Annotated in this window: 49 protein-coding genes and 1 riboswitch (1 of these 50 cut by a window edge); of the genes, 29 read left to right on the top strand and 20 right to left on the bottom strand. The window is 74.7% G+C overall.

Features of this window, described 5'->3' with window-relative positions:
- Positions 1-252: 252 nt before the first annotated feature.
- Both ACFVVL_RS21765 and ACFVVL_RS21770 read right to left on the bottom strand, forming a co-directional pair.
- Positions 253-1,407: a glycosyltransferase gene (locus tag ACFVVL_RS21765; protein ID WP_380287675.1), complete on the bottom strand. Its 1,155-nt coding sequence runs from the start codon at positions 1,405-1,407 to the stop codon at positions 253-255.
- A gap of 188 nt (positions 1,408-1,595) precedes the next feature.
- Positions 1,596-2,036, bottom strand: a complete 441-nt coding sequence (locus ACFVVL_RS21770; protein ID WP_380287674.1) for an SRPBCC family protein — start codon at positions 2,034-2,036, stop codon at positions 1,596-1,598.
- 172 nt (positions 2,037-2,208) lie between these two features.
- Here ACFVVL_RS21770 and ACFVVL_RS21775 point away from each other — a divergent pair, with 172 nt between their 5' ends.
- Positions 2,209-3,102, top strand: a complete 894-nt coding sequence (locus ACFVVL_RS21775; protein ID WP_387677618.1) for a HipA family kinase — start codon at positions 2,209-2,211, stop codon at positions 3,100-3,102.
- 137 nt (positions 3,103-3,239) lie between these two features.
- Here the strand turns inward: ACFVVL_RS21775 and ACFVVL_RS21780 are convergent, their stop codons facing one another.
- Entirely contained in the window at positions 3,240-4,730 is a 1,491-nt protein-coding gene (locus ACFVVL_RS21780) for a S8 family serine peptidase (RefSeq protein ID WP_380287673.1), read from the bottom strand.
- 446 nt (positions 4,731-5,176) lie between these two features.
- Complete coding sequence (locus tag ACFVVL_RS21785) at positions 5,177-6,637, bottom strand: glutamine synthetase (protein ID WP_380287672.1); 1,461 nt, start codon at positions 6,635-6,637, stop codon at positions 5,177-5,179.
- Between the two features lie 498 nt (positions 6,638-7,135).
- Here ACFVVL_RS21785 and ACFVVL_RS21790 point away from each other — a divergent pair, with 498 nt between their 5' ends.
- The 9 genes from ACFVVL_RS21790 to ACFVVL_RS21830 all read left to right on the top strand — a co-directional run bounded on the left by ACFVVL_RS21790 (position 7,136) and on the right by ACFVVL_RS21830 (position 18,670).
- Positions 7,136-8,911, top strand: coding sequence for a 3-hydroxyacyl-CoA dehydrogenase family protein (locus ACFVVL_RS21790; protein WP_387677620.1), 1,776 nt, complete (start codon positions 7,136-7,138; stop codon positions 8,909-8,911).
- Between the two features lie 179 nt (positions 8,912-9,090).
- On the top strand, positions 9,091-9,996 hold the full coding sequence (locus ACFVVL_RS21795; RefSeq protein ID WP_380287670.1) for a TetR family transcriptional regulator: 906 nt from the start codon (positions 9,091-9,093) through the stop codon (positions 9,994-9,996).
- A gap of 359 nt (positions 9,997-10,355) precedes the next feature.
- A complete protein-coding gene (gene ccrA / locus ACFVVL_RS21800; protein ID WP_380287669.1) occupies positions 10,356-11,726 on the top strand; it encodes a crotonyl-CoA carboxylase/reductase in 1,371 nt (456 codons plus the stop codon).
- Positions 11,727-11,736: 10 nt separating this feature from the next.
- Positions 11,737-13,764, top strand: coding sequence for a protein meaA (locus ACFVVL_RS21805; RefSeq protein ID WP_387677624.1), 2,028 nt, complete (start codon positions 11,737-11,739; stop codon positions 13,762-13,764).
- Between the two features lie 22 nt (positions 13,765-13,786).
- Positions 13,787-14,746: an HpcH/HpaI aldolase/citrate lyase family protein gene (locus tag ACFVVL_RS21810; RefSeq protein WP_380287667.1), complete on the top strand. Its 960-nt coding sequence runs from the start codon at positions 13,787-13,789 to the stop codon at positions 14,744-14,746.
- A gap of 28 nt (positions 14,747-14,774) precedes the next feature.
- Positions 14,775-15,278, top strand: coding sequence for a MaoC family dehydratase (locus ACFVVL_RS21815; protein WP_380287666.1), 504 nt, complete (start codon positions 14,775-14,777; stop codon positions 15,276-15,278).
- A gap of 163 nt (positions 15,279-15,441) precedes the next feature.
- Entirely contained in the window at positions 15,442-16,653 is a 1,212-nt protein-coding gene (locus ACFVVL_RS21820; protein WP_380287665.1) for an acyl-CoA dehydrogenase family protein, read from the top strand.
- A 459-nt stretch (positions 16,654-17,112) separates the two neighbouring features.
- Positions 17,113-17,805 carry a phosphatidylserine decarboxylase gene (locus tag ACFVVL_RS21825; protein WP_380287664.1) on the top strand — a complete coding sequence of 231 codons (693 nt, stop codon included), beginning with the start codon at positions 17,113-17,115 and terminating at the stop codon, positions 17,803-17,805.
- Entirely contained in the window at positions 17,792-18,670 is an 879-nt protein-coding gene (locus ACFVVL_RS21830; protein ID WP_380287663.1) for a CDP-alcohol phosphatidyltransferase family protein, read from the top strand. Before ACFVVL_RS21825 ends, ACFVVL_RS21830 begins: the two co-directional genes overlap by 14 nt.
- A gap of 93 nt (positions 18,671-18,763) precedes the next feature.
- Here the strand turns inward: ACFVVL_RS21830 and ACFVVL_RS21835 are convergent, their stop codons facing one another.
- Positions 18,764-20,296 carry a hypothetical protein gene (locus ACFVVL_RS21835; RefSeq protein WP_380287662.1) on the bottom strand — a complete coding sequence of 511 codons (1,533 nt, stop codon included), beginning with the start codon at positions 20,294-20,296 and terminating at the stop codon, positions 18,764-18,766.
- A 161-nt stretch (positions 20,297-20,457) separates the two neighbouring features.
- Positions 20,458-21,573, bottom strand: coding sequence for an alpha/beta hydrolase family protein (locus ACFVVL_RS21840; RefSeq protein ID WP_380287661.1), 1,116 nt, complete (start codon positions 21,571-21,573; stop codon positions 20,458-20,460).
- Positions 21,574-21,785: 212 nt separating this feature from the next.
- Positions 21,786-21,965: riboswitch (cobalamin riboswitch) on the top strand.
- Between the two features lie 33 nt (positions 21,966-21,998).
- Between ACFVVL_RS21840 and ACFVVL_RS21845 the strand changes: the two genes are divergently transcribed.
- From ACFVVL_RS21845 to ACFVVL_RS21870, 6 genes are all read left to right on the top strand, one after another.
- Positions 21,999-22,985, top strand: a complete 987-nt coding sequence (locus tag ACFVVL_RS21845; protein ID WP_387677631.1) for a cobalamin biosynthesis protein — start codon at positions 21,999-22,001, stop codon at positions 22,983-22,985.
- Entirely contained in the window at positions 22,982-24,499 is a 1,518-nt protein-coding gene (locus ACFVVL_RS21850; protein WP_387677634.1) for a cobyric acid synthase, read from the top strand. The genes ACFVVL_RS21845 and ACFVVL_RS21850 overlap by 4 nt, the downstream gene beginning before the upstream one ends.
- A complete protein-coding gene (locus ACFVVL_RS21855; protein ID WP_387677637.1) occupies positions 24,492-26,618 on the top strand; it encodes a putative cobaltochelatase in 2,127 nt (708 codons plus the stop codon). The genes ACFVVL_RS21850 and ACFVVL_RS21855 overlap by 8 nt, the downstream gene beginning before the upstream one ends.
- A 6-nt stretch (positions 26,619-26,624) precedes the next feature.
- On the top strand, positions 26,625-27,230 hold the full coding sequence (gene cobO, locus ACFVVL_RS21860; RefSeq protein ID WP_380287657.1) for a cob(I)yrinic acid a,c-diamide adenosyltransferase: 606 nt from the start codon (positions 26,625-26,627) through the stop codon (positions 27,228-27,230).
- A gap of 21 nt (positions 27,231-27,251) precedes the next feature.
- A complete protein-coding gene (locus ACFVVL_RS21865; RefSeq protein ID WP_387677639.1) occupies positions 27,252-28,640 on the top strand; it encodes a cobyrinate a,c-diamide synthase in 1,389 nt (462 codons plus the stop codon).
- A 237-nt stretch (positions 28,641-28,877) separates the two neighbouring features.
- Complete coding sequence (locus ACFVVL_RS21870) at positions 28,878-30,353, top strand: M6 family metalloprotease domain-containing protein (protein WP_380287655.1); 1,476 nt, start codon at positions 28,878-28,880, stop codon at positions 30,351-30,353.
- Between the two features lie 220 nt (positions 30,354-30,573).
- Here ACFVVL_RS21870 and ACFVVL_RS21875 read toward each other — a convergent pair whose 3' ends face one another.
- Positions 30,574-31,548 (bottom strand): oxidoreductase, encoded by a 975-nt coding sequence (locus tag ACFVVL_RS21875; protein WP_387677641.1) that lies wholly within the window; start codon positions 31,546-31,548, stop codon positions 30,574-30,576.
- Between the two features lie 80 nt (positions 31,549-31,628).
- On the opposite strand from ACFVVL_RS21875, the gene ACFVVL_RS21880 reads away from it, so the two are divergent.
- On the top strand, positions 31,629-32,237 hold the full coding sequence (locus ACFVVL_RS21880) for a TetR family transcriptional regulator (RefSeq protein WP_380287653.1): 609 nt from the start codon (positions 31,629-31,631) through the stop codon (positions 32,235-32,237).
- A gap of 121 nt (positions 32,238-32,358) precedes the next feature.
- On the opposite strand, the gene ACFVVL_RS21885 is transcribed toward ACFVVL_RS21880, so the two are convergent.
- Positions 32,359-32,958, bottom strand: coding sequence for a TetR/AcrR family transcriptional regulator (locus ACFVVL_RS21885; protein WP_380287652.1), 600 nt, complete (start codon positions 32,956-32,958; stop codon positions 32,359-32,361).
- A 113-nt stretch (positions 32,959-33,071) separates the two neighbouring features.
- Here ACFVVL_RS21885 and ACFVVL_RS21890 point away from each other — a divergent pair, with 113 nt between their 5' ends.
- Positions 33,072-34,274: an FAD-dependent monooxygenase gene (locus ACFVVL_RS21890; RefSeq protein WP_380287651.1), complete on the top strand. Its 1,203-nt coding sequence runs from the start codon at positions 33,072-33,074 to the stop codon at positions 34,272-34,274.
- Between the two features lie 138 nt (positions 34,275-34,412).
- On the opposite strand, the gene ACFVVL_RS21895 is transcribed toward ACFVVL_RS21890, so the two are convergent.
- The 6 genes from ACFVVL_RS21895 to ACFVVL_RS21920 all read right to left on the bottom strand — a co-directional run bounded on the left by ACFVVL_RS21895 (position 34,413) and on the right by ACFVVL_RS21920 (position 40,152).
- Complete coding sequence (locus ACFVVL_RS21895; RefSeq protein ID WP_387677645.1) at positions 34,413-35,474, bottom strand: hypothetical protein; 1,062 nt, start codon at positions 35,472-35,474, stop codon at positions 34,413-34,415.
- 211 nt (positions 35,475-35,685) lie between these two features.
- The gene (locus ACFVVL_RS21900; RefSeq protein WP_387677648.1) at positions 35,686-36,924 is read right to left on the bottom strand and encodes a sensor histidine kinase; all 1,239 of its coding nucleotides are present in this window, start codon (positions 36,922-36,924) and stop codon (positions 35,686-35,688) included.
- Positions 36,921-37,724 (bottom strand): response regulator, encoded by an 804-nt coding sequence (locus ACFVVL_RS21905; protein WP_387677651.1) that lies wholly within the window; start codon positions 37,722-37,724, stop codon positions 36,921-36,923. Before ACFVVL_RS21905 ends, ACFVVL_RS21900 begins: the two co-directional genes overlap by 4 nt.
- Positions 37,721-38,692 (bottom strand): hypothetical protein, encoded by a 972-nt coding sequence (locus ACFVVL_RS21910; protein WP_387677654.1) that lies wholly within the window; start codon positions 38,690-38,692, stop codon positions 37,721-37,723. Before ACFVVL_RS21910 ends, ACFVVL_RS21905 begins: the two co-directional genes overlap by 4 nt.
- 151 nt (positions 38,693-38,843) lie before the next feature.
- Positions 38,844-39,536 (bottom strand): class F sortase, encoded by a 693-nt coding sequence (locus ACFVVL_RS21915; RefSeq protein WP_380287644.1) that lies wholly within the window; start codon positions 39,534-39,536, stop codon positions 38,844-38,846.
- Between the two features lie 91 nt (positions 39,537-39,627).
- A complete protein-coding gene (locus tag ACFVVL_RS21920) occupies positions 39,628-40,152 on the bottom strand; it encodes a hypothetical protein (RefSeq protein WP_387677657.1) in 525 nt (174 codons plus the stop codon).
- A gap of 300 nt (positions 40,153-40,452) precedes the next feature.
- Between ACFVVL_RS21920 and ACFVVL_RS21925 the strand changes: the two genes are divergently transcribed.
- Positions 40,453-41,265: an arylamine N-acetyltransferase gene (locus tag ACFVVL_RS21925; RefSeq protein ID WP_387677660.1), complete on the top strand. Its 813-nt coding sequence runs from the start codon at positions 40,453-40,455 to the stop codon at positions 41,263-41,265.
- A 6-nt stretch (positions 41,266-41,271) separates the two neighbouring features.
- On the opposite strand, the gene ACFVVL_RS21930 is transcribed toward ACFVVL_RS21925, so the two are convergent.
- A complete protein-coding gene (locus ACFVVL_RS21930) occupies positions 41,272-41,934 on the bottom strand; it encodes a TetR/AcrR family transcriptional regulator (protein WP_380287641.1) in 663 nt (220 codons plus the stop codon).
- Positions 41,935-42,061: 127 nt separating this feature from the next.
- On the opposite strand from ACFVVL_RS21930, the gene ACFVVL_RS21935 reads away from it, so the two are divergent.
- Positions 42,062-42,898, top strand: a complete 837-nt coding sequence (locus ACFVVL_RS21935; protein ID WP_380287640.1) for an SDR family oxidoreductase — start codon at positions 42,062-42,064, stop codon at positions 42,896-42,898.
- Positions 42,899-42,978: 80 nt separating this feature from the next.
- On the opposite strand, the gene ACFVVL_RS21940 is transcribed toward ACFVVL_RS21935, so the two are convergent.
- Complete coding sequence (locus tag ACFVVL_RS21940) at positions 42,979-43,374, bottom strand: hypothetical protein (protein ID WP_387677664.1); 396 nt, start codon at positions 43,372-43,374, stop codon at positions 42,979-42,981.
- 110 nt (positions 43,375-43,484) lie between these two features.
- Here ACFVVL_RS21940 and sigJ point away from each other — a divergent pair, with 110 nt between their 5' ends.
- The 3 genes from sigJ (at position 43,485) to ACFVVL_RS21955 (ending at position 47,690) form a co-directional block, all read left to right on the top strand.
- Complete coding sequence (sigJ, locus tag ACFVVL_RS21945; protein WP_387677667.1) at positions 43,485-44,408, top strand: RNA polymerase sigma factor SigJ; 924 nt, start codon at positions 43,485-43,487, stop codon at positions 44,406-44,408.
- A 79-nt stretch (positions 44,409-44,487) separates the two neighbouring features.
- Positions 44,488-45,648 (top strand): serine hydrolase domain-containing protein, encoded by a 1,161-nt coding sequence (locus ACFVVL_RS21950; protein WP_387677670.1) that lies wholly within the window; start codon positions 44,488-44,490, stop codon positions 45,646-45,648.
- 644 nt (positions 45,649-46,292) lie between these two features.
- The gene (locus ACFVVL_RS21955) at positions 46,293-47,690 is read left to right on the top strand and encodes a delta-60 repeat domain-containing protein (protein ID WP_387677672.1); all 1,398 of its coding nucleotides are present in this window, start codon (positions 46,293-46,295) and stop codon (positions 47,688-47,690) included.
- Between the two features lie 76 nt (positions 47,691-47,766).
- On the opposite strand, the gene ACFVVL_RS21960 is transcribed toward ACFVVL_RS21955, so the two are convergent.
- Positions 47,767-48,447 (bottom strand): NUDIX domain-containing protein, encoded by a 681-nt coding sequence (locus tag ACFVVL_RS21960; RefSeq protein WP_387677675.1) that lies wholly within the window; start codon positions 48,445-48,447, stop codon positions 47,767-47,769.
- Positions 48,444-48,695 (bottom strand): hypothetical protein, encoded by a 252-nt coding sequence (locus tag ACFVVL_RS21965; RefSeq protein ID WP_387670594.1) that lies wholly within the window; start codon positions 48,693-48,695, stop codon positions 48,444-48,446. The genes ACFVVL_RS21960 and ACFVVL_RS21965 overlap by 4 nt, the downstream gene beginning before the upstream one ends.
- Positions 48,696-48,831: 136 nt before the next feature.
- Here ACFVVL_RS21965 and ACFVVL_RS21970 point away from each other — a divergent pair, with 136 nt between their 5' ends.
- From ACFVVL_RS21970 to ACFVVL_RS21990, 5 genes are all read left to right on the top strand, one after another.
- Complete coding sequence (locus ACFVVL_RS21970; RefSeq protein WP_387677678.1) at positions 48,832-49,662, top strand: helix-turn-helix domain-containing protein; 831 nt, start codon at positions 48,832-48,834, stop codon at positions 49,660-49,662.
- Complete coding sequence (locus ACFVVL_RS21975) at positions 49,659-49,877, top strand: DUF397 domain-containing protein (protein WP_380298636.1); 219 nt, start codon at positions 49,659-49,661, stop codon at positions 49,875-49,877. The genes ACFVVL_RS21970 and ACFVVL_RS21975 overlap by 4 nt, the downstream gene beginning before the upstream one ends.
- 124 nt (positions 49,878-50,001) lie before the next feature.
- On the top strand, positions 50,002-50,412 hold the full coding sequence (locus ACFVVL_RS21980; protein ID WP_387677681.1) for a DUF6153 family protein: 411 nt from the start codon (positions 50,002-50,004) through the stop codon (positions 50,410-50,412).
- A 507-nt stretch (positions 50,413-50,919) separates the two neighbouring features.
- Positions 50,920-51,996 (top strand): PLP-dependent cysteine synthase family protein, encoded by a 1,077-nt coding sequence (locus tag ACFVVL_RS21985; RefSeq protein ID WP_387677684.1) that lies wholly within the window; start codon positions 50,920-50,922, stop codon positions 51,994-51,996.
- A 5-nt stretch (positions 51,997-52,001) separates the two neighbouring features.
- Positions 52,002-53,273 carry an MFS transporter gene (locus ACFVVL_RS21990; RefSeq protein WP_387677857.1) on the top strand — a complete coding sequence of 424 codons (1,272 nt, stop codon included), beginning with the start codon at positions 52,002-52,004 and terminating at the stop codon, positions 53,271-53,273.
- Positions 53,274-53,528: 255 nt separating this feature from the next.
- Here the strand turns inward: ACFVVL_RS21990 and ACFVVL_RS21995 are convergent, their stop codons facing one another.
- Positions 53,529-54,461 carry an aldo/keto reductase gene (locus tag ACFVVL_RS21995; RefSeq protein ID WP_387677686.1) on the bottom strand — a complete coding sequence of 311 codons (933 nt, stop codon included), beginning with the start codon at positions 54,459-54,461 and terminating at the stop codon, positions 53,529-53,531.
- 77 nt (positions 54,462-54,538) lie between these two features.
- On the opposite strand from ACFVVL_RS21995, the gene ACFVVL_RS22000 reads away from it, so the two are divergent.
- The gene (locus ACFVVL_RS22000; protein WP_387677689.1) at positions 54,539-54,928 is read left to right on the top strand and encodes a MerR family transcriptional regulator; all 390 of its coding nucleotides are present in this window, start codon (positions 54,539-54,541) and stop codon (positions 54,926-54,928) included.
- A gap of 340 nt (positions 54,929-55,268) precedes the next feature.
- On the opposite strand, the gene ACFVVL_RS22005 is transcribed toward ACFVVL_RS22000, so the two are convergent.
- Positions 55,269-56,147 carry the 3' portion of an IS701 family transposase gene (locus ACFVVL_RS22005; protein ID WP_387677692.1) on the bottom strand. It continues 363 nt past the right edge of the window, so the window shows 879 of its 1,242 coding nt (coding positions 364-1,242); its start codon lies off the right edge, out of view; it ends in the stop codon at positions 55,269-55,271.

Raw genomic sequence — 56,147 nt, forward strand, 5'->3', positions numbered from 1 at the left:
TGAGCGCGGTCCTGACAGCACCTGCTACCGCTGGCGACTTTCGGTTTTCTCGCGAATTCCCGGCGTAAAATCGAAACGAAGCAGGCAAAATCAGACGTTACCGAAAACCGGCTTGAATGCTGGAAGTTGACTTGCCGTTTCATTCCAGCCGCCCATTAATAGGTATGTCTGATTTGGCCCTCACCCACAACCGGTGGAGGGTGCGAATACGGCAGCGCCGAGGCGGCGGGGCATTCACGGCATGTGAAACGATCAGATCCGCTGCGGGACACGGGCGCGGCGCCGCCCGGGCACCCGGCCGGCCCCCAGCAGGTCGCGGTAGAGCGCGTCGACCTGTTCGACCACCGATCGAACGTCATGACGGGCCGCGGCGTGCTCGCGCAGCCGGGTGCCGCGTCGCTCGCACTCGATCGGATCGGACAACGCTTCCGCCATCCGGGTGATGAGCGCGGACACGTCCTCCGGCGGCACCAGCGCGGACGCGCGTTCGGACGGCGGCAGGCACTCCCGGGCCCCGGGCACGTCGGTCAGCAGCACCGGCCGCCCGCAGGCCATCGCCTCCAGCGGGGCCAGCGCCATGCCCTCCCAGCGCGAGGGCAGCACCACCAGGTCGGCCGCGGCCAGCCAGGGCCGCGGGTCCGCGACGTCCCCGACCAGCCGGACCCGGGAGCCCTCGGCGCTCTCCCGGACCATGGCGGCCAGCCGGGCCGCGTCCGGGCCGCCGCCGACCAGCGCCAGCCTGGCACCCGGCACCCGGCGCCGCACCTCGGGCCAGGCGGTGAGCAGCACGTCCTGGCCCTTCTGGCGGCAGAGCCGGCCCACGCAGACCGCGAGCGGCCCGGCCGGCTCCAGGCCCAGCGCGATCCGGGCGGCCCGGCGGTCGGCGGGCGCGTGGTGCCGCACGTCCACGCCGTTGGGCACCACCGCCCAGTCGGCGTGCAGGCCGGCCGCGACGCCGTCGGTCCGCTCCTGGACGGAGACGCAGAGCAGCCGGTGCGCCCAGCGGGTCGCGTACCGCTCCCAGCGCAGGGTGGCCGCGGCGAGCGGGCCGTCCACGGCGGCGAAGGACCAGGCGTGCGGCTGGAAGACGGTCGGCACCGCGCCGCGCACGGCCAGCCGGCCGGCCAGCCCGGCCTTGGCGCTGTGCAGGTGGAGCACGTCGGGCGCGGCGGCCCGGACGATCCGGCGCAGCCGCCAGGCCTCGGCCGCGGTGGTGGCGCCGGGCGGGCGCCGGGCCGGCCAGTCCTGGACCAACGCGCCCACGGCGGCGGCCTCCTCGGCGAGCCGGCCGCCGCGCGGGCAGGCGACCAGCACCCGGTGGCCGGCCTCGCGCTGGCCGCGGACCAGGTCGACCACGACGCGGGCCACTCCGCCGTCGACGGGCTGCGAGATGTGAAGGATCGTCATATGCACGGCGGCGAGCCTAGGGTGGCCGCGGCGCGCACGGAGGCCTCGTCACCCGCAGGTGGCGGGGCGTCCACCCGTACGGCGCGTCGCTCGTACGGGTGGACGAACTCGTCGAATTCCTGGACGAGTTGAGGGGGAGGTCCGGGAGGACGGAACTCCGGCGGGCTCCGCCGGAGCCCGGGCGGGGCTCAGCGCACCTCGGCGGCCAGGTTGGCGAGCACCTGGTCGTGGATCCGGTTGAGGCCCTTGGGCGCGAAGGTCCGCTCGAAGAAGCCGCCGATACCGGTCGCCCCCTGCCAGGTCGCCGTGACGGTGACCTTGGTCCGGCCCTCGCCGGCCGCCGCGACGGTCCAGGTGATCACCATGCTGGAGTTGGCGTCCTTCTCCACCAGCTGGTCCGGGCGCGGGGACGAGACGGTGAACAGGCAGTCGCGGATCCGCTTCTCGGTGGCCTGGAGCTTCCAGTGCACCTGGGTGCCCGCGCCGGTGCCGCCGACCCGGACCTCGTACTCGCTGTACTGCTCGGGCAGCAGCTTGGGGCGGGTCACCTGGTAGTCGGCCAGGACCTCGTACACCCGCTCGGGGGCCGCGTCGTAGACCCGCTCGGTGGTGGCCTGCACCTGTCCCATGGTCGTGCTCTCCTTGTACGGTCGTCCGGCGTGCGGTCGCCCGGCGTGCGGGTCGTCCGGCGCCGGGGTGTCGTCCGGGGTGTCGTCCGGGTGGTCCCGGCAAGCCAATCACAGCGGGCCGTCGGCGGCGGGCGGCGCCCTCCCGCACGGAGCGGGCGTTAGGGTGGCGGATGTGCTCGAACAGGTGACAGCAGTGCGCTACGTCGACCCGCTGCGGGCCGGCGGTTCCGTCCCCGGCGTGGTGGAGACCGACGACCTGGGCACCTACGTGGTGAAGTTCACCGGGGCCGCCCAGGGCCGCAAGGCGCTGGTGGCGGAGGTGATCGTCGGCGAGCTGGCGCGCCGGCTCGGCCTGCCGGTGCCCGAGCTGCGGCTGGTGGACTTCGACCCGGCCGTCGCCGACGGCGAGCCGGACCCGGAGATCCAGGACATCCTGCGGGCCAGCCGCGGGATCAACCTCGGCATGGACCTGCTGCCCGGCGCCCGCGACTTCCGGCCCGGCATGATCGAGGTCGACCCGGTCGAGGCCGGCCGGGTGGTCTGGCTGGACGCGCTCACCGGGAACGTCGACCGGACGGTGCACAACCCCAACCTCATGGTCTGGCACCGCAGGCTGTGGCTGATCGACAACGGCGCCGCGCTGGTCTTCCACCACCGCTGGTCCGCCGCCGAGGCCTCCGTCGGCAAGCGGTACGACCTCAGCGCCCACGCCCTCGGCGGGTACCACCCGGACGTCCGGCTCGCCGACGAGGAGCTCGGGCCGCAGGTCACCGTCGGGCTGCTGGAGGAGGTGGTGGCGCTGGTGCCGGACGCCTGGCTGGCGGACGAGCCGGGCTTCGGCTCGGTCGGGGAGCTGCGCCGGGCCTACGTGAACCAGCTGGCGGCGCGGGCGGTGCTCTCCGCCGAGTGGCTGCCGGAGGGGTTCTCCACCCCCGAGCAGCTGCGCGAGGCGGAGCGGCGGCGGGCGGCGCGGAGCAGGGCGGGGCGGCCGGCCTGGCTGCAGGAGGTGCCGGACCTGCACGGCAAGCCGTCGGTGGAGACGGTCTGGGAGCACCACTTCGAGTGAGCCGGCGGCGCCGGGCCGACGGGGCGGCACGCGTCACGGCCGGCGGAGCGGCCGGCGGAGCGGCACGCGGAACGGGGGCGGGACTCGAAAGTCCCGCCCCCGTCGTGCGTTCAGGGTGTCAGCCGGTCAGCCGTGGCTCACCGCCACCACTGGGCCGCCTTCTCGGCGTTGATGATGCCCGCGCCGTAGAAGCCGTTGTCGTCCGCGCCGCCCTCGCAGGTGGCGGTCCACTCGCCGGCACCGCCCGGGTTGTACGGGGCGGTCGGGCAGGCGTGCGACTCGGCCTGGTTGGTCAGCAGCTCGGTCAGCTCGTCCGCATTGGCCCACGGGTGGGTGCTGGCGAGCAGGGCGAGCACGCCGGCGGCGTGCGGCGAGGCCATCGAGGTGCCCTGCATGTAGCCGTACTTGCCGCCCGGGATGGTCGACAGCACGCGGCCGTTCTGGTCCGGGGTGTTCGGGATCTGGTAGCGGCGGTCGCCACCGGGGGCGGCCACCGTGACCTTGTTCTTGCCGTAGCTGGAGTAGTACGACTTCTCGCCGTTGACACCCACCGAGGAGACCGCCACGACGCCGTCCAGCTCGGTCGGCAGGTTCAGGCAGTCCTGGGTGATCGGGCGCTCGGCCGGGGTGGTGTCGTCCGGGCTGGCGACGTCCTTGGTCTTGTGGGCCAGGTCGATGTTCTCGTTGCCCGCGGCGGCGACGTTGAGGACGCCCTTGCGCTGCGAGAACTCGACGGCGCGGCGGACGGCGGTGGTGATCGCCGCCTGGTCGGCGTCGTTCTGGCAGTTGAACATCCACGGGTCGACGAAGTAGCTGTTGTTCGTGACCTTGAACTTGTGCTCACCGGCCCAGACGAAGCCGCAGATGGCGTACTCCGGGTAGATGAAGCCGCCGTCGTCGACGACCTTCACCGCGGCGAGCTTGACGTTCGGGGCGATGCCCTCGATGCCCTTGCCGTTCTTGGCGGCGGCGATGGTGCCGGCCACGTGGGTGCCGTGGTCGCCGTCGACGCCCGGCTGCCAGGCCTCCCAGGCGGTGTTCGGCTTGCCGCCGTCGATGCAGGAGACCGACTGCGAGGCGTCGATGTTGGCGGCGAGGTCCTCGTGGGTGCCGTCGATGCCGGAGTCCAGCACGCCGACGGTGACCTTGTTGCTGCCCAGGGACAGCTTGTGGGCCTTGTCCACGCCGATCTGGCGCATGTCCCACTGGTTGGCCCACAGGGGCTCCTCGCCCGCGGCGGCGGTGCCGGCCGGAGCGGCGGCGACCTCGGCGACGCGGTCCTCGGAGGCGGTGATGCCCTTGGTGCGGCTGGCGCCGACCGACTCGACGCCCTTGGCCTGCCGCAGCTTGGCGGCGAACTGGGTGTCGTTCGAGCGGGCGATCACCACGCCGATCTGCTCGTACGAGTACACGACGGTGCCGCCGAGGGTCGTGATCGCCTTCTCGACCTTCTGCACCTGACCGTGGTTGGCCTTGGTGTTGACGACGTAGCTGAGCAGCGGACCGGTCGTCGACTCCGACCCGGAGGCGGCGACGGCGGTGCCGGACGGCAGCGCGAGGGCGCCGGCGGTGGCGAGGACGAGGCCCACCGCCGCATACCGGGTCCGGCTGATCCGAGGAACACTCATAGGGGTTGGCCCTCCCGAGTCGTCATGCAGCAGCTGCGGTTGGCAGGTGCACTTGGAATGATCGGGACGTTAGTGAACAAGTGTTGCAATCCGCAAGAGGTAGTCATCTAATCGCCACAAGTCGGCCACTGGCGGAAGGTATGACTCCGCTTCTGCTGGGCAGGAGGGGTCGCCCGGCGGCCGTGAGGGCACAGCTCGCCGGAAGGCACACCCTAGTCAGCCGGGCCGAGGGCGGAACAGGCGTCCGGGGCGGCCGGAAACGGCCAGTGGCGGATCGCCGCCAAGCGGGGGCGGCGGACGGTCAGAGCGCGTACAGTCGCCCGGCATCGGCCGCGGGCGGCCGGACGGACCCGGCGAGCGACCCCGCCGGGGCAGCGCCGGCGAGCCCGGCCCCCGGCACGCCGTGGCCGTGGCGACCGGCCGGCGCGGGGGCGCCGGGAGGTCTCCTAGTACCGCCAGCGGGTGGCGGCGGCCAGCTCCTCGGGGGTGGCGGTGGCGTACTGCTCGCTCTCGGCCTCGCGGACGGCGAGCACGGCGCCGTGGAGCGGCTCGCCGAGTGCCTCGCGCAGCAGGGCGGAGGCGCGGTAGGCGGCGAGCGCCTCGCCCGGGCCGGTGGGCAGCCGGGGGACGGTGCCGGGGGCGGCCTGCGCCGGGTCGCCGGTGAACTCCGGCGGCAGCGCGAGGCGTTGGTCCAGCCCGGCGAGACCGGCGGCGAGCACCCCGCCGACCGCCAGGTAGGGGTTGGCGGTGGCGTCGAAGCACTTGATCTCGGCGTTGGCGGCGGAGGCGCGCTCGCCGGTGGAGCCGGTGACCAGGCGCAGCGCGGCCTCCCGGTTCTCCAGGCCCCAGCACTGGTAGGCGCCGGCCCAGTGCGAGGGGACCAGCCGCAGGTAGCCGGCCGGGCTGGAGCAGCCGAGCACCAGCAGTTCGGGCAGCGCGCCGAGCACCCCGGCGAGGAAGCCCTCGGCCTCGGCGGTGAGGCCGTGCGGGCCGGGGCCGCCGTGGGCGAGGTTGTGGCCGTCCCGCCAGAGGCTGAGGTGGAGGTGGCCGCCGTTGCCGACCCCGCCGGCCTCGACCGCCGGGGCGAAGGAGACCCGCAGGCCGTGCCGGGCGGAGACGGCGCGCACGGTGTGCCGGACCAGCACGGAGGTGTCGGCGGCCTCGACCGGACCCTCGGGGGCGACCGAGACCTCGAACTGCCCGGCCGCGTACTCGGGGTGGATCTGGAGCACGGTCAGGCCCTGCTCGCCGAGGGCGTGCAGCACGTCGCGCAGGTAGTCGGAGAGCTCGGTGACCCGCTGCATGCCGTAGGCCGGGCCGGCCGTCGGGTAGCGGGGCTCCTCCCCGGGCGGGCCGGCCAGCGCGGCCACCCACTCGATCTCGATGCCGGCCTTCAGGGTCAGCCCGCGTTCGGCGGCGGCCGCGACCGCGCGGCGGGCGAAGAGCCGCTGGCAGCCCGGGTGCGGGGCGCCGCCCTGGGTGTAGCGGTCCCCCGGCGCCCAGGCCCAGCCGGGCTGGGCGGCGAGCGGGACGATCCGCTCGACGTCGGGGTAGAGCCGCAGGTCCCCGGTGGGGCCGCCGATGAGCGGGCTGGTGACGACGGTGTCGTCGGCGAGGAAGACGTCGAAGCAGGGGGCCGTGCCGATGCCCCACTGGGCGGCGTGCACCAGGCCGCCGAGCGGCACCGCCTTGACCCGGGCGATGCCGGCGTTGTCCACCCAGGTCACGGCGACCGCCTCGACCCCGGCGGTGCGCAGCCGGTCGACCGCCGCCTGGGCCCGCTCGCCGCGCTCGGCCCGGTCGGCCCGGGGCGGCGGCACGGCGCCGTCCTCGGCGTGCCCGCCCGCCCCGGGGACGGACCCGGGGGTGGGCTCGGGACGGTCCGTGGCAACGGCTCCAGTGGTCATGCCCCCATGCTGCCCAGCGCCGCGGGGGCGCGTAACTCCCCTATCGGGTGGTCCGAACGGACGTCCGTCCACCGCCCTCACCCGCACGGGTGATCGCCCGCCGCGAGCCGTGGAAATCCGGCCCACCGCCCCCCTTCCTACCGGCGAGTAGCTTCGCTACAGTGTCGGCACGCACCACCGTCGGGCTTCGGGAGCCGCACCGACGGGGGCGCCGTCCGCCGTGCGGGACTCGCGCGGAGCGGGCGGCGCGTGGCGGTGCGTTCGTTCACCGGCGGGTGCCGCGGACCGCGGCCGCAGCCGGGACTTCTCTCCTCTGTGTTCAGAGCCGTCTCCCGTGTCGAGCGCCTGAGTACCACGGCACACCCGCAGCACCGCCGGAGCGGACCGGCGGCGGCGCGGTGGCCGCAATCGTCATCCCCCGCCCCGCGCGCGGACCCTCCTCCGGGGGCGCGCCCTCCGGAGCGCGCGCGGGCCCTCCATGACAAGGAGTCAGGACAGATGAAGCGTCCCTTCCCCACGGTCGCCGTGGTCGGGCTCGGCACGATGGGCGCCGGCGTCGCGGTCGCCGTCGCCAGGAGCGGCCGCCGGGTGATCGGCATCGAGGCCGACGAGGCCTCGGCCGCCCGGGCCCTGGCCCGGATCGAGGAGGCGACCGCGCACGCGGTGGCCCGCGAACGGCTCACCGCCGGGGAGCGGGCCGACCTGCTGGCCCGGATCTCCGTCGGCCACGCGCTGGCCGCCGCCGCCGGGGCGGACCTGGTGATCGAGGAGGTGCCCGAGCGGCTGGAGCCGAAGCGGGAGGTCTTCGCCGAGCTGGACCGGATCTGCCCGGCCACCACCGTGCTGGCCACCGGCACCACCGCGCTGTCGGTGACCCGGATCGCCGCCGCCACCGCCCGCCCGGACCGGGTCCTCGGCCTGCACTTCTTCAACCCCGTGCACACCATGAAGCTGGTCGAGGTGGTGCGCACCGTGCTCACCGACCCGCAGGTGGCCGAGGACGCCGCGGCCTTCGCCCGGGACCTCGGCAAGGAGCCGGTGGCGGCCGGCGACCGGGCCGGCTTCGTGGTCAACGGCCTGCTCTTCGCGTACCTCAACCAGGCCGCCGCGATGTACGAGTCCAGGTACGCCACCCGGGAGGACATCGATGCCGCGATGCGGCTGGGCTGCGGCCTGCCGATGGGCCCCCTCGCGCTGCTCGACCTGATCGGCGTGGACACCGCCCGCACCGTCCTGGAGGCGATGTACGAGCAGTCGAGGGACCGGCTGCACGCGCCGGCGCCGATCCTCGGCCAGCTGGTCGCGGCCGGGCTGCTGGGCCGCAAGAGCGGCCGCGGCTTCTACACCTACGAGGCGCCCGGCTCCTCGAAGGCCGTCGACGCCGCCACCGGCCCGGCGGAGCCGGAGGTCCCCGGCCGCGAGGTGCGCGGCATCGGCGTCTGCGGCTCGGGCACCATGGCCACCGGCATCGTCGAGGTCTTCGCCAAGGCCGGCTTCCCGGTGCTGCTGGCCGCCCGCAGCCAGGAGAAGGCGGAGCGGGCCAAGGCGCAGCTGGCGAAGTCGCTGGAGCGCTCGGTGACCAGGGGCCGGCTGACCGGGGAGCAGCGGGACGCCGCGCTGGCGCTGGTCACGCCGGTCGGCCGGTACGACGCGCTGGCCGACGTGGACCTGGTGGTCGAGGCGGTCGCCGAGGACCTCGCGGTCAAGCGCGAGCTCTTCGCCGCCCTGGACGCGGTGGTCAAGCCGGGCGCGGTGCTGGCCACCACCACCTCCTCGCTGCCGGTGATCAGCTGCGCCTCGGCGACCTCGCGGCCGCAGGACGTCGTCGGCATGCACTTCTTCAACCCGGCGCCGGCGATGCGGCTGGTCGAGGTGGTCTCCACGGTGCTCACCGCGCCGGACGTCACCGCGACCGTGCTGGAGCTGTGCGCGAAGGTCCGCAAGCACCCGGTGGAGTGCGGGGACCGTGCCGGGTTCATCGTCAACGCGCTGCTCTTCCCCTACCTGAACGACGCGGTGCGGATGCTCCAGGAGCACTACGCGACGGTGGACGACATCGACACCGCGATGAAGCTCGGCTGCGGGTACCCGATGGGCCCCTTCGAGCTGCTGGACGTGGTGGGCCTGGACGTCTCGCTGACCATCGAGCAGGTGCTGCACCAGGAGTTCCGGGAGCCGGGCCTGGCGGCGGCGCCGCTGCTGGAGCACCTGGTGGCGGCCGGCTGCCTGGGCCGCAAGACCGGCCGCGGCTTCCGCGACCACGCCCGCCGATGACCGCCCCGCCGCCCCACGGGGGACAGCCCGGCCGGCCGCCGTCCCACCCGGAGCGGGCCGGCTGGGGACCGGGCGCGGTCTCGGCGCACTGGCCCCGGCCCGCGGTGAGCGGCCCGGTCGCCCCGGTGCGCCGGGGAAGGCCGCCGGGCGCGCCGCCGGGGGCGTGTAGCGTTCCGGGCATGGATCGGGTTCAGTCAGTCTCCCCGCAGCAATCCGCCCCGGCGCGCGACGGCCGGCCGGCCGTGACCGGCCAGGACGGGGGGCCGGGCGGCCGGCGGGCCGCGGCGCAGCGCCAGCAGATGCGCCAGGACCTGGCCACGGCCGCCATGGAGCTGTTCGCCTCGCAGGGCTACGAGGAGACCACGGTCGACCAGATCGCGGCGGCCGCCGGGGTGGCCCGGCGGACCTTCTTCCGGTACTTCCGGTCCAAGGAGGAGGCGATCTTCCCGGACCACGACGACACCCTGGTCCGGGTGGCCGACCTGCTGGCCAGCGCCGAGCCGGAGGAGCACCCGCTGGACGTGGTCTGCCGGGGCATCAAGGAGGTGCTCCGGATGTACGCCTCCACGCCCGGGGTCTCGGTGGCCCGCTACCAGCTGATCCGTCAGGTGCCGGCGCTGCGCGAGCGGGAGATCGCCGTGGTGGCCCGCTACGAGCGGCTGTTCACCCGCTACCTGCTGGGCCGCTTCGACACCGCCGGGGAGATCCCCTCGGGCTGGCAGCGTGCCGGCGAGGACGACTCGATGCTGGCCGAGGTGTCGGCGGCGGCCGTGGTCGCGGCCCACAACCACGTGCTGCGGCGCTGGCTGCGGGCCGGCGGGCGGGGCGACGTCGAGGAGCAGCTGGACCACTCCTTCGAGGTGATCCGGCGGACCTTCTGGGCGTCCGGCGCGCCGGGCCCGCGGCGGCGCGGTGCCCTGGTGGCACCGGGTGCCAGTGGGACGGAGGCGGAGCCCGCGACGGCGAGCGCACTGAGTGCCAGCCCCGGAGGTGAGGTGCTCATCACAGTCGCCCGGACGGACGCCCCGCTGGACGTCGTGGTGGATGCCGTGCGGGCCGCCCTGGAGGGCGCCAAGCAGGCCTGAGGGCAAGCCTTTTAGCAGGTCAAGGCAGTTTTCTGGGCCCGTGCCGGGAGACCGGCACGGGCCCTCGCCATGCCCGCCGGCGGCCCCGCCGAGGGGGTCGCGACCGGCCGGAATTGCTGGCACGCCGTGTCTTTACGAGTGGCACAGGGTGCCACTACCTTGTTACCCACCAGTCGCGGCGCCGCGGCTCCCACCTCGGCGCGCCGTCGTACCGGCGCTCCCCCAACCCCGGGAGCGAACCACTGCAGCGCCAGGCCCACCAGCCACCCACCCACCACCACGTTCAGCGAAGCCGGTGTCCGCTCCCGGCTCCCCCAGACGCCCTGTGCCCTCACACAGGTACGCCTTCGGAGGCAGCCATGAAGGAAATCCTCGACGCGATCCTCAGCCCCGACAGCACCGCGGCGGACTTCGCCAACGTCAAGCTGCCGGAGTCCTACCGGGCGGTGACGCTCCACAAGGACGAGGAGCAGATGTTCGCGGGCCTCGCCAGCCGCGACAAGGACCCCCGCGAGTCCCTCCACCTCGACGAGGTCCCGCTGCCCGAACTGGGCCCGGGCGAGGCCCTGGTCGCCGTGATGGCGAGCGCCGTGAACTACAACACCGTGTGGAGCTCGATCTTCGAGCCGGTCTCCACCTTCGGCTTCCTGGAGCGCTACGGCCGGCTCTCCCCGCTCACCAGGCGCCACGACCTGCCGTACCACGTCGTCGGCTCCGACCTCGCCGGCGTGGTGCTGCGCACCGGCGCCGGGGTCAACGCCTGGAAGCCGGGCGACGAGGTGGTCGCGCACTGCCTCTCCGTCGAGCTGGAGTCCTCCGACGGCCACGACGACACGATGATGGACCCGGAGCAGCGGATCTGGGGCTTCGAGACCAACTTCGGCGGACTCGCCCAGCTGGCCCTGGTGAAGACCAACCAGCTGATGCCCAAGCCCGCCCACCTGACCTGGGAGGAGGCCGCCTCCCCCGGCCTGGTCAACTCCACCGCCTACCGCCAGCTGGTCTCGCGCAACGGCGCCGGCATGAAGCAGGGCGACAACGTGCTGATCTGGGGCGCCAGCGGCGGCCTCGGCTCCTACGCCACCCAGTACGCGCTGGCCGGCGGCGCCACCCCGATCTGCGTCGTCTCCAGCCCGCAGAAGGCCGACATCTGCCGGGCGATGGGCGCCGAGGCGATCATCGACCGCTCCGCCGAGGGCTACCGGTTCTGGAAGGACGAGCAGACCCAGGACCCGCGCGAGTGGAAGCGGCTCGGCGGCCGGATCCGCGAGCTGACCGGCGGCGAGGACGTCGACATCGTCTTCGAGCACCCGGGCCGGGAGACCTTCGGCGCGAGCGTCTACGTCACCCGCAAGGGCGGCACCATCGTCACCTGCGCCTCCACCTCCGGCTTCATGCACCAGTACGACAACCGCTACCTGTGGATGTCGCTGAAGCGGATCGTCGGCTCGCACTTCGCCAACTACCGCGAGGCCTGGGAGGCCAACCGGCTGATCGCCAAGGGGAAGATCCACCCGACCGTCTCCAAGGTGTACCCGCTGGAGCAGACCGGGCAGGCGGCCCTCGACGTGCACCACAACAAGCACCAGGGCAAGGTCGGCGTGCTCTGCCTGGCCCCCGAGGAGGGCCTGGGCGTGCGCGACGCCGAGCTGCGCGCCCGGCACCTGCCGGCCATCAACCTGTTCCGCGAGTTCGACGAGCGGACCGTTCGGCCCGGCCGAGACATCTGAGGACACCCTGATGAGTGATCAGAAGCGTGACCGTCCCTGGCTGATGCGCACCTACGCCGGGCACTCCACCGCCGAGGACTCCAACGCGCTGTACCGGCGGAACCTGGCCAAGGGCCAGACCGGTCTCTCGGTGGCGTTCGACCTGCCGACCCAGACCGGCTACGACTCCGACCACGTCCTCGCCCGCGGCGAGGTCGGCCGGGTCGGCGTGCCGGTCGGCCACGTCGGCGACATGCGGACCCTGTTCGACGGCATCCCGCTCGAACGGACCAACACCTCGATGACCATCAACGCCACCGCGATGTGGCTGCTGGCGCTCTACCAGGTGGTCGCCGAGGAGCAGGGCGCCGACATCGCCAAGCTCACCGGCACCACCCAGAACGACATCGTCAAGGAGTACCTCTCGCGCGGGACGCACGTCTTCCCGCCCGGCCCCTCGGTGCGCCTGATCACCGACATGATCGCCTACACGGTCGGGAACATCCCGAAGTGGAACCCGATCAACATCTGCAGCTACCACCTCCAGGAGGCCGGGGCCACCCCGGTCCAGGAGATCGCCTTCGCGATGTGCACGGCGATCGAGGTGCTGGACGCCGTCCGCGACTCCGGCCAGGTGCCGGCCGAGCGGATGGGCGAGGTCGTCGCCCGGATCTCCTTCTTCGTCAACGCCGGGGTGCGCTTCGTCGAGGAGATGTGCAAGATGCGGGCCTTCGGCCGGCTCTGGGAGAGGATCACCCGTGAGCGGTACGGGATCGAGGACCCCAGGCAGCGGCGGTTCCGCTACGGCGTGCAGGTCAACTCGCTCGGCCTGACCGAGGCGCAGCCGGAGAACAACGTCCAGCGGATCGTGCTGGAGATGCTCGCCGTCACCCTCTCCAAGGACGCCCGCGCCCGCGCCGTGCAGCTGCCCGCGTGGAACGAGGCGCTCGGCCTGCCGCGCCCGTGGGACCAGCAGTGGTCGCTGCGGATCCAGCAGGTGCTGGCCTTCGAGTCCGACCTGCTGGAGTACGACGACATCTTCAACGGCTCCGAGGTGGTCGAGGCCAAGACCGCCGAGCTGCTGGCCGGCGCCGAGGCGGAGATCGCCAAGGTGCTGGGGATGGGCGGGGTCATCCCGGCCGTGGAGTCCGGCTACCTGAAGGCCGCCCTGGTCGCCTCGCACGCCGCCCGGCGGGCCCGGATCGAGTCCGGCGAGGACCGCATCATCGGGGTGAACTGCTTCGACACCACCGAGGAGAGCCCGCTGACGGCCGACCTCGACACCGCGATCATGGTCGTCGACCCGGCCTCCGAGCAGTCCGTGCTGGCCGCCCTGGAGGCCTGGCGCGGCCGGCGCGACGAGACCGCCGCGCTGGCCGCCCTGGAGCGGCTCAAGAAGGTCGCCGCGACCGACGAGAACCTCGTGCCGGCCACCCTGGCCTGCGCCCGCGCCGGGGTCACCACCGGCGAGTGGGCCTTCGCCCTGCGCGAGGTGTTCGGCGAGTACCGCGCCCCCACCGGCGTCGGCGGCGCCCCGGTCGCGGTCGCCGCCGAGCCCGGCGGCGAGCTGGCCGCGGTCCGCGAGGCCGTCGCCGCGACCGCCGCCGAGCTGGGCACCGGCAAGCTGCGGCTGCTGGTCGGCAAGCCCGGCCTCGACGGGCACTCCAACGGCGCCGAGCAGATCGCCGTCCGGGCCCGCGACGCCGGGTTCGAGGTGGTCTACCAGGGCATCCGGCTCACCCCCGAGCAGATCGTCTCGGCCGCCGTCGCCGAGGACGTCCACTGCGTGGGCCTGTCGATCCTCTCCGGCGCCCACTCCGAGCTGGTCCCGGACGTGCTGCACCGGCTGCGCCGGGCCGGGGTGGAGGATGTCCCGGTGATCGTGGGTGGCATCATCCCGGCAGCGGACGGCGAGGCCCTCAAGGCCGCCGGCGTCGCCGCCGTGTTCACCCCGAAGGACTTCGGCATCACGACCATCATCGGCCGGATCGTGGACGAGATCCGGCTGGCCAACAGGCTCCAGCCCTGGACGCCCGCCCCGGCCGCCACGACCAGCTGACCCCCGGAAGGACCACCCTCTGATGACGACGAACCGCCTGCGCCCGCGCCGCTCCTGCCTGGCCGTGCCCGGCAGCAACCCGCGCTTCCTGGAGAAGGCCCAGGGCCTGCCCGCCGACCAGGTCTTCCTGGACCTGGAGGACGCCTGCGCCCCGCTGGTCAAGGAGAGCGCCCGGCACAGCATCGTCGACGCGCTGAACAACGGCGACTGGGGCGGCAAGACCCGCGTCGTCCGGGTCAACGACTGGACCACCCACTGGACCTACCGCGACGTGATCACCGTCGTGGAGGGCGCCGGCCCGAACCTCGACTGCATCATGCTGCCCAAGGTCCAGGACGCCGAGCAGGTGAAGGCGCTCGACCTGCTGCTCACCCAGATCGAGAAGACCATGGGCTTCGAGGTCGGCCGGATCGGCATCGAGGCGCAGATCGAGAACGCCAAGGGCCTGATCAACGTCGACGCCATCGCCCAGGCCTCGCCCCGGCTGGAGACCATCATCTTCGGCCCGGCCGACTTCATGGCCTCGATCAACATGAAGTCGCTGGTGGTCGGCGAGCAGCCGCCCGGCTACCCGGCCGACGCCTACCACTACATCCTGATGCGCATCCTGATGGCCGCCCGCGCCCACGACCTCCAGGCGATCGACGGCCCCTACCTCCAGATCCGCAACCAGGAGGGCTACCGCGAGGTGGCCGGGCGCGCCGCCGCGCTGGGCTTCGACGGCAAGTGGGTGCTCCACCCGGACCAGGTCGCCGCCGCCAACGAGATCTTCTCGCCCTCCCAGGAGGACTACGACCACGCCGAGCTGATCCTCGACGCCTACGACTGGTGCACCTCCGAGGCCGGCGGCTTCAAGGGCTCGGCGATGCTCGGCGACGAGATGATCGACGAGGCCAGCCGCAAGATGGCGCTGGTCATCTCCGGCAAGGGCCGCGCCGCGGGCCTGCGGCGCACCTCCGCGTTCGAGCCCCCGCAGGCCTGAGAACGCCGACCCCAAGGAGCACTGACCCATGCAGTTCGGACGCACCTACGAGGAGTTCGAGGTCGGCGCGGTGTACAAGCACTGGCCCGGCAAGACGGTCACCGAGTACGACGACCACCTCTTCTGCCTCCTCACCATGAACCACCACCCGCTCCACCTGGACAGCAACTACGCGGAGCGGACCACCGACTTCGGCCGCAACGTGGTGGTGGGCAACTACGTCTACTCGCTGCTGCTCGGCATGTCCGTCCCGGACGTCTCCGGCAAGGCGATCGCCAACCTGGAGATCGAGTCGCTGCGGCACGTCGCGCCGACCTTCCACGGCGACACGATCTACGGCGAGACCACCGTGCTCGACAAGTGGCCGTCCAGGTCCAAGGACGACCGCGGCATCGTGTACGTCGAGACCAAGGGCTACAAGCAGGACGGCACGGTCGTCTGCCTCTTCCGCCGCAAGGTGATGGTGCCGACCGCGACGTACACCGAGGCGCGCGGCGGCGAGCAGCCCGGCCGTCCCACCCCCCTCGGCTGAGCCCGGATCCCCCCCCCCGAGCCCCGGACGGGCCGGCCGCCGTCATCGGCCGCGCCCCCACCCGGTTCACGGGGGCTCCGCGGAAGCCACGCCCGCGGAGCCCCCGTCCACTCCCCACCCCCCCACACTCCTCTTTTCCCTCAGGCATGACAGGAGCCGCACGATGGGACGCCTCGCACAGACCGACGGCCTCACCGAGATCCAGCGGGACATCCTCGCCACCGTGCGCGAGTTCGTCGACAAGGAGATCATCCCGGTCGCGACCGAGCTGGAGCACAAGGACGAGTACCCGGCCGCGATCGTCGAGGGCATGAAGCAGCTCGGCCTCTTCGGCCTGACCATCCCCGAGGAGTACGGCGGCCTCGGCGAGTCGCTGCTCACCTACGCCCTGGTGGTGGAGGAGATCGCCCGCGGCTGGATGTCCGTCTCCGGCATCGTCAACACCCACTTCATCGTGGCGCACATGATCAACGCCCACGGCACCCCGGAGCAGAAGGAGTACTTCCTCCCGAGGATGGCGGCCGGCGAGATCCGCGGCGCCTTCTCGATGTCCGAGCCCGGCCTCGGCTCCGACGTCGCCGCGATCACCACCAAGGGCGTCCGGGACGGCGAGGACGGGGAGTTCTACGTCCTCAACGGCCAGAAGATGTGGCTGACCAACGGCGGCACCTCCACCCTGGTCGCGGTGCTGTGCAAGACCGACGAGGGCGGCTCCACCCCCTACAAGAACATGACCACCTTCCTGATCGAGAAGACGCCGGGCTTCGGGCCGAACCCGGCCGTCCCCGGCCTCACCGTGCCCGGCAAGATCGAGAAGATGGGCTACAAGGGCGTCGACACCACCGAGCTGGTCCTCCAGGACGTCCGCGTCCCGGCCGACCGGATCCTCGGCGGGGTCCCCGGCCGCGGCTTCTACCAGATGATGGACGGCGTCGAGGTCGGCCGGGTCAACGTGGCCGCGCGCGGCTGCGGCGTCGCCCGCCGGGCCTTCGAGCTGGGCATCGCCTACGCCCAGCAGCGCACCACCTTCGGCAAGAGGATCGCCGAACACCAGGCGATCCAGTTCAAGCTGGCCGAGATGGCCACCAAGGTCGAGGCCGCCCACCAGATGATGGTCATGGCCGCCCGCAAGAAGGACGGCGGCGAGCGCAACGACCTGGAGGCGGGCATGGCCAAGTACCTGGCCTCCGAGTACTGCAAGGAGGTCGTCGAGGACGCCTTCCGCATCCACGGCGGCTACGGCTTCTCCAAGGAGTACGAGATCGAGCGGCTCTACCGGGAGGCCCCGATGCTGCTGATCGGTGAAGGTACTGCGGAGATCCAGAAGATGATCGTCGGGCGCCGGCTGCTGGAGGAGTACCGCATCGCGGAGTGATCCGCGGGCCCGGAGAGCCGCCGGACGACGGGCGTGCGGGCCCGTCCCGGCACCCGCCGTGCCCCCGCCCGGTTGGCCTGGTCCGCCCCGGGTCCGGCACGGCCCACCGGAGCGGCCACAGGGCGTACAGCTGCTGTCACACGCCCTGTGGCCGCTTCGGCATGCCCTCGCCGCGTCCCCCGCACGTGCCCCCCGGGCAGCCCCGCACCGGCCCGCCGGGCACGGTTGAGACATGAGTCACCAGCTTCGCCCGGTCCCTTGGGAACCGGAGCGGGGCCAGCTACGGTCGTAGGGAAGGGGCGCTGCTGCGCCTCCGCCAGGTCACATGACGAGCAGGCGGGTTGCCCACCCACCGGCTGGTCCCGATAGCATCCACCGGGACAGCAGACGTCCCTCTCTTACCCGATCCCGCGGTGGCCCCCGTCCAGCGGCCATGATCCCCCGCGACAAAGGTCTTCGATGCCCATCAGCCCGTCCCCTCACACCTCCGTCACGGACCGCGATGCCCTCGCAGCCACGACGGCCGGTCGTCGGCCCCGCGTGACCATCGCGCGCGGAGCCACCCCCTGGTTCGTCCCCACCCTCGCCACGGCCGCCGTGACCACCGCCCTCACCCGGCGCAGCGGCACGTGGGCCCTGGCGGCGGTACCCGCCTGTGCGCTCGGCGCCGGCATGCTGTGGTTCTTCCGCGACCCCGAGCGTGAGATCGGCACGGGCAGAGTGATCTCCCCCGCCGACGGCGTGGTCCAGAGCATCGACGCGTGGCCGGACGGCCGGACCCGCGTGGCGATCTTCATGAGCCCGCTCAACGTCCACGTGAACCGGGCCCCGCTGCCCGGCACGGTGACCTCCGTCGAGCACGTGCCCGGTGGCTTCGTGCCCGCGTTCAACAAGGACAGCGACCAGAACGAGCGGGTCGTCTGGCACTTCGACACCGAGCTCGGCGACATCGAGATGGTGCAGATCGCGGGTGCCGTGGCGCGCCGCATCGTGCCGTACGTGGACGCCGGTACCAAGGTCGAACAGGGCGAGCGGATCGGTCTGATCCGGTTCGGGTCCCGGGTCGACACCTACCTGCCGGCCGGCGTCGAGGTCGGCGTCGAGGTCGGCCAGAAGACCACCGCCGGGGTGACACGCCTTGACCGTGACTGATCCTGAGACGATCGTCGGCCTGGACGACGAGGAGACGGCCCTGCGCCGCCGCCGCTGGGCCCGCGACCGCGAGCTGCGCGCGCCGCGCTCGCCGCAGCACCTGTCCACCGCGGACTTCCTCACCCTCGGGAACGCCGTCTGCGGCTTCCTGGCGATCTACTCGATCACCACCGGGGTGCTCGTCCCGCACATCACCAACCCGGACGCCGCGCCGGACAAGCACAGCGCCGCCACCGCGGTCACGCTGCTGCTGATCGGCTCGATGTGCGACCTGTTCGACGGGCTGGTGGCGCGCAAGCTGCGCTCCTCCGCGCTCGGCGCCGAGCTCGACAACCTCGCCGACCTGATCAGCTTCGGCATCGCCCCGGCCTACTTCGTGGCGGTCTGGGGCATGGTCTCGCCGGGCTCCAACAGCCGGCTCTCCGCGCTGATCGCGCTGACCGTGCTGCTGGCGGTGGTGCTGCGGCTCGCCCGCTTCTCCGCCGTGAAGATGCGGCCCGGGGTGTTCCAGGGCATGCCCTGCCCGATGGGCGCGATGACGGTGATCGCCATCGTGCTGCTCGACCCGCCGTTCCTTCCCGGCCTGGTCGCCATCTTCGGCGCGGCGTACCTGATGGTCAGCCGGATCGAGTACCCGAAGCCGCAGGGGCTGCTGGCCACCGCGACGCTCTGCTGGATCGTCGTCTCGATCGGCTGCCTGGCGGCCTGGGCGACCGGTCTGCCGGGCGGCGACAACCTGCTGCACATCGGCGCGTTCGCGCAGATCGCGCTCGCCGCGATGGCGCCGCTGCTGGTCATCCGCCGCAAGGTGGGGCAGAAGGTCGGCGACGTCCGGGCGCGCCGCGCGGAGTCGCGGATCGGCTGACGGCCGCAGGACACGGCGGAAGGGCCCGGCTCCCCGAGGGGAGCCGGGCCCTTCCGCATGCCGGGTGCGCCGCGTACCGGGTGCGCCGCGCGGCTACGCGCCGCCGCGGTGGACGCTGAAGGCCGAGCGGCGGGCCGCCCGGGCCACGCCCGGGTCGGGGTGGACGCCGGAGACGGCGGTCAGCACCGAGGCCGCCCGCGGGTGCCCGGACTGCCGGGCCCGGGCGAACAGCCGCACCGGGTCGCCGGCCGAGGCGCCCTCGACGTGGCCGACGAGCAGTTCCGTCTCACCGTGGTCGAGCACCGCCGCGGCGGTGTCCACCCAGAGCCAGGCGGCGTCCTCCGCGCCCAGCACGTCGGCCGGGGAGACCCCCTCGTCCGAGCGCTCGGCCAGCCAGAGCAGCGCGTAGGGGCGCAGCACCGGCTCGTCGACGGCGGCCCGGACGGCCTGCTCGGCGGTCACGCCGGCCACCCGCAGCGCCTCGAAGGCCAGGCCGCGCACCAGTGCGTCCTCGCCCTGCGCGGTCTCCAGCAGCTCGGCCACCGCCCGGTCGGCCGGGCGGGCGGCCAGCCAGGCCCGGTACTCGGCGCGGGCCGGGCCGGGCGAGTAGTCGGCGCAGGCGCTCAGCAGCTCCAGCGCGCTCTGCTCGATGTGGCCGGCGGCGGTCTGCGCGACGGTGCAGATCTCCTCCAGCTTGGCCCGCACCGCCCAGTTCCCGAGCGGGGAGAGCTCGGCCGCGTTGTCCCGGCGGGTCAGCGCGCCGACGGCGGCCAGGCCGTCCAGCATCCAGTCCAGGACGGCGGCGACGTCGGCGGGCGAGGCCGGGGTGTCGATCTGCGGCTCGCGGCAGGTGCCGCGGACGGCGGAGACGGCGGAGGCCGCGTGCGGGACCGGCGAGAGGCCGAAGGCACCCTCGCCGCCGCCGACCCGGCGCTCGTCCAGGCCGCGCCGGAGCAGCTCCAGCAGCTCGATGTCGGCCACCGGGCCGTCCACCAGGTGGAGGAAGGAGAGCAGCTGCGGGGCCTGGTCGACGGCCTGCCCGGCGAGCACCGCGAAGACGCCGCGCAGGGCGGCGGGCGGCACCGGGGCGAGCAGCGTCCAGGCGTCGAACAGGGCCGACCAGCCGCGGACCACCGCCTCGTCGTCGTGTTCCCAGGCGTGCAGGCGCCAGCCGGGGCCGGCACCGCCGTCCCGGGCCTCGACCAGGCCGACCAGCAGGGCCTGGCCCCACGCTTTGGCGGCGGCGCCCACCGTCATGGCGAGGGCGCGGCCGGCGGCGCGGGCGTCGTCGGGGAGCAGCTCGCCGCGCTTGTCGACCTCGTCGAGTTCGCCGGCCCAGCGGGCGATCCGGACGGCGTCGACCAGCATGCGGCGGGCCAGCGGGGCGAGTTCGGCGGGGGCGGGGAAGCCCTCCGGCACGGGGACCCGGCCACGGCCGGGTGCGGGGGCGGGGCCTCGTCGGCGGGGTACGCCCGGGGCCCCCGGCCTGGCGCCGGCGGGGCGGTGGGCCGTTCCGGGGAGACGGGTCACCGTCGCACCGGTACCGATCGTCGGCGGGAGCGGGGCATCACGGTCGCGCGGATTCCGAGACGTCACGTCGAGCAGTCTTCCCCTTGTACCGGCCATCTGTCACATCCGGTTGTCCGCGCGGGGCGGGCGGGGGGCGCGGGGGCTCGACAAGATCGGGCAACAGAGGCCAAACCGACTGGCCTGATCTTTGTGGCGGGTCCATGCCACGAAGAACGGGTGCGCCGCGGAATTCCGCGCGAGGGGGGGATCGGAACGGCTCAGCAGAACGGAGTGAGCCAGCGGCGCAGGGTCTCGGCGTAGCGGTCGGGGGCGGTGTTCCAGAGCGCGGCGTGATCACCCCCGGGAAAGGCCTGGAGGTTGACCACGTCCGGTCGGCGGCGGGCGAGGCGCTCGGCCGCCGCGAACGGGGCCACCGGGTCGTCCGGGCCGTGCAGCACCAGGGTCGGCACCCGCAGGTCGGTCCCCTCGGCGATGCGGGCGAAGTCGGCCAGATCCACGCCGGTGCGGCCCTGCGCCGCGAGCGCGCCCAGTTCGGCGGCCGCGCCCCGGAAGCCGGAGCGGGCGGCGTCCCGGCGGGCGGTGGCCGGCCAGTCCAGCACCGGCGAGTCCAGGACCAGGCTGCTGATCGAGGGGGCGAGGTCCGAGCGGGCGGCGGTCTGCAGGGCCATCGTGGCGCCGAGCGACCAGCCGTGGAGCACCACCCGGCCCGCGCCGGCGTCCAGGGCGGTGCGCACCGCCGCCTCGACGTCCCGCCACTCGGTCTCGCCGAAGTGGCCGAGGCCGTCCGGGGAGGCCGGGGCGCCGGCGTCACCGCGGTAGGTGACGACCAGGGCGGGCAGGCCGAGGCGCTGCAGCTCGGGGAGGACGGGCAGGGCCTGGGTCCGGTCGGCGTCCGGGCCGTGCACCAGGACCACCCAGGTGCCGCGCTTGCCGTCCAGCCGCCACGCGGGCATCGCGCCGAGTTCGCCCTCGACGGCGGTCTCGGCGAACGGCAGCCCGAGCGCCCGGCCCGGGTCGCCGAGGTGGACCCGGGGGGTGAAGCGGACCTCGGTGCCGGGGGCGAGGGTGCCCCGGTCCGCGCGCACCAGCCGGCGGGTGACCCCCTTCTCGTCACTGTGCAGGACCTCCTCGACGACCGCGTGACCGTCCTCGCCCCACTCGACGGCCCAGCGGCCGGGGCGCTCGCTCACCGGCGTGCGGGTGAAGGTGACCCGCCCCGCGCCGAGGGCCTGGACGAGCACCGGGCCGGTCCGGACGCGGGCGGCCCCGGCCGGGCGGACCATCCGCTCGGACGCCCGGCGGCCGATCACCAGGACGGCGGCCCCGGTGCCGACGGCGGCGGCCGCCACGGTGGCCGCGATTCCCCAACGCATACTCGCTCCCCGGTGCTCGGTGTCTGGCTCGGTCTCCGGTCTCGCTGTCCCGACCCACCCTCAGTCCACTCGCGCGGGCGGGGGGAGGCCAGCAGGACACGGCCGTACGGGTAGTTCCGGGAGGAAAATCACATGGCTGCGGCGGGGCGGCCCGGCGTGTGACCAACACCCCCGACGACCTCGGTTGACTCCCGGTTCGGGCCCGTGATGGGATCCTTCAGCCAATACGGAGGCATGCAGAGGAAGCCGGTGCGAGTCCGGCGCGGTCCCGCCACTGTCACCGGGGAGCACGACCGGAACACGCCACGGCGGGCCGTCAGAAGCCGCTGGAAGGCCCGGGAGGTGCGTTCGACCCGGAAGCCAGGAGACTCTCGCCGCCGGTTCGTCGATCCAGGGCGCGGACCCTGAGTGAGGACACGCACGCGATGCTGCGCCCTGCCGTGCGCCCGTTGACCCGGGCCGCCGCCTTCGGCGCCGGCGCGGTGGCCGGGTACCTGGCCGACGCCCGGTTCGCCGACCCGCGCCGCGGCCACCCGGTGGCCGGCTTCGGCACCGCCGCCGCCCGGCTGGAACGCCTGCTCTGGCGCGACCACCGCGGCGTCGGCACCGCCTTCACCGCCCTGGCCGTGGGCACCGTCGCGGCCGGCGCCCTCGCCGCCGACCGGCTGCTGGCCCGCCGCCCGCCCGCCCGGGCCGCCCTCGCCGCCGCCGCGACCTGGACGGTGCTCGGCGGCACCTCGCTGACCCGGGAGGCCCGCACCATCGGCCGTTCGCTGGCGGCCGGCCACCTGACGGCGGCCCGGGAGCGGCTGCCGCACCTGTGCGGACGCGACCCGAGCGCGCTGGACGAGCAGCAGCTGGCCCGCGCGGTCGTCGAGTCGGTGGCCGAGAACACCGCCGACGCCGTGGTCAACGCCCTGGTCTGGGGCGGCCTCGCGGGCACCCCGGGCCTGCTGGCGTTCCGCGCGGTGAACACCCTGGACGCGATGGTCGGTCACCGCTCGCCCCGCTACGCCCGGTTCGGCTGGGCCTCGGCGCGGCTGGACGACGTGGCGGGCTGGCCCGGCGCGCGGCTGACCGCGCTGCTGACGGTGGCCGCCGCCCCCGAACCGCGCACCGCCTGGCGGGTCTGGCGGCGCGACGGCTCGGCGCACCCCAGCCCGAACGCCGGTCAGGCCGAGTCGGCGTTCGCCGGCGCGGTGGGCGTGCGCCTCGGCGGGACGCTGCACTACGGCGAGCGGGTGGAGCACCGCCCCGTGCTGGGCGGGGAGCTGCGGCCGGTCGGGGTGGACGACATCGAACGGGCCTGTGTGCTCTCCCGGCGGGTGAGCGCGCTGGCCCTGGGTACGACGGTCGCCGGGCACCTGCTGCTCCGGGCGGCCCTGGGCGGGATGCGGAGGAGTGGGGCATGAGCAAGGCGCTGCTGGTCGCCGGGACGACCTCGGACGCCGGCAAGAGCGTGGTCACCGCGGGCATCTGCCGCTGGCTGGCCCGGCAGGGTGTCGCGGTCGCGCCGTTCAAGGCGCAGAACATGTCGCTGAACTCCTTCGTCACCGCCGACGGCGCCGAGATCGGCCGCGCGCAGGCGATGCAGGCGCAGGCGGCCCGGGTGGAGCCGGAGGCGGCGATGAACCCGGTGCTGCTCAAGCCCGGGGCCGACGGCCGCAGCCAGGTGGTGCTGCTGGGCCGGCCGGTCGCCGAGGTCGGCGCGCTGGACTACCGCGAGCGCAAGCCGGTGCTGCTGGAACGCGCCCTGGAGTGCCTGGCGGACCTGCGCCGGCGCTTCGACGTGGTGGTCTGCGAGGGCGCGGGATCGCCCGCCGAGATCAACCTGCGCGACCGCGACATCGCCAACATGGGCCTGGCCACCGCCGCCGGCCTGCCGGTCGTGGTGGTCGGCGACATCGACCGCGGCGGGGTGTTCGCGGCGATGTACGGGACGCTGGCGCTGCTGTCGGCCGAGGACCAGCGGCATGTGGCGGGCTGGTTCGTCAACAAGTTCCGCGGCGACGCGCGGCTGCTCGCGCCGGGCCTGGAGATGCTGCGCGAGCTGACCGGCCGTCCGGTGCTCGGCACCCTGCCGATGCTGGCGGACCTGTGGCTGGACGCCGAGGACTCGCTCGACCTGTCCACCGTCGTCGACCGGACGGCCGCGCGCGGCCCGCTCGGCGCGGACGTGCTGCGGGTGGCCGTGCTGCGCTTCCCCCGGCTGTCCAACTTCACCGACCTGGACGCGCTCGCCCAGGAGCCCGGCGTGCTGGTCCGCTGGGCCACCCGCCCGGAGGAACTGGCCGACGCCGACCTCGTCGTGCTGCCCGGTACCCGGGCCACCGTCGCGGACCTCGCCTGGCTGCGCGAACGCGGCCTGGAGCCGGTGCTGAGGGCCCGGGCGGCGGCCGGGCAGCCGCTGCTCGGCGTCTGCGGCGGCTACCAGATGCTGGCGCACTCGATCGTGGACGAGGTCGAGTCGGGGGCGGGCGCGGTGGACGGCCTCGGGCTGCTGCCGACCCGGGTGCGGTTCGGCGCGGAGAAGGTGCTCGCCCGGCCGGTCGGCGAGGCGTACGGGGAGCGGGTCGAGGGCTACGAGATCCACCACGGCATCGTCACGGTCGAGGGCGGCGAGCCCTTCCTCGACGGGTGCCGGGCGGGCCAGGTGTGGGGAACCACCTGGCACGGGGCGCTGGAGAACGACGGCTTCCGCCGCGCGCTGCTGCGCGAGGTCGCGGCGGCCGCCGGCCGGGCGTTCGTGCCGGCGCCGGACACCTCCTTCGCGGCCGCGCGGGAGGCCCGGCTGGACCGGCTGGGCGAGCTGATCGAGGAGCACGCGGACACCGACGCGTTGTGGAAGCTGATCGAGGGCGGGGTGCCGGCGGCCGGATCGCTGCCGTTCCTTGCGCCCGGGGCCCCTGGGAGCATGCATGAGTGACGTCCGATACCCGTTCACCGCGATCGTCGGCATGGCCGACCTGCGGCTCGGCCTGCTGCTGAACGCCGTCTCCCCCGCCGTCGGCGGGGTGCTGGTGCGCGGCGAGAAGGGCACCGCCAAGTCGACCATGGTGCGCGCGCTGGCCGGGCTGCTGCCGTCCATCACGACCGTCGACGACTGCCGCTTCGCCTGCGACCCGGCGGCGCCGGACCCGCAGTGCCCGGACGGCGCGCACACCGGCACCCCGGCCTCCTCCGAGCGTCCGGCCCGGCTGGTCGAGCTGCCGGTCGGCGTCTCCGAGGACCGCATCGTCGGCTCGCTGGACCTGGAGCGGGCGCTCGCCGAGGGCGTCAAGGCCTACGAGCCGGGCCTGCTCGCCCGGGCGCACCGCGGCGTGCTCTACATCGACGAGGTGAACCTGCTCCAGGACCACGTGGTGGACCTGCTGCTGGACGCCGCCGCGATGGGCCGCTCCTACGTGGAGCGCGAGGGCGTCTCGGTGCGGCACGCGGCGCGCTTCCTGCTGGTCGGCACGATGAACCCGGAGGAGGGCGAGCTGCGGCCGCAGCTGCTCGACCGGTTCGGCCTGACGGTGGAGATCGCCGCGACCCGGGAGCCGGCCGAGCGCGCCGAGGTGGTGCGCCGCCGGCTGGCCCACGACGCCGACCCGGCCGCGTTCGCCGCCCGCTTCACCGAGGACGAGCGCGCGCTGGCGGACCGGATCACCGCCGCGCGCGAGCTGCTGCCCGAGGTGGAGCTGACCGACGCGGCGCTGCGCCGGATCACCGCCGTCTGCGCGGCGTTCGAGGTGGACGGGCTGCGCGCGGACATCGTGATGGCGCGCACCGCCGTCGCGCTGGCCGCCTGGGCGGGGCGCACCGAGGTCCTGACGGAGGACGTCCGCACGGCCGCCCGGCTGGCGCTGCCGCACCGCCGGCGGCGCAACCCGTTCGACGCGCCCGGGCTGGACGAGGAGCAGCTCGACCGGGTGCTGGAGGAGCAGGCCGAGCAGGAGCAGGAGCAGGAGCCCCGACCCGCGCCGGAGGACGCCGAGGGCCCCGGGGACGACCCGGGCCCGGAGGGCGGTCCGGAGGGCGGTCCGGACGGCGACGGCCCGCAGGACGGCGGCCCCGACGGCGGCGGTGGCGGCGGCGCGCCGGAGCCCTCCGGCCCCGACGGCCCGCCGCTGGAGTCGGCCGGCCCGGCCGACGGGCAGGACGGCGCCGCCCCGCAGCCCGTCCCGGCGCAGCACCCCTCCCCCGCCCGGGAGTCGGCGCCGGTCGCGGCCGGCGACCCGTACCGCACCCGGCTGTTCGCGGTGGACGGCACCGGGCGCGGCGCCGAGGGCCGCCGCTCCCCCGCCGAGACCGACGGCGGCCACACCGTCCGGGCCCGCCGCCCGCGCGGCCGGCTCGCCCGGCTGCACCTGAGCGCCACGCTGCGCGCCGCCGCCCCGCACCAGGTGGCGCGCGGGCGGTCCTCGCGCGCGCTGGTGCTGCACAAGGACGACTTCCGCGAGCAGGTGCGCCAGGGCCGGGAGTCCAACCTGGTGCTGTTCGTGGTGGACGCCTCCGGTTCGATGGCGGCCCGGCAGCGGATGACCGCCGTCAAGGGCGCGGTGCTGTCGCTGCTGATGGACGCCTACCAGCGCCGCGACAAGATCGGCATGATCACCTTCCGGGGCGCCTCGGCCGAGCTGGCGCTGCCGCCCACCTCCTCGGTGGAGGTCGGCGCGGCCCGGCTGGAGTCGCTGCCCACCGGCGGGCGCACCCCGCTGGCGGCCGGCCTGCTGCGGGCCCACGAGGTGCTGCGGGTCGAGCGGCTGCGCGACCCGGACCGCCGCCCGCTGCTGGTCGTGGTGACCGACGGCCGGGCCACCGGCGGCGGCCGGGACGCCGTCGCGCAGGCGCACCGGGCGGCCGGGCTGCTGGCCGCGCAGGGCGTGGCGAGCGTGGTGCTGGACTGCGAGTCCGGCCCGGTCCGGCTCGGCCTGGCGCGCACCCTGGCCACCCGGCTGCGGGCCACCGCCGTGACCCTGGACGAGCTGCGCGCCGACGGCGTCGCCTCGCTCGTCCGCGAGAACCGTCCGACCACCAACGCAGCGCGAAAGGCGGCCTGAGCCGACATGCCCAAGGGTGTCCCCGAGAGCGTCCCCGACGACGGCCTGACGACCCGTCAGCGCCGTACCCTGCCGATCACCGCCGTGCACACCGGCCCCGGGAAGGGCAAGTCCACCGCCGCCTTCGGCATGGCGCTGCGCGCCTGGAACCAGGGCTGGCCGGTCGGGGTGTTCCAGTTCGTGAAGTCCGCCAAGTGGAAGGTGGGCGAGGAGAACGCGCTGCGGGTGCTCGGCGCCTCCGGCGAGGGCGGCACCGTCGCCTGGCACAAGATGGGGTCCGGCTGGTCCTGGATCCAGCGCACCGGCGCGATGGAGATGGACAGCGAGGCGGCGGCCAAGGAGGGCTGGGAGCAGGTCAAGCGCGACCTCGCCGCCGAGACCTACCGCTTCTACGTGCTGGACGAGTTCACCTACCCGATGCACTGGGGCTGGGTCGACCCGGAGGAGGTGGTGGCCGTGCTGAAGGACCGCCCGGGCAGCCAGCATGTCGTCATCACCGGCCGGTACGCACCGGAGGCGCTGACCGGGTTCGCCGACCTGGTGACCGAGATGACCAAGGTCAAGCACCCGATGGACGCCGGCCGCAAGGGCCAGCGCGGCATCGAGTGGTAGCCGGAGAGCACTGAGAACCGCATGGACATCCCCCGTCTCGTCGTCGCGGCGCCCTCCTCGGGCGCCGGGAAGACCACCATCGCCACCGGTCTGATCGCCGCGCTGACCGCGCGCGGGCTGGCCGTCTCGCCGCACAAGGTCGGCCCGGACTACATCGACCCGGGCTACCACGGGCTGGCCGCCGGGCGCCCGGGCCGCAACCTGGACGCGTTCATGTGCGGGCCGGAGCGGATCGCCCCGCTGCTGCTGCACGGCGCCGCCGGGGCGGACGTCGCGGTGGTCGAGGGCGTGATGGGGCTGTTCGACGGCGCCTCCGGGCGCGGCGAGCTGGCGTCCACCGCGCACGTGGCGAAGCTGCTGCGGGCGCCGGTGGTGCTGGTCGTGGACGCCTCCTCGCAGTCCCGGTCGGTGGCGGCGCTGGTGCACGGCTTCGCCTCCTGGGACCCGCAGGTGCGGCTGGCCGGGGTGATCCTCAACCGGGTCGCCTCGGACCGGCACGAGCAGCTGCTGCGGGAGGCGCTGGAGGAGGGCTCGGGCGTGCCGGTGCTGGGCGCGGTCCGGCGCTCGGCGGCGGTCGCCACGCCGTCCCGGCACCTGGGGCTGGTCCCGGCCGTGGAGCGTTCGGCGGAGGCGCTGCGGGCGGTGGCGGACATGGGCGCGCTGGTCGCCGGCTCGGTGGACCTCGACGCGGTGCTGGCGCTGGCCCGCACGGCGCCGCCGCTGACCGGCGTCGGGCCGTGGGACCCGGCGGCCGAGGTGGGCGGGCGGCTTCCCGGGCCCGGCGCGCCGCGGATCGCGGTGGCCGGGGGCGCGGCGTTCTCCTTCTCGTACGCCGAGAACGCCGAGCTGCTGGCCGCCGCCGGCGCCGAGGTGGTGCCCTTCGACCCGCTGCACGCCGACGGCCTGCCGGAGGGCACGGCGGGCCTGGTGATCGGCGGCGGGTTCCCCGAGCTGTACGTCCGGGAACTCAGCGCGAACGATCAACTGCGGTCCGCGATCGCCGCGTTCGCGGCCGCGGGCGGGCCGGTCTCGGCCGAGTGCGCCGGACTGCTCTACCTCGGGCGCGAGTTGGACGGCCTGCCGATGTGCGGGGTGCTGGACACCTCGGCCCGGATGACCGAGCGGCTGACCCTCGGGTACCGCGAGGCGGTGGCGCTGCACGACTCGCCGCTGGCCCCGGCCGGGGCGAGGCTGCGCGGGCACGAGTTCCACCGGACGGTCTGCGAGCCGGGCGCCGGCGAACGGCCCGCCTGGGGCTGGCGGTTGCCGACCGGTCCGCGCACCGAGGGATTCGCGGGCGCGGCGGGCGCCGAGAATGTTCACGCTTCGTATCTGCACCTGCACTGGGCGGGATACCCGCAGCTCGCCGCGTCCTTCACGGCGGCCGCCGCGGCGTTCCGGGCCGGCTGAGCCGCACCCGGCGAAAACCGACAGGCCCTCGGGTCTGGTCAGGCGGCTGTGCGGAGCGTCAAAATAAGGACAGACAACCGCATATCGCCCCATTCGCAACCGGAACCGGCCAGACCCGACCATCCTTCGGCGAGCCGACCGATTGCCGGCGACCGCCCACTCGGCGGGGCGCCGCACGCGCCCCCGTGGCGCCGTACACGCCCCGGCGGGGCGGACAGGCTCGAAGGAGCCGTCACGATGCGTTACACATTAACCCCGCTGCGTCCCAGCCCCTCCACCGACCTCCCCACCGCCCACCACCCCCGCGCCTGCCCGGTGCCGCTGTCGCCGGACGCGCTCCAGGCCCTCCACGACGAGTACCTGAACCTGATCGAGACCCGCCGGCTGCCGAAGTTCATCACCTTCGGCCAGTACTACTACGTCTGGCGCTCCCGGGTGCGCGGCGAGAACGTCATCGGTCTCGACGACGGCGCCACCCGCCCCGGTCCCAGCACCGACGCCCAGCTGATCACCCGTCCGAGCAAGAAGCTCAAGGGCGTGGTCCGCACCATGGTGCTGCTGGTGGACTTCCCCGACCAGCCGCACGACCCCGCCAACACCCCCGCGCACTTCGAGGAGCTGCTCTTCAGCTCCGGCACCTTCGCCACCGGCTCGATGCACGACTTCTACCAGCTGGTCAGCGGCTTCGATCCGAACGACGCGACCGCCGGCGGCATCGACGTCCAGGGCGAGGTGCACGGCTGGTACCGGCTGCCGCACCCGATCTCCTTCTACGCCGACAACCAGTCCGGCCAGGGCACGGCCCCGAGGAACGAACAGGGCATGGCCGCCGACGCCCTCGCCCTCGCGACCCAGCAGGGCGTCAAGTTCACCAAGGACCTCGACGCCCTCGGCACGGGCGACGTCACCGCCCTGTTCATCGTCCACGCGGGCACCGGCGCCGAGGCCGTCGAGGACCCGGCCAAGGTCAAGGACGCCCTGTGGAGCGCCAAGTGGGTCAACGAGAAGCCCACCACGGTCGCGCCCGGACTGGCCGTGCAGACCTTCCTGACCGTCCCCGAGGACTGCAAGGTCGGCGTCTGCTGCCACGAGTGGGGCCACCTGGCCTGCGGCTACGCCGACTACTACGACACCGGCGACATCGAGTTCAGCAAGTCCAACGGACTCGGCAACTACTGCCTGATGGCGGCCGGTTCCTGGGGCAACGGGGGCGACACCCCGGTCTTCCCGAACGGCATGCTGCGGATGTTCCAGGGCTGGACCACGCCGCAGAGCATCGAGACCACCACCAAGGACATCACCCTGCGCCCGGTCGCCGAGGGCGGCGAGATCCTGTTCGTCCGCAGCCCGCGGATGACCCCGACCCAGTACATCATCGTCGAGTACCGGCGCCAGAGCGGCCAGGACAAGTTCCTGCCGGACCAGGGCATCGCCGCCTACGTGGTGGACGAGAGCATCGACAACGTCAACGACGAGAAACACCTCGCCATCGAGCTGATGCAGGCCGACGGCCGGCGCGACCTGGCGAAGATCTTCGGCCAGGGCAACCGCGGTGACGACACCGACCTCTACCCGTCGCTCGGCAACACCAGCATCGGTGAGCACACCCACCCGGCGCTGAACGAGCCCACCGGCACCTGGAGCGGGGTCACCCTCGACGTCGCCGGCACGCCCGGGGCGAGCCAGATGGAGGTGAGCGTGACCATCGAGTGAGGTGTCCCGCCCCGGGGAGCGCCCGCACTGACGGGCCGTCGGGAATCCCCCGGACGGACACGCCGATCGTCGCCCTGCCCGCCACGCCGCACGGCTCCAGCGGTGGCTCCGGTGGAGCCCGTGCCCGGCGCGGGTCGGTGAGGCCGGACCGGGCAGCGGCGGCGTTCCGGCATGTCCGGACACGGGCGGCCGCCACCGCGCCCCGGCCCCCGACGGACCGTCAGGCCGCGTCGGGGGCCTCGGCGAGGCCGAACCGCACGCCGGTCAGCTCCTCCGAGAGCGCCCAGAGCCGGCGGCCCGCCGCCGCGTCCTGCGCTGTCGGCGCGAGCCGGACCGGGGTCGGCGCGCCGCGCAGTTCGCCGCGGCCGTCCGGGCCGATGAACTCCCCTCCGCGCGCGGCCGGTTCGGTCGCCGCGTAGAGCTGCGGCAGGGCGCCGTCCGCCGGGCGCTGGGCGAGCGGCCTGAGCAGCCGCCCGAAGAGCAGCCGGGCGAGGCCGGTCGGCCCGCTGGTCTGCAGCGCGGTGGCGGTGTAACCGGGGTGGGCGAGCAGACTGCGCACCGGGCTCGCGGCCGCCGCCAGCCGGCGGTGCAGCTCCCGGCCGAAGAGTGCGTTGGCGAGCTTGGACTGGTCGTAGAAGGCCATCGGCGCGTAGTGGCGCGCGCCGTCGAGGTCGTCGAAGCGGATCCGGCCCTTGCGGTGGTTGAGCGAGCTGACGGTCACCACGCGCGGGTCGCGCCCGGCGGCGAGGGCGTCGAGCAGCAGGCCGGTGAGGGCGAAGTGGCCGAGGTGGTTGACGGCGAACTGCAGTTCGTGGCCCTGCGGGCTGAGCGTGCGGGGCGGGGCGAACACGCCCGCGTTGTTGACCAGGACGTCCAGCCGGGGGTGGTCGGCGCGCAGCCGGCCGGCGAAGGTCCGGACGGCGTCGAGGTCGGCCAGGTCGAGGCGGCGGACCTCCAGGCGCTCGCGCGCACCGGGGTCCGCCAGCTCCGCGGCGATGCGGGCGGCGGCCTCGCGCCCCCGCCGCTCGTCGCGGACCACCAGGACCACCCGCCCGCCGCGTCCGGCCAGCGCCCGGGCGGTGGCCAGGCCCAGCCCGCTGTTCGCGCCGGTGACCACGAACACCCGCCCCCGCTGGTCCGGGATCCGCCCGGCGTTCCAGCCCGCACCGCCGCCTGTTGTCTCCGAAGGCTTCATGTGGCAGATGCTGCCGCTCGTGTCACTCGGTGTCAAGGCGCTCCTCGGTGTCAACTCCGGCATGGCGTTACCATCGTCGGGTGACCTCCCGACCCGCCGTCAGCCTGGCCCAGCGCAAGCGCCAACTCGTCGTGGACGAGCTGACCGAGGCCGCCTTCCGGCTGCTCACCGCCCAGGGGTTCGACGCCGTCACCGTGGACGAGATCGCGGCCGACGCCGGGGTGTCCAAGCGGACGTTCTTCCGCTACTTCGCGTCCAAGGAGGACGTGATCGTCCGGTTCCTGGCGGACCTCGGCACCGGCATCGCCGCCGAACTGGCCGCCCGCCCCGCCGCCGAGCCGCCCTCGGCCGCCCTGCGGCACGCCGTCTCGGTGCCGCTGGCCGCCTGCGGCGAGCACGGCGACCGGGCGCTGCACGCCGTGCGGCTGATCCTGCACACCCCCGCGCTGCACGCCCGTTTCCTGGAGCGGCAGGCCGAGTGGCGCGCGGAGCTGTCGGCCGAGCTGGCCCGCCGGCTGGACCGCGACCCGGCCGTCGACCTCTACCCCCGGCTCGCCGCCGGGATGGCGCTCACCGCCTTCGGGGCGGTGCTGGAGCGGTGGAGCGACAGCGACGGCGCCGCCGACCCGGCCGCGCTCACCGCCGAGGCCTTCGCCGTCCTCGCCCCGGCCCTGGACGCTCCCGCGTAGTCCCCCCGACCCCGGGCGACGCGCCCCCGACCTGCGGCCGGGAGGTGCCCCCGCCTCCGCCGCGCGGTGCACGCACCCGGACGCCGCCCGGCCGCCCCGGCCGGAAGACGGGTCCGGAACCTCAGCCGTCGAGCAGCGCGGCGAGGTAGCAGGAGACCTCGGCGCCGAGTTCGGCCGGGTCGGGGACGCGGCCGGCACCGCTGCCGGCGGTGACGTTGAAGAGCACGCCGTCGGCCCAGCGGACCAGTCGGCGGGCGTCCGCCTCGGGCGCGTACGAGCCGCACTCGGCCAGCAGGGCGGTCGCGAGGGCGAGGAAGCCCGCGCCCAGGCGGTCGTAGACGGCGCGCAGTTCGGGGCGCCGGGTGGCTTCGAGGGCCAGCTCGAAGCGGGCCACGGTGAGCGTGCGGCCGGTGGTGAGCGCCTGGTGGACGGCGTCGGCGGCGAGCTGGGCGAGCAGTTCGCGGGCGTGGCCCGTCGTGGGCGTGCGCACCGTCGCCGCGAAGCCCGGGGACTCCAGTTCCGCGATCCGGGTGATCGCCAGCTCCAGCAGCGCCGCCCGGGTGCGGGCCAGGTTGGAGGTGGAGCCGGTCGGCAGGCCGGCCGCCTCGTCGACGGCGCGGTGGGTGAGCCCGCGCAGGCCGCGCTCGGCGATCAGCGCGACGGCGGTGTCGGCGATCAGGGTCTGGCGCTGGGGGCCGGCGGGCGCGGCGCTGCTGGTCATGGGTCCGATCATCGCCGCTCCCCGGGGCCGCCGCCCAATTCTCACTACAGCTGTAGTACGGTCGGACCCGCGATCGGAACTACAGGTGTAGTTCCGCGTCCGAGAGGAGCCCCATGGACCACCGCGACCTGCCGGAGCCGTCGTCCCCGCGCGCCGTCGTCATCGGCGGCGGGATCGGCGGCCTCGCCGCCGCGCTCGCCCTCCACCGCCGGGGCGTCCCGGTCACCGTCCACGAACGCGCCGCCTCGCTCGAACCCGTCGGTGCCGGACTCGCCCTCGCCCCCAACGCCCTGCGCGCCCTGGACCTGCTCGGCGTCGGCGAGCGCCTGCGCGCCCTCGCCGCCCCGCACCCCGCCGTCGGCGTCCGCCACCCCTCCGGCCGCTGGCTCGCCCGCACCGGCACCGACGCCGTCGAGGCCTTCTTCGGCGAGAAGCTGATCGCCGTCGCCCGCGCCGCCGTCGTCGACGCCCTGGTCGAGGCGCTGCCCGCCGGCACCGTCCGCACCGGCTCGCCGGCCGAACTGGCCGAACCCGGCGACGCCCGCACCCCCGCCGTCGTCCGCACCGCCGAGGGCGAGCAGCGGGCCGCGCTGGTCGTCGGCGCCGACGGCATCCGCTCCGCCACCCGGGGCCTGCTCTTCCCCGGCCACCCCGGCCCGCGCTACTCCGGCTTCACCACCTGGCGCTCCGTGATCGACCGCCCGCCGCGCCCGCCGTTCGCCGCCGGGGAGGTCTGGGGCCGCGGCCGGCTCGCCGGGGTCGTCCCGCTCGCCGACGGCCGGGTGTACGTCTACGGCGCCGCCCTCGCCCCGGAGGGCTCCCGGGCCGCCGACGGCGACGAGCGCGCCGAACTCCTGCGCCACTACGGCGACTGGTGCGCGCCCGTCCCCGAACTGTTCGCCTCCCTCGACCCGGCCGGGGTGCTGCGCCACGACGTCCGGGAGCTCGCCGACCCGCTCCCCGCGTACCACCGCGGCCGGGTCGCCCTGCTCGGCGACGCCGCCCACGCCATGTGCCCCTTCCAGGGCCAGGGCGCCTGCCAGGCGATCGAGGACGCGGTCGTGCTGGCCGCCGGCGTCCGCCCCGGCGGGGACCCGGCCGCCGGCCTGCCCGCCTACACCGCCGCCCGCCTCCCGCGCGCCACCGCGATCGTCGACGGCTCCCGCGCCGTCGGCGCCCTGGTCGCCCGCCGCTCACCGCTGACCGTCCTCGCCCGCGACCTCGCGCTCACCGCCGCGGGCCTCCTCCCCGACCGCTTCCTCCTCGGCCGGGCCGCCGCCACCTACGGCTGGCACCCGCCGCAGCCCGCCGCTTGACCGGCCGACCCGCCCGACCGCGACGGGACGGGGGCGGGACGGGACGGGACGGGACGGGACGGGACGGGACGGGACGGGGGCGGCTCCGGCGCGTGCCGGAACCGCCCCCTGAGGACCGCCGTCAGCCCCGGTCGCCGCTCACTTGCCGGCCGGGGCGCCCTTGCTGCCGGGCGCCGGCTTCACGGGCGGCCGGCCCTTCGTGCCCTTGGTGCCCGGCGCGACGATCTGCACGGTGGTGTTCCGGTCGCAGGTCGTCGTCCCGCTGAACGGCCGGGTCGGGCTCTCGTTGACGTAGACACATCGGCTGATCTCCGTCGGCCCGAGCGGAGTGGCCGCGTCGTACGACACCCGGACCCGGACGGTGGTCGTCGACCTGGCGCGGACACCGGAGTCGCGACCTTGCAGGTAGACACCCTCAAGGTCGCCGGGGATGCCGTCGGAGACCTTCTTCAGGGTGGTCCAGGTGCCGTTCGGCCGACGGACCTGGACGGTGGCGTGCGAGCTGACGCCCAGGGCGTTGGCGAGGTTGACGTAGGTCGACGGCGTGGGGTTCCTGAGGACGGCGTCGAACTCGATGGGCGCACCCCCCGCGACCGCGGTGGCCGGGACGCGGCCCAGCGAGGGCGAGAGGCTCTGGACCTTGATCCTCTTGGTCACCTGGGCCAGCCCCACCCACGAACCGGGGGCCACCACGGCGGACCGGAGGTCCAGCGGCTGGACCCAGCCATTGCTCGCACCGTTGTGCGGCTCGCCCATCGGAGCGCCGATCCGCAACTGGACCGTCACGCTGCCGTGCGCCGGAATCTTCGTGTCCACGGGCAGATAGGCCGAGTAGCTCACGGTGTCGCCGTGGACGCCGCTGTCCAGCGCGATGGCCTTCCACTGACCGGTCTTCCGGTCGCGGTACTCCATGGCGATGGCGTGCGGCGGGGTGCCCGGGCCGCTGGTGGCCTCCAGGGCGAGGCCGAACCGTTCCGCCCTGGAACCGGTGTTGGTGATGACCTCGGTGAACTCGACCGGCTGCCCGGCGCCTCCGATCACGGCGGGGGCGTTGACCCTGAGCTTCGCCGAGCGCACCGCGTCGCTCGCGGAGGCGCCGGGCGCCGCCATCAGGACGGTCCCGCCGGCCAGCGCGACCGTGAGCACGGTGGCGGCGACGCGGCGCGCGTGGGACCGGCGACCGGAACAGGCAGTACGCATGAGAACTTCCCCCCATTTCTGCGCGCGGGCAGAAGCCGGCGGCAGACGGTGATCCGACGTGGAAACGGATTGCGGATGCGCCGGGCCGTGAACCCCTCCTCGACCCGTACGCCAGAGGCGCGTTGGCGCCTCGGGTCAGTCAGACACCGCACCGGGCGGAACGGTTGCACAGGGTCGGAAGATTCTTTCGGGCCCGACCGACATGCCGCCCCTAGGGTGATTCGTCACCGAACTCACCGTCGGCCGGAGGGAGGGTGAGGGTGGCGAGGGCGCCGCCGTCGGGGTGGTTGGCGAAGGTGAGGGCGGCGCCGATGACGCGGGTGTGGCCCTGGGCGATGGTGAGGCCGAGGCCGTGGCCCCTGCCGCGTTCGCGGACGCTGGTGCGGAAGCGCTGGGGACCGTCGCGCAGGAGCTCCCCGGGGAAGCCGGGGCCGTGGTCGCGGACGGTGATCCGGTGGCCGTCGACGCGCAGCCGGATGGTGCCGCCGCCGTGGCGGTCGGCGTTGAGGAGCAGGTTGCCGAGGATGCGGTCGAGCCGGCGCAGATCGGTGCGGACGGACGCGTCGGCCGCCACCTCGACCGTCACCTCCAGGCCGGTCAGCGCGACGGTGCGCCGCACCGCGCGTTCCAGCGGCACCGCCGAGAGGTCGGGCAGTTCGGCGTCGGCGTCCAGCCGGGAGACCTCCAGGAGGTCCTCGACCAGCGCGCGCAGCGCCTGCACCCGGTTCTGCACCAGCTGGGTGGGCCGCCCCGGGGGCAGCAGTTCGGCGGCCGTGACCAGCCCGGTCAGCGGGGTGCGCAGCTCATGGGCGACGTCGGCGGTGAACCGCTGCTCGTCCTCCAGGCGCCGGTGCAGCTCCCGGGACATCAGGTCCACCGCCGCCGCGAGGTCGGCCACCTCGTCCCGGCCGTCGACGAGTTCGCCGATCCGGGTGTCGGTGCGCCCGGAGGCGATGCCCCGGGCCGCCGTCGCCGCCGTGCGCAGCCGCCGGCTGATCCGGTCCGCGACCAGCACCCCGACCAGCACGGTGGTGAAGACGGAGGCGACGACGGTGATCAGGATGATCCGGTCCAGGTCGGCGATCGCCCGCCGGTCCTGGGCGAAGTCGATCCGCACCGAGAGCACCCCGTCGCGGACGGCGCCCGCCGCCCACACCGACTCGCCCTCGGGCCCCTCGGCGAGCAGCGACCCGCGCCGTCCCCCGGCGGCGAGGGTGCGCAGCCGCACGGGCAGCCCCGGGTCGTCCAGCGCGGCATGGCGGCCGCCTGCGGCCACGTCCTCGCCGCGCCCGTAGGCGCCGAGCGCCGCGTCCAGCGCGGTGAGCGCCGAGGCGCGCGCCTGGCCGACGTGCTGGCGGACCATCGCCTGGTGGACGAGCAGCCCGACCGCCACCGCGACCAGGACGGAGATGGCGGCGACGGCGGTGGCGATCTGCCGGCGCAGCGTCATTCGGGGCGCCGCAGCTTGTAGCCGAAGCCGCGGACGGTCTCGATCCGCCCGCCGCCGATCTTGGCGCGCAGCCGTTGCACATGGACGTCGACGACCCGGGTGTCGGCGCCCCACTCGTAGTCCCAGACCCGTTCCAGCAGCACGGCGCGCTCCAGCACGATCCCGGGCGCGGCGGTGAACTCCAGCAGGAGGCGCAGCTCGGTGGGGGTGAGCGGGACGAGCCGGCCGTGCACGCGGACCTCCATGGAGTCGGTGTCCACCTCCAGGCCGTCGAAGCTGCGGACGGGCGTGCGGGGTTCGGGTGCCGCGGGCCCGGGCGCGACGGCCCCGGGTGGGACGGCCCCGGCGGGCTCCGGCGCGGCGGCTCCGGTGCGAGCGGGCGGGGGAACGGGCAGGGGTTCGGGCGCGGCCGGGACGACGCGGATGCGGCGCAGCACGGTGCGGATCCGGGCGACCAGCACGGCGCTCTCGAACGGCTTGACGACGTAGTCGTCCGCGCCCGCCTCCAGGCCGGACACCACGTCGACCGGGTCGGTGCGCGCCGACATCATCAGGATCGGCAGCTGGCTCTCCTCGCGGATCCGCCGGCACAGACCGACCCCGTCGAGCAGCGGCAGCATCACGTCGAGCAGCACCAGGTCGGGCCGCACGGCGTGGAACATCTCCAACCCCTCCAGCCCGTCGGCGGCCGTGGACACCGGGAAGCCGTAGCGTTCCAGGGCCATCCGGGTGGCCTCCCGGATCACCTCGTCGTCCTCGACGATGAGGATGCGGGGGTGGCTGGGTGCCGTGGGGTTCATGGCGTGGTCTCCGAGCGGGCGGGCGGCTGCGCGGTGGGCTGCTGGGCGGCGGGTTGCTGCGTGGTGGGTTGCTGGGCTGCGGGCTGCTGAGCGGTGGGCGCGGCCGTGGGGACGGCCGGGCGGGGCTGGCCGGGCTGCGGCACCTTGGGTGCGGGCACGGGCGTGGCCGTCGGGGCACCCGCGCCCGATCCCGCGCCCGCGCCCGGCTCGGAGCCGTCGGGCCGGCGGACCGCGGGCACGCTCGGCCAGGGGGCGGGTACGGTGCCCGTGCCGGGGCGCAGGATGGTCGACCGGTCCCCGGGGGTGGTGGTCGGCGTCGGCTCGGGCTCCTGGACCGGCCCGACGCCCTCGACCTTCTGCTCGGCCAGGACGAGCCGCGCGCCGTCCCAGCTGTAGCGGCGGATGGTCCGGGACCAGCTGGTGGTGGACTCGTACAGCAGCAGGTCGGTGCCGAGCGTCTCGGCGCCGAACCGTTTCAGCAGCTGTACCCGCAGCACGGGCAGCATCCGGTCGGCGGACGCGGTGTAGACGTGCAGCACGTCGGTGTCGACGAGGCCGACGACGACCAGCAGCTCGGGGCGGCCGTCACCGGTCAGGTCGCGGTACTCGGCGGGGCGGATCCCGCAGCCGGTGCAGGGGTCGAGGGCCCGCCGCTCGTCCTGGCTCACGCCGGGGTCCTTGGCCAGCAGCGTGCGGACGTCCACCGTCGAGACGTCCTGCCCGGGGACGGTCAGGTCGGGGACCGGCTGCGGCGCCGGCTCCGGGGTGCGGGGCCCTGCGGGCTCCGGCGACGGCGCGGTGTCCTGGCCCGGCCAGAGCGGGATCCGGGCCGGCGGGCGCGCGACGGCCTCGGCCGCGCCGTGGTCGCGCAGCTCGCCGGGGGCGCCGCAGCCGACCGCGAGGGCGAGCGGCGCGGCGGCGAGCAGGGCCAGGAGGGGTCCGGGCGTGCGACGCGGGGCGGTGCTCATCCTCCGGTGGCCCTCCTGGTCCGCGGTGGTGGTGCCGGTTCGTGCTGGTTCATGCCGGTTCGTGCCGGTTCGTGTCCGGTCGGCAGGTCGTCCGGACGGCACCCGCCGGTTCCCCGGCGGGTGCCGTCCGGGCAGCGTAGCCGCAGCCCGGTCAGCCGGCGGAGGTGGCCGGTTCGGCCAGGTCCGCGAGGACGATGATGTTGTCCGTCCAGTGGCCGTCGGTCCCGATCCGGCCGCCGCAGGTGATCAGGCGCAGCTCGGGCGCCGCCGTGTTCCCGTACACCAGCTCGGTGGGGAAGGCGTCCTTGGCGGCCTGGACCAGCTCGCGGACCCGGAAGTCCACCGTGCTGCCGTCCTCCCGCCGCACCTGGATCCGGTCCCCCGCCCGCAGCTTCGGCAGTCCCCGGAAGACCGCCGGGCCGTGCGCGGTGTCGTAGTGACCGATCAGGACGGCGGGCCCGGTCTCCCCCGGGGTCGGGCCGTTGCGGTACCAGCCGGCCTCACCGGCCCGTTCGGCGGCCGGCACCTCGACGGTGCCGTCGGCGTTCAGGCCGAGGCCGGTCACCGGGGCGTCGACGCCGGCCGCCGGGACGAGCAGGCGGGTCGGCGGCGAGGCCGCGAACGGGCGCGGCGCGGCGGTTCCCGCGCCGGTGGCGGCGGTTGCCGTGCCGCCGGCGGCGGGGGCCGTCACCGGAGCGACCGGTGCGCTCTCCCCCGCGCCGCCCGCGCCGCCCGCGCCCTGACGGGCCGAGGTCTCCACCCGGACCACCGGGGGCTCGCGCTGGTCCGAGAGCGCGACGGTCGCACCGAGCGCCAGGCAGAGCAGCCCGGCCGCCCCGAACACGCCGCGGTTCAGCCCGCCCGGCCGCGGCCCGCCGTGCCGGGCACGCCGCCCGTGGCGACGTCCGTGGCGACGCCCGCCCCGGTGGCCGTCGTCAGCCGCGCGCACCGGAGCGGCGGCGCAGCACGGCGAAGCCGAGCGCCCCGGCACCGATGGCGGCGACGGCGCCGCCGCCGATCAGCTGCAGACCGGAGGAGTCCCCGGCGGTGGAGCCGTCACCGGCCTGCGCGGCGCCCTTGGGCACCTCGCGGACCTGCGGCTGCCCCGAGGCGGGGGCGGGCGCGCCGCCCTCGGCCTCGCGGGTGAGCGACGGCAGCGGAGCGGCCGGGTGGGTGGCGTTCTTCGGCACCGGCGAGATCGTCGGGACCGCGGAGACGAACGGCGACGGGATGGCGGTCGGCGGCGCCGGGGCCGGCTGGGCGGCGCCGCTGCCCGCGTCGCCGGCCGCGGCCGGGGCCTTGACGGCCGGGGTGGCCGTCGGGGTGGCGGGGGCGGGCGCGGGGGCGCCGTCGGCCCAGGCCTGGCCGCCCGTCACGGCGGTCAGCAGCGCGGCGCCGGTCATGGCGCAGACGGCCGTCAGCCGCAGAACGGCACGGTTCCTGGTGGTGCGCGTGGCCATGCGAACTCTCCATTCGTCCTGGTGACGCGGTGTCCGGCCCGGAGTGGCCGGTGCGTCGAGAGCGACGGTAGAAAGCCCGTGTCGCGGTCCCCGGCCGGTCGTGTCACAGCGGCTCATCGGCTGCGTAACGACTCCGGCGGACCGGGCTCCTGCGGCGCGGAGGGCGGGCCTCCGGCGCGATCCCGCCGACCGGCGCCCCGGTGTGACGGCGTCTCCGCCCGGGTCCTAGGACGCAGGACCCACCGCGAGCCGCGCCCGCAGCCCGAGGCCCGGGCGCCGCCCGGTCCGTACGGTGGCGGTATGAGCGTCGACCTCGACAAGTACTTCGCGCGGATCGGGTGGGACGGCGGGCGGGCGCCCACCCTGGCCACGCTCCGGGCGCTGCAGTACGCGCACGTGCTGGCCGTCCCGTTCGAGAACGTCGACGTGGTGGTCGGCACCGTGCCGTCGCTGGAGGTCGCCGATCTGGAGGCCAAGCTCGTCACGGGCGGGCGCGGCGGATACTGCTTCGAGCACAACACGCTGTTCGCCGCCGTGCTGGAGCAACTGGGCTACGACGTCGTCCGCCACACCGGCCGGGTCCGGGCGGGCGCCCGGCCCGGGGAGGTCCGGCCGCGCACCCACCTGGTGCTGGTCGTCCGGGTGCCCGGGGAGGGCGAGGGGCGCCATCTCGTCGACGTCGGCTTCGGGTCGGCGGACGCGCTCCTGGAGCCGCTGCCGCTGGTCCCCGGCCCGGTCCGGGACGGCCGGGGCCGCCGGCACCGGCTGGTCCTGGAGGAGACGGACGGCCCCGTCCAGGTGTGGGTGCTGCAGATCCGCAGGGGCGACGCGTGGCGGGAGCTGGTGGCGTTCACCCTCGACCCGGCGCCCGCGCCCGACATCGGCATGGCCAACTGGCACGTCGCCACCCACCCGCGCTCGCCGTTCCGCCGCCTCTTCGTGCAGCGGACCCTCCCGGCCGGCCACCTCGCCCTCGACGGCGCCAGGTTCACCCGCACCGCGCACGACGGCACCGTGACGGTGCGGGAGCTCGACGGCGCGGAGGAGATCCGCGCCGTCCTGGAGACGGAGTTCGGCATCACCGCGCCGCCGGACGTCCGCCCCGCCCGCTAGGAGCCGTCAGCTCACCGCCGTTCCGGGCGCGGTCAGGCCGGCCGTCAGGAACGCGACCACGGTGGACGGTTCGGGGAACGAAGGCTCCGCGGCGGAGTCCGCCTCGGCGGCGAGCGGGCGCCCGTAGGCCTCCAGGAGGGTGGTGAACGCGAGCCGCCAGCGGTCGGTGATCTCGCGGACGGACAGGTCGGGCAGGGCCCGGCCGAGGACGACCTCGAACGGGGCGGTGCCCGCCCAGGGCGAGCCGCTGAGCGGCCGGTCGGCGGTGAGCATGGTCTGGGCGAGCAGGCGGCACAGCATCCGGCCGCGCTCGGTGCGGATCAGTTCGTCGAACGGTGCGGCGACGGCCGCGACGAGGGTCCGCACCTGCGCGGGGCCCGTCGCCCCGGGGCTCAGGGTGGCCGCTTCCAGCCGCCCCTGCCAGAGCGGCCACAGCTCGCGCCCGAGCAGCGCCGTGACCAGGCCCTCGCGGGAGCCGAAGTGGTAGTGCACCGCGCCCGGGTTGAGGCCGGCCTCCGCGTTGATCGCGCGCACCGAGACCTGGCCCGCACCGCGCTGGAGGAAGAGCCGCTCGGCGGCCGCGAGCAGCCGGTCCCGGGTGGAGGCGGCGTCCTGGGGCGGGGCGGCGTCCGGGGTCGGGTTCGGGTCCTGAGCTGTTCCATCCGGCATGCCGCCATTGCATCACAGGCTCCCGGGTTACCATCCAATCAGTGATTGGAATCCGATTGGCAGATGTTCGGAAGGGCACCCGCCAGTCCGTGTGCTCCCTGCGCACAGTGATCGAGAGGCTCGCACCATGGGTATCTACGCCGTCACCGGCTCCGCTTCGGGAATGGGCGCCGCCAGCGCCGCCGTCCTCCGGGAGGCCGGCCACACCGTCATCGGCGTCGACCTCCGTGACGCCGACATCACCGCCGACCTCGGCACCGCCGAGGGCCGCCGCGCCGCCGTCCGGGGGATCCTGGACGCCTCCGGCGGGCTCCTGGACGGCGTGGCCGCGGTGGCCGGCGTCGGCCCCGCGATGAAGGACCCCGCCGCCGTGGCCTCCATCAACTACTTCGGCCCGGTCGAGCTGCTGGAGGGCCTGCGCCCGGCGCTCGCCCGCTCCTCGGCGGGGCGCGCCGTGGTGATCGGCTCCAACTCCTCGACCACCGTCCCGATGATCGACGAGAAGCTGGTCGAGCTGCTGCTCTCCGGCGACGAGGACGCGGCCCGCGAGCACGCCCGTGCGGCCCTGGCCGCGCTGCCCGCCGAGGCGGCGCGGGCTTCCGAGGGTGCGCCGAGCATCTCCGCCTACGCCACCTCCAAGTTCGCCCTGGCCCGCTGGGTGCGCCGGACGGCCGTCACCCCGGCGTGGGCCCGCGAGGGCGTGCTGCTGAACGTCATCGCGCCCGGCGCGGTGATCACCCCGCTGATGCTCGGGTCCACCGGCGCGGGCGAGGAGCCGGACGCCGACGACTTCCCCACCCCCATGCCGCTGGGCGTCTTCGGCCGGCCCGAGGACATCGCCTTCTGGGTGCACCAGTTCCTGCGGCCCGAGGCCCGCTTCACCACCGGCGCCACCCTGTTCGTGGACGGCGGCACCGACGCGGCGGTACGCCCCGACGCCCAGCCCACCGCGCTGACCTTCTGAGCCGGCGCGGGCGGTGGCCGCGGGCGGTGGCCGACGGCCGGGAGCAGTCCCTCCCCGGCCGCCCGGCCGCCCGGCCGCCGCTACCGCCCGCGGCGCGCGGCTGCGGACAGGCTCCGCCCCAGGTCCAGCACGCTCAGGCCGAACATCAGCACGCCCAGGGGCACGTGCGCCGCCGGCGCGTGGGCGATGCCCAGCACCACCTGGACCGAGGCGAGCACCAGGAACCCGGTGGCGTGGAGCACCGGCCGGGCCGGGCCGCCGCCCGGCCGCCAGGCCAGGACCGCGGCCAGCAGGTAGAGCATCGAGGCCCCGTACATCACCCGCGCCCCGACGCCGTGCAGCGTCCCGCCGTACGTCGTGGAGAGCAGCAGGCCCGCGGTGCTCGCCTGGAAGAGGATCGCCAGGGTCTGCAGGGCGACCGCGACCTGCGGGAAGGTGAAGCTGCGGCGTTCGACGGCGTTGCCCGGAATGGCCATGGTGCGGTCCCTCTTCCTGCCTCGCGGCGGTGGATCGATAGTGTCCCGGTGATTCGACGAAACGGGCCCGCGAAGTGTGAGGCGGGCGGGCACGAGCGGGGGGGACCGGCATGGACACCGGGGACGGACGGCCCACGGACGCGGCCCTCGGCGAGCGGCGGCACCTGATCGACCTCGCCTACCGGATGCTCGGCTCGCCGGCCGAGGCCGAGGACGCCGTGCAGGAGGCCTACGCCCGCTGGTACGCGCTGTCCGCGGCGCGGCGGCAGGCCGTCGAGGCGCCGGGCGCCTGGCTGACGACGGTGGTCAGCCGGATCTGCCTGGACGTGCTGGGCTCGGCGCGGGTCCGGCGCGAGCGCTACGTCGGCGAGTGGCTGCCCGAGCCGCTGCCCGACCGCACCGAGTGGCCCGGCGGCTCGGGGGGCGGGTCCGCCGACCCGGCCGACCGGATCACCCTGGACGAGTCGGTGGGCATGGCCTTCCTGGTCGTGCTGGAGTCGATGACGCCGGCCGAGCGCGTGGTGTTCGTCCTGCACGACGTCTTCCGCTACCCGTTCCCCGAGATCGCCGCGATCGTCGACCGGACGCCCGCCGCCTGCCGCCAGCTGGCCTCCTCGGGCCGGCGGCGGGTCGGCGCCGCGCGGACGCCCGACCCCGGGCAGGCCCACCAGGCCGGTGTGGTGCGGCGGTTCAGGCAGGCCTGGGAGTCCAAGGACATCGAGGCCCTGGTCGGTCTGCTCGACCCCGCCGCCACGATGGTGGCCGACGGCGGCGGCCTGGTCGGCGCGGTGCTCCGGCCGGTCGAGGGCGGCGTGCGCATCGCCCAGTACCTCGTGCTGCTGGCCGAGCGGGCACCGGGTCTCACCCTCCTGGAGCGCAGCGTCAACGGCCGCCCCGGCCTGGTCGCCCAACGCGACGGCGTCACCGCGACGGTGGCCGCCCTCGACCTCGTGGACGGCCGGATCAGCCGGATCTGGGCGGTCCGCAACCCGGAGAAGCTGGGCCGCTGGGGGGCGCCCGCCGACACCCCCTGAACGGCGGGAACCACCCTGCGCGGCCCGGCCGTTGGCCCGGTCAGCGGGGGACGGGCGATTCGGACCTCAGGAGGTCGGTATGGCTCGGCAGGGGGCGCTTCGGCGCGGGTACGGCGCGGTGGCGGTGGCCGCCGCGGTGACGACGGTCGTGACCGTGGGCACGGTGACGTCGGCCGCGGCGGCCGGCACCGGTGGAGGGCACGGGGGGCACGGCGACGGCGTCCACGGGGCGACGCGGGCGTCGATGGCGGAACTCGTCCGGGCCGAGGGCCTGCCCGGGACGATAGCCGGGGTCCGGGAGGGCGACGACAGCTGGTCCGCGGCCGTCGGGGCGGCCGACACCGCGACCGGACGGCCCCGGTCGCCCCGGGAGCGGTTCCGGATCGGGAGCCTGACGAAGACCTTCACCGCCACCGTGGTGCTCCAGCTCCGCGCCGAGGGACGGCTCGGCCTGGACGACCCGGTGGAGCGGTGGCTGCCCGGCGTGGTGCGGGGCAACGGGAACGACGGCACGGCGATCACGGTCCGCCAGCTGCTGGGGCACACCAGCGGGCTGTTCTCCTTCGACGAGGACCCGGCGATGATCCAGCGGCTGGCGAGCCCGGACTTCCTGCTCCACCGTTACGACACCTACCGTCCCGAGGACCTGGTGCGGACGGCACTCGCCCACCCGCCGCTGTTCCCGCCGGGAACGTCCCGCGCCTACTCCAACACCAACTACCTGCTGGCCGGGATGATCATCGCCGAGGTGACCGGCCGCTCGTACGGCGAGGAGATCGAGCGCCGGATCATCCGGCCGCTCGGCCTCTCCGCGACGACCCTGCCCGGTACCGCCGTCGAGCTGCCCCGGCCGCACGCGCTCGGCTACTCCACGCTGTTCGGCGGCTCGCCGACACCGCTGGAGACCACCGAGCTCAACCCCTCGTGGGGCGGGGCGGCCGGGGAGATGATCTCCACGACGGCCGATCTGACGCGCTTCTACTCCGCCCTGATGCGGGGGCGGCTGCTGCCGCGGGCCGAGCTGGACGAGATGATCCCGGCCGCCGGCGGCCCCGGGCTGGGCATCGGCAGCGTGAAGCTCCACTGCGGGGCCGTCGTCTGGGGCCACACCGGCACCATCCACGGCTCGTCGACGGTGGCGCTGGCCACCCGCGACGGCCGGCACGTGGCCGCGTTCAACACCAACGCCGACTGGGTGGAGGGTGAACGCGCGCTCGCGGAGGCCGAGTTCTGCCGCTGAGCACACCCGGCCCGACGCCCGTCCCGGCCCCTCGCGCTCGTCCGCGCGCGGGGCCGGATCCCTTGCCCGGCACGGGAGTTCGGCAGGCGTGACGTCCTACTCCGGGCGTGTGCGGCGCCAGGGGGCGTACGCCGGGGGGCGTGCGGCCAGTGGCAACGCGCCGGCAGAGTGAGGTCCGGCGGCCACGGTCCGGTCGCGGAAAATCCGCTGGTCAGACAAGGTCCTTAAGGCGTACGGAAGTTCGATCAAACCCCGCTCGCCCGCCGTTTCCGGGCGGACGCGAGCTTGCGGCCGGAAAGCCTTGCCCCGGCGCGCGCCGGTGCGCCACGATGGCGACGCGGCCGGTTCCGCAGGACCGGTCGGCGGCCTGAACCTCCGGCATATGCCAATGGCAGGTGGCCCCGTGTTGCCCGGGCAGGCGTCCTACCGCCGCCTGACCCCCGGACGGATCCGTCACCCTCCGTACGGCACGCCCCTCCTGGCCCGCACACCGCATCCACCGATGCCGTCATGCGGCCAGACGTTCCCGCACCGATCCTTCCCTCCCGCCCGCTCGGGCATGCGCGCAAACGGAGCGCGCCCGTGGGCGTCCGTCGTTCCCGGGCTCCCGCCCGGCCTCCCCCTCAGCGAAAGAGGAGTCTGTCATGCGCATGATCAGCGCGCGCCGCCTCGCCGCCGCGACCGGCGTCGCCATCGCCCTCGTCACCGCCGTCCCCGCCAGCGCCACCCCCGGGGCGCTGGACACCACCTTCGGCACCGCCGGCAAGGTGACCACCGACTTCGGCGGCACCCCCTCGCTGCCCGACGTCGCCAACGCCCTGGCGATCCAGCCCTCCGACGGGAAGATCGTCACCGCCGGCCGGGTGGGGCAGAACATCGTCGCCACTCCCAGCGACTCCCAGTTCGCGCTGGCCCGGTACAACACCGACGGGTCGCTGGACACCAGCTTCGGCGCCTCCAGCCCCGTCCCCGGCACCGTCGCCTTCTCGATCCTCGGCTCCCCCACCACCAGCTTCGCCCGGGCCGTGGCGATCCAGCCGTCCGACGGGAAGATCGTCGTCGCGGGCCTGGCCGGCCTGAACGAGCAGACCGCCAACGTCGCGTTCGCGCGGCTGAACACCGACGGAACGCTGGACACCTCCTTCGGCACCGGCGGCAAGGTCGTGCTCAACGTCTCCGGCGGCCTCGGCGACGGCATCCGCGGCCTGGTCATCCAGCCGGACGGCAAGATCGTCGGCGCCGGCGCGGCCGGGCCCAACGGCCTGCTGGTGCGGCTGAACTCCAACGGCAGCCTGGACACCACCTTCGGCGGCGGCCTCGGGCTCACCACGCTGCAGCTCGGCGCCTCCAGCCACTTCTTCGGCCTCGCCCAGCGCAACGACGGCAAGCTGATCGCCGCCGGGTTCAACGTCAACGCGGCCACCGCCTCGGACAACTTCCTCGCCGCCAGGTTCAACACCGACGGCACCCTGGACACCACCTTCGGCACCGCCGGCTCGGCCCACGTCTCCTTCGGCCTGCTGTCCGACCTCGCGTTCGGCATCGCGCTGACCAACGGCGGCAACAACGGCAAGATCGTCCTGGTCGGCCTGGCGCAGTCGGTCGACCCGTTCAACATCATCGGGACCGGCTCCTTCGGCCTGACCGAACTGAACGCCGACGGCAGCCTGAACCTCTCCTTCGGCACCCTGGGCAGGACCACGACCAAGGTCAGCCTCCTCGGCGACGAGGCCCGCTCGGTGGCCATCGGCCCGGCGGGCAAGATCTACGCGGCCGGCGAGAGCGGCGAGATCTCGCCCTTCCCGACCGACCCCGTCACGGGCGTGCAGACCGTGGTCCGGTACACGTCCAACGGGCTCCTCGACACCAGCTGGGGCGCGTCGGGCATCGTCACCACGCCGTTCGGCACCGGCGGCGCGTCGGCGCGCGGCGTCGCCCTCGACTCCAGCAACCGCCTGGTCACGGCCGGCACCGCCAACGTGACCAAGCCCGACCTGACGCCCGGCTTCGACTTCACCGCCGCGCGCTACCAGACCAACTGACCCTCGGAGAGCGGTCCCGGGGCCCGGAACCAGCTGGTTCCGGGCCCCGGGGTCGTGTTCGTGGTGGGGGGTCGGGCTATTCGGCGGGGGTGCCGCGGAGGAGGAAGGGGAGGTGGATGCCGCGGGTGAGGGCGGTGAGGGCGTGGAGGGTGCGGCGGTGCTGGTCGGGGGGCATGGCGTCGGCGAGTTGGTGGGGGTGGAGCCAGTGGACGGCAGTGATGGTGGCGGGGGGTCGGTGGCGGGCGACGGTGGTTTCCTGCGCGCTGGTCAACGTTCCGCCCCAGTAGACGAAGTTGATGCCTTCGGGGAGGGTGCGGGCGTCGACGTAGTCGGTGGCGAGGATGTGGCGCAGGGGGAGGACGAGGCCGGTTTCGGTTTCGGTGTGGCGGCGGGCGGCGAGGTGGGGGAGTTCGTTGGCTTCGGCGCTGCCGCCGGGGAGGGTGAGGCCGTTGCGGTAGGCGGTGGCGACGAGGAGGACGGCGCCGTCGCGGTTGAGGACGAGCGTTTGGTGGCCGAGGCGTCGGCGGGGCGGGGTGGTGAGGATGGTGGGGAGGTGGTGCGGCATTGGGGGGTGCTCCTGTTCGTGTGAGAGCCAGGTGAAGCAGGCGGGCAGTCCGGCGCAGATGCCGGTGGTGAGGATCAGCCCGGATATGAGGAGTTGGGGTGCGAGCGGCCCGTCGTGGATGGGCCAGCAGGCGGCGGTGGCGGCGAGGGCACTGAGGGCGGGGACGCCGAGGGCGGTGGCGAGCAGCTTCACGCCACGTCGGCGGTGCGGGGCCGGCTGGGGTGCTGGACGCTGATGAAGCGCGGCGAGGCGAGGGCCTGGACGAACTCGGGTTTGGTGGTCCACTCGCAGCCCCCGGATTCGGGGCGCAGGTAGACGAGTCCGGCGAGGGTGTCCATGTAGACGGCCTCGACGGGATTGCCGGAGAAGTCCCGGTGTCCGAGGTCCCGGACGACTTCCCCGACGGTGGGGGCGTAAATGGGCATGCGGGGGCTGGGCATGGGGGCTCCATTGATTGCGCAGGGTCCCGGATCTCTCACGGGGTGTAGCCATGGTGGACCTCCGCGCCCTAGGATCGGAAGGCATCCCCAATTGACAGATATCCCCGTGGGATTCAGGGATCGAAGAGGCCTGATCATGCGCGAGACGGAACTTGACCCGGCGACATCTCCCCTTGCGGCTTTCGGCGTTCAACTCCGCAGGTCACGCAAGGCGGCGGGGCTTAGCCAAGTGCAGCTGGGGCAACTCACGAACCTGAGTGACAGCCAGGTCTCCAACCTCGAAAGAGGTACGCGCACTCCCACACTCGACTGGGTCCGCGTGGCTGACCAAGTGTTGGACACCGGTGGGACGCTAGAACTGATGTACTGGAGCCTCAACGGCCCTGCCTTGCTGGAGGGATTCCCGGAGTATGTGGCTCACGAGGCAAAGGCTGTCGAGCTGCGCCAGTTCGAGCTCGGCGTCATTCCGGGGTTGTTCCAGACCAGGGCTTACGCCGAGACGATGGCCGCAGCAGATGTGCGACGAGGTGTCATCACGGAGGAGGCGGCCGAGGGGAGGGTCTCCTACCTTCTCACTCGCCAACAGCGTCTCAACGGCCCGAACTCGCCTTTCGTCCACGCTGTTCTGGATGAAAGCTGCCTCCGTCGCATCGTGGGCGGGTCGCGGGTGATGCGGGAACAACTCGAACATCTGGCGGAGTTGGCGGACCGCCCCCGGACTATCATTCAGGTGGCGCCGTTCTCGATGGGCGAGCGCCGAACCCTCGCATTGCCGGTCGTTCTGCTGACCATGGCGGACCGCAGCATGCTGGGGTACACCGAATCCCAAGAGCGCGGCTTCCTCACCAGGGAATCCCAGACAGTCACCCTGTGGGCCAGGGACTACGATCGGCTCCAGGTGGGATCCAGTTCGGATGTGGCATCCCTCGAAGTGATCCGCGCAGCCCGGAAGGACCTCCGACCATGAGCCGCACCGCCCCCGTAGACCTGATCGGCGCCGCGTGGCTGAAGTCCAGCTACAGCCAGAACGGTGGGAACTGCATCGAGGTCGCCCCCGGCCTCCCGAACGTCGTTCCCGTCCGTGACTCCAAGGACCCTGCCGGCCCCGCGCTCGTCTTTCCCGCCTCCGCCTGGCAGTCCTTCGTGACCGCCGTCCAGGCCGGCGAGTTCGGCACCATCTGAGCTCAGCTCGGCGATGGGCCTCGACCGGCGGCCGGTCGAGGCCCAGCGCCGTCCCTGCCAAGACCCCCGGCCCCCGTCTCAACTGTCCGTCAGAAACGCGCGGTGGGCGGGTTAGTATGACGATGTGGTCACCGTCTGGTTGCCGTTCCGCGCACGACGCGTCCGCCCTCGCGGGGTGGTGACGCGTCTGCTCTGGCTGGGTGCGCTGCTGGTGGCGGTGTTCGCGGCGCACGGGCTCGGCCCGGAGGGCGGGGTCGGCCACGCCGGTCAGGTGCAGGCAGTCTCGGGGGTCCACCAGGGATCCGTGGAGCCGACGCACCACGAAGGGCAACAGGGCCAGGGCGACGCCGCCGACCACCCGGCAGCCGAGTGCCTCTCCGGGAAGCCTGAGGACGGGCCTTCCACCGACACAGCGACGCCGCTGCCCGTGGCACCGGCCACGACGGGCGACGAACCGGACCCGTTCCCTGCGGCACCGCCCACGGGCCGGCGCGCGCCCGAAACTCCGCATCAGGTCGCGAATCTGAGGGTCTAGCCGCCCCGGGCGCAGGCGTGCCCAAGCGCACCCCCGCGCCTCCGTCGGCATCCCAACCCCACCGCTACCGATCGCTGCTGCCCTCGCGCAGCCGCGCGGAGTCCCGCCATGCCCACTCGGCTCCTGGCCCTTCTCCTGAGCTTGCTCCCCCTGCTCGCCGTCGACTGCGGACAGCAGCACACCGGTGCCCCCGCCGCCGTCCGAGCGCATGTGACGTCCACCGCGGAAGCACAGGCCGCCCCGCACTGCGACAGCCCGGCGGCCGAGGCGGGGACGGCCCGGAACACGCGCCCCACCGTGCCGGTCCCGGCGCCCGGTCCCGCTGCCGCCCCCACCGGCGGCGGGAACGAAGCGGACCTGCCCGGCACCCCTCCGGAGGGCCCGACAGGTGCCACCCCGACCCCCGGGCCGAGAGGCCCGCTGCTCGTCACCGGTCGGTGGCGGATATAGGAGCTCCGTGGTCATCACGAGCTCCGATTCCGCCAAACCATCGACAGGAAACGAGACATGACCTCGATCACCACTCCGCCCGACCGCTCCGCCCTCATCGGCCTGGTCGGCAACACCCCGCTGCTGCACATCGGCGAGCCGCACGCACCCGCGGGCCGCGGCTTCTGGGCCAAGCTGGAGGGCTTCAACCCCGGCGGCATCAAGGACCGGCCCGGGCTGCACATGGTCGAGCGGGCCCGCACCCGGGGCGAACTGCGCCCCGGCGGCCGGATCATCGAGTCCACCAGCGGCACGCTGGGCCTGGGCCTGGCACTCGCCGGAATGGTGTACCGGCACCCGGTGACCCTGGTCACCGACCCCGGGCTCGAACCCTCCATGACCCGGCTGCTCACCGCCCACGGTGCCGAGATCGACATGGTGGACACCCCGCACCCGCGGGGCGGCTGGCAGCAGGCCCGGCGTGACCGGGTCACCGAACTCCTCGCCCGTCACCCCGGCTCCTGGTGCCCGGACCAGTACAACAACCCCGACAACACCACCGCCTACACCCCGCTGGCACTCGAACTCGCCGCCCAGCTGCGGCACATCGACGTGCTGGTGTGCAGTGTCGGAACCGGCGGGCACTCCGCCGGGATCTCCCGGGTGCTGCGCGGGCTCCACCCCGGCCTGCGGGTCGTCGGCGTGGACACCGTCGGCTCGACGATCTTCGGCCAGCCGGCCCGTCCCCGGCTGATGCGCGGCCTCGGTTCCAGCATCCTGCCGCGCAACGTCGCCTACGACAGCTTCGACGAGGTCCACTGGGTCGCCCCCGCCGAAGCCGTCTGGACCTGCCGCCGCCTCGCCGCCTCGTCCTACGCCACCGGCGGGTGGAGCGTGGGCGCGGTCGCCCTGGTGGCGGGCTGGCTGGCCCGGACGCAGCCCGCCGGCACCCGCATCGCGGCGGTCTTCCCGGACGGGCCGCAGCGCTACCTCGGCACCGTGTACGACGACGAGTACTGCGCCGCCCACGACCTGCTCGACCGCCCGCCGGCCGACGAGCCGGACGAGATCGCCCACCCCGAGGACAAGGAGGTCACCCGCTGGACCAGGTGCGCCACGGTCGTCGACCCGCTGGCCGCCGGGGATCCCGAGTGATCGGCATGCTCGCCCAGTTCAGGGGCTACGAGCGCAGCGTGCGGCTGTTGATGGTGAACCAGTTCACCATCAACCTCGGCTTCTACATGCTGATGCCCTACCTGGCCGCACACCTGTCCGGGACGCTCGGCCTGGCCGGCTGGACGGTCGGACTCGTGCTCGGCATCAGGAACTTCACCCAGCAGGGCATGTTCCTGGTCGGCGGCACCCTCGCCGACCGGCTCGGCTACAAGCCGCTGATCGTCGCCGGCTGCCTGCTGCGCACGGTGGGCTTCGCCGCGCTCGGCGTGTCCGCCTCGCTGCCCGCGCTGATCGCGGCGTCGGCGGCGACCGGGCTGGCCGGGGCGCTGTTCAACCCGGCGGTGCGCGCCTACCTGGCGCGGGACGCCGGGGAGCAGCGGGTGGCGGCCTTCGCGCTGTTCAACGTGTTCTACCAGGCGGGCATCCTGCTCGGGCCCCTGGTGGGCATGGCGCTGACCGCGGTGGACTTCCGGACGACGTGCCTGGCCGCCGCCGGGGTGTTCGCGGTGCTGAGCGTGGTGCAGATCCGCGCCCTGCCCGCCCGGCGCGGAGCGGAGCCGGCCGGCGGGCCGGAGCGGGCGGGGGTGCTCGCGCAGTGGCGCGGGGTGCTGGCCAACCGGCCGTTCCTGCTCTTCGCCGGCGCGATGACCGGAGCGTACGTGCTGTCGTTCCAGGTGTACCTCGCGCTGCCGCTGGAGGTCCGACGGCTGGGCGGGGACGGCGGCGGCGGTACGGCGGCCACGGCGCTGCTGTTCGTGGTCTCCGGGCTGGGCACGGTTCTGCTGCAGACCCGGGTGACCAGGTGGTGCCGGGCCCGGATCGCCCCCGGTGCGGCCCTGGGCGTGGGGCTCGTCCTGATGGGCGCGGCGTTCGTCCCGCTGCTGGTGAGCTCGGGGCTGCCGGTGCCGGGGTCGGGCACCGGGCGGTGGGCGCTGGCGGTCGGACCGCCGGCCCTGGCCGCGCTGCTGCTGGCGCTGGGAACGATGGTCGCCTACCCGTTCGAGATGGACACGGTGGTCAGGCTCTCCGGGGACCGCCTGGTCGCCACCCACTACGGGCTCTACAACACCGTCTGCGGCATCGGGATCACGCTCGGGAACCTGCTGACCGGCGCGGCCCTCGACACCGCCCGCTCGGCGGGGCTGTCGGCCCTGCCCTGGCTCGGGCTCACCGTCCTGGGCCTGCTCTGCGCGGCGGCCCTGCACGCCCTCCACCGCAGCGGCCGGCTCGACGGGTCCGCGGTGGTCGCCGGGTAGCCGAACGGGCGCCGCCGGCCGTCCGACCGGCCGGTGGCGCCCCCGCCGCGCGGTCGGGCCGGGCCGGGCCGGTGGAACCGGGGCTGGAGTGGAAAGTCGGATCGGTCGACTTCCTGCTCCAGCGGCGTCGGCGGACGGCCGGGGTCACCGGCGGATCCGGACGAGGGCCGGGTGGGTGCGGCGGCGTGGGAGAGGGCCTCACGGGGGTCGAGGCCCTTTCCGGTGCCGGGGCCGGCGGAACGCGCCGCCGACCGGTCAGTCGCCCGCCGCGGCCCCGGCTCCGGCTCCGGCACCGGCTTCGGTCCCGGCCCCGGCGGCGACGGCGTCCAGGCGGGCGTACTGCTCGTCGGTCAGCTCGACGGTCAGCGCGCCCAGGTTCTCGACCAAGTGCTTCTCGGACGTGGTGCCCGGGATCGCCAGGATGTTGGGCGAGCGGTGCAGCAGCCAGGCGAGCGCGGTCTGCGCGGAGCTGGCGCCGATCTCGCGGGCGACCTCGGTGACCGGGCTGTCCTCGCCCGCGTGGCCGCCGAGGGCGATCGGGAAGAACGGCAGGAAGGCGATGCCGCGCGCGGCGGTGAAGTCGACCACCTCGTCGTGCCGGCGGGTGGCCAGGTTGTACCAGTTCTGCACGGTGGCGATCGGAGCGATCTCCAGCGCCTGCTCCAGCTCCCCGACGGTGACCTCGGAGAGGCCGATGTGCCGGACCTTGCCCTCGTCCTGCAGCTGCTTGAGCGCGCCGATCTGGTCGGCCAGCGGCACCCCGGGGTCGATGCGGTGCAGCTGGAGCAGGTCGATCCGCCCGACCCGCAGCCGGCGCAGGCTCAGCTCGGCCTGCTGGCGGAGGTAGGCGGGGTGGCCGACCGGGACCCACTCGGACGGGCTCGGACGGGTCATGCCGACCTTGGTGGCGACCACGACGTCCGGGGCGTACGGGTGCAGCGCCTCGGCGATCAGCTCCTCGCTGCCGCCGAGGGCGTAGGAGTCGGCGGTGTCGATGAGCTGCACGCCGTTCTCCACGGCGGTGCGCAGCAGGTTCAGCGCGGCGGAGCGCGCGGTGGGCGGGCGCCAGACCACGGCCTCGGCGGGATCGACGTCCGGGGTGTCGGCGAGGCGCATGGTGCCCAGTCCGATCCGGCGGACCGTCAGATCCCCGCCTAAGGCGAAGGTCTGATGCCCGATCTGGTGCATGATCTCGGTTCTTGTTCTGCTGATCACGGTACGATCTCCCGTTCGTCTGAGATTCGAGCGGAGGCGCGGGGTGTCGGATGCGGATCGGTGAGCTGGCGGCCCTGACCGGGGTCAGCGTCCGCCTGCTGCGGTACTACGAGGAGCAGGGCCTGCTGGAGGCCCGCCGTCCGGAGGGCGGGCACCGCCGGTACGGCGAGGACGCGCCGGCCGTGGTCCGCAACATCCGGGCCCTGCTGGGGGCGGGGCTCTCCACCGGCGCCATCCGGGACGTGCTGCCGTGCGTGGGCGGCGACGGCGCGGTGGCCCCCTGCATGCTGGAGGTTCTGGAGCAGCGGCTCGACCTGCTCGACCGGCAGCTGCTGACGCTCGGGGCGAGCCGGGCCGCGCTGGCGGGGATCGTCGCGGCGGCCCGGCGGGAGGCCGGGGCGGCCGGGCCGGCCGGGCCGGACGAGCTGGTGCCGGCCTGAGACGGCGGCTCGACCGGAAGGCGCGAGCGGGTTCGCGGGGCGGTGGGGCGAGCGTCATGCGCCGGTTTCGGCCCTCGCGGGAACGCCCCTCGGGGCGGCGTCGGCCGGGTGGAGGGGGCGGCCGGCGGGGGGCGTGGCGCAGCCGCCGGACCGCCCCCGGGCGCCGGGCGTCCGGGAGCGGTCGCCGAGGGGGCTCCGGCCGGCCGGACGAGGCGGCGGACCGCTCGCCCGGAACGGCGGGAAGGCTGCGCGCACGCGTGCGCCGGCACGGGGACCGTCGACCGGGGCGGGGATCTCGGGCAAGGCGAACGGACGTCCTCGGAGAGTCGTCGGGCTGGTGTCAGGCGGAGGTCCGGAGGCCTTCCCGGGCGATCTCCGGAGCGCGTCCGGGCAGCTTGCGGCAGGGCAGGCCGAGTCCGGGCAGGTCACGGGCGGGCAGGTCACGGCCGAGGGAGTACGCGGCCGCCACCAGCGTCATGTGGTGGTGCCAGCCGGTGAAGGAGCGCCCGGAGAAGTCCAGCAGGCCGAAGTCCGAGCCGAGCCGGTCCACGGTGGTCCGGGTGGCCGCGCCCGCGTCCAGCAGCGCGAGCACGGCCGGGGCGTCCTCGGCCAGGTTGGTGAGCCAGTACCGCCGCGGCCCCCCGGGACCGCCGTGCGCCCAGAGCCGGTTCACCGGTGAGCCGTGCGGCCCGGTCACGCCGGTCGAGCCGGCGGTGCCGGTGGTGCCGGGCGGGGCGGGCAGCAGGACGGGCGTGCCGCGCAGGACCGGCTGCGGGGCGCCGGGGGTCCGCGGCCGGCGGTGCGGGAAGAACTCCTCGGCCGTCAGGGTGCCCGGCCGGCCGCGTCCGGGGCCGCCGGTGGTCACCTGCAGCACCGGCCGGAAGACCTGGCCGCCGCGGACCTCCAGCAGGTACGGGACGTTGCGCCGGGCGAGCGCGCCGGCCAGCCGCAGCGGCTCGTCCGCCACGCCGAGGTCGGCGACCAGCGGTGCGACCGGGAGGAGGCCGGCGAGCCGGTCGACCATCCCGAGCAGCAGTTCGCCGGACGACTGCGGTGCGAGGCCGTCGGGGAGCCGGACGCGGGCGCGCCGTTGCGGGTCGTCCGTCCAGTGCGGGTCGAGCACCAGCGACCAGTCCACCGGGACGGCGTCCCGGTCGGTGGCGACGAACAGGCCGGGCGCGGCCTGGCACTTGACGGTGCGCCCGGTCTCCAGGTCGAA

The organism is Kitasatospora sp. NPDC058115 (assembly GCF_042884635.1).
Lineage (GTDB): Bacteria > Actinomycetota > Actinomycetes > Streptomycetales > Streptomycetaceae > Kitasatospora.

Coding starts and splice junctions, on each gene's coding strand:
- ACFVVL_RS21765 (WP_380287675.1), bottom strand. CDS start 1,407: ATGACGATCCTTCACATCTCGCAGCCCGTCGACGGCGGAGTGGCCCGC.
- ACFVVL_RS21770 (WP_380287674.1), bottom strand. CDS start 2,036: ATGGGACAGGTGCAGGCCACCACCGAGCGGGTCTACGACGCGGCCCCC.
- ACFVVL_RS21780 (WP_380287673.1), bottom strand. CDS start 4,730: ATGAGTGTTCCTCGGATCAGCCGGACCCGGTATGCGGCGGTGGGCCTC.
- ACFVVL_RS21785 (WP_380287672.1), bottom strand. CDS start 6,637: ATGACCACTGGAGCCGTTGCCACGGACCGTCCCGAGCCCACCCCCGGG.
- ACFVVL_RS21790 (WP_387677620.1), top strand. CDS start 7,136: ATGAAGCGTCCCTTCCCCACGGTCGCCGTGGTCGGGCTCGGCACGATG.
- ACFVVL_RS21795 (WP_380287670.1), top strand. CDS start 9,091: ATGGATCGGGTTCAGTCAGTCTCCCCGCAGCAATCCGCCCCGGCGCGC.
- ccrA (WP_380287669.1), top strand. CDS start 10,356: ATGAAGGAAATCCTCGACGCGATCCTCAGCCCCGACAGCACCGCGGCG.
- ACFVVL_RS21805 (WP_387677624.1), top strand. CDS start 11,737: ATGAGTGATCAGAAGCGTGACCGTCCCTGGCTGATGCGCACCTACGCC.
- ACFVVL_RS21810 (WP_380287667.1), top strand. CDS start 13,787: ATGACGACGAACCGCCTGCGCCCGCGCCGCTCCTGCCTGGCCGTGCCC.
- ACFVVL_RS21815 (WP_380287666.1), top strand. CDS start 14,775: ATGCAGTTCGGACGCACCTACGAGGAGTTCGAGGTCGGCGCGGTGTAC.
- ACFVVL_RS21820 (WP_380287665.1), top strand. CDS start 15,442: ATGGGACGCCTCGCACAGACCGACGGCCTCACCGAGATCCAGCGGGAC.
- ACFVVL_RS21825 (WP_380287664.1), top strand. CDS start 17,113: ATGCCCATCAGCCCGTCCCCTCACACCTCCGTCACGGACCGCGATGCC.
- ACFVVL_RS21835 (WP_380287662.1), bottom strand. CDS start 20,296: ATGGCCGGTACAAGGGGAAGACTGCTCGACGTGACGTCTCGGAATCCG.
- ACFVVL_RS21840 (WP_380287661.1), bottom strand. CDS start 21,573: ATGCGTTGGGGAATCGCGGCCACCGTGGCGGCCGCCGCCGTCGGCACC.
- ACFVVL_RS21845 (WP_387677631.1), top strand. CDS start 21,999: ATGCTGCGCCCTGCCGTGCGCCCGTTGACCCGGGCCGCCGCCTTCGGC.
- ACFVVL_RS21850 (WP_387677634.1), top strand. CDS start 22,982: ATGAGCAAGGCGCTGCTGGTCGCCGGGACGACCTCGGACGCCGGCAAG.
- ACFVVL_RS21855 (WP_387677637.1), top strand. CDS start 24,492: ATGAGTGACGTCCGATACCCGTTCACCGCGATCGTCGGCATGGCCGAC.
- cobO (WP_380287657.1), top strand. CDS start 26,625: ATGCCCAAGGGTGTCCCCGAGAGCGTCCCCGACGACGGCCTGACGACC.
- ACFVVL_RS21865 (WP_387677639.1), top strand. CDS start 27,252: ATGGACATCCCCCGTCTCGTCGTCGCGGCGCCCTCCTCGGGCGCCGGG.
- ACFVVL_RS21870 (WP_380287655.1), top strand. CDS start 28,878: ATGCGTTACACATTAACCCCGCTGCGTCCCAGCCCCTCCACCGACCTC.
- ACFVVL_RS21875 (WP_387677641.1), bottom strand. CDS start 31,548: ATGAAGCCTTCGGAGACAACAGGCGGCGGTGCGGGCTGGAACGCCGGG.
- ACFVVL_RS21885 (WP_380287652.1), bottom strand. CDS start 32,958: ATGACCAGCAGCGCCGCGCCCGCCGGCCCCCAGCGCCAGACCCTGATC.
- ACFVVL_RS21890 (WP_380287651.1), top strand. CDS start 33,072: ATGGACCACCGCGACCTGCCGGAGCCGTCGTCCCCGCGCGCCGTCGTC.
- ACFVVL_RS21895 (WP_387677645.1), bottom strand. CDS start 35,474: ATGCGTACTGCCTGTTCCGGTCGCCGGTCCCACGCGCGCCGCGTCGCC.
- ACFVVL_RS21900 (WP_387677648.1), bottom strand. CDS start 36,924: ATGACGCTGCGCCGGCAGATCGCCACCGCCGTCGCCGCCATCTCCGTC.
- ACFVVL_RS21905 (WP_387677651.1), bottom strand. CDS start 37,724: ATGAACCCCACGGCACCCAGCCACCCCCGCATCCTCATCGTCGAGGAC.
- ACFVVL_RS21910 (WP_387677654.1), bottom strand. CDS start 38,692: ATGAGCACCGCCCCGCGTCGCACGCCCGGACCCCTCCTGGCCCTGCTC.
- ACFVVL_RS21920 (WP_387677657.1), bottom strand. CDS start 40,152: ATGGCCACGCGCACCACCAGGAACCGTGCCGTTCTGCGGCTGACGGCC.
- ACFVVL_RS21925 (WP_387677660.1), top strand. CDS start 40,453: ATGAGCGTCGACCTCGACAAGTACTTCGCGCGGATCGGGTGGGACGGC.
- ACFVVL_RS21930 (WP_380287641.1), bottom strand. CDS start 41,934: ATGCCGGATGGAACAGCTCAGGACCCGAACCCGACCCCGGACGCCGCC.
- ACFVVL_RS21935 (WP_380287640.1), top strand. CDS start 42,062: ATGGGTATCTACGCCGTCACCGGCTCCGCTTCGGGAATGGGCGCCGCC.
- ACFVVL_RS21940 (WP_387677664.1), bottom strand. CDS start 43,374: ATGGCCATTCCGGGCAACGCCGTCGAACGCCGCAGCTTCACCTTCCCG.
- sigJ (WP_387677667.1), top strand. CDS start 43,485: ATGGACACCGGGGACGGACGGCCCACGGACGCGGCCCTCGGCGAGCGG.
- ACFVVL_RS21950 (WP_387677670.1), top strand. CDS start 44,488: ATGGCTCGGCAGGGGGCGCTTCGGCGCGGGTACGGCGCGGTGGCGGTG.
- ACFVVL_RS21955 (WP_387677672.1), top strand. CDS start 46,293: ATGCGCATGATCAGCGCGCGCCGCCTCGCCGCCGCGACCGGCGTCGCC.
- ACFVVL_RS21965 (WP_387670594.1), bottom strand. CDS start 48,695: ATGCCCAGCCCCCGCATGCCCATTTACGCCCCCACCGTCGGGGAAGTC.
- ACFVVL_RS21970 (WP_387677678.1), top strand. CDS start 48,832: ATGCGCGAGACGGAACTTGACCCGGCGACATCTCCCCTTGCGGCTTTC.
- ACFVVL_RS21975 (WP_380298636.1), top strand. CDS start 49,659: ATGAGCCGCACCGCCCCCGTAGACCTGATCGGCGCCGCGTGGCTGAAG.
- ACFVVL_RS21985 (WP_387677684.1), top strand. CDS start 50,920: ATGACCTCGATCACCACTCCGCCCGACCGCTCCGCCCTCATCGGCCTG.
- ACFVVL_RS21990 (WP_387677857.1), top strand. CDS start 52,002: ATGCTCGCCCAGTTCAGGGGCTACGAGCGCAGCGTGCGGCTGTTGATG.
- ACFVVL_RS21995 (WP_387677686.1), bottom strand. CDS start 54,461: ATGCACCAGATCGGGCATCAGACCTTCGCCTTAGGCGGGGATCTGACG.
- ACFVVL_RS22000 (WP_387677689.1), top strand. CDS start 54,539: ATGCGGATCGGTGAGCTGGCGGCCCTGACCGGGGTCAGCGTCCGCCTG.